The following is a 46,447-nucleotide window of genomic DNA, read 5'->3' on the forward strand; positions in this document are numbered from 1 at the left end:
GCTGCTCCTTACGGAGAAGTAAGAGGGTTGCTGACTGATATTGGTAGTGAAGCCTCAGAAATGGAGTTTTCTGAGGCTTCAGCTTTTTTTAGTGTTTCTAAAGCCCCCGTAACGCCCTTTGCCACCGTAAAGCTCCACTTATGAGGCAGCATTTTCAAATAAACATCTATATGGTTTTTATCGTTAATTACCATTTTGTCGAGTATCTGGGTGTAGTATTCGTCCTCGTACTGGATACCGTTAATCAGCTCGTCAATAGCGTTCTTTATATCTTCCATCAATTCCTTTTGCTTTGCAATTACAATCTGCTGATTTTCTATGCTTTCCACCATAGATTTCAAGCTGTCGATTTCAGCATCGTATTTTGCCCTAAGAGCCGTAAATTCATTACGGTCAATATCACCGCTTGTATAAAGGTCAATCAAATCAGTACGTTTTTTCTGTGCTGCTTCAATTTTATCTTCCAGAGTATTTGTATCTGCACCTGTCATATCCATTGAAATCACCTTGTGAATCATCTTAATCAAGTTATCCGCTATTTTCTGGCGGTCAATGGTGAGCTGTTTGCAGACGAGATACATGATATGAGTCGCATCTTCATTACGGATACTAAGCCCCGTACAGCCCACTTGGTTTCCTGCCTTGTCAATATGCGGTCTGCCGTACTTGGCAGCTTCCCCACAACGCCACGCCTTATAGCGGCTTCCGTCTTTGCGTGTCTTATATCTTGCCACATAGCTTGAACCGCAGCAGCCGCACTTGATTTTTCCAGAGAACGGATAGCGGTTGCTGTGTTTTGCCTTGCCCTCCTGTGAAAGTGATTTTGCATCTAAAATGCGGTTTGCTTTATCGAAAAGCTCACGGGAGATAATCGGCTCGTGGTGGTCTTTGATAATGACAAATTCCTCCTGCCCTCGGTTGTACTTTTTTTCATGGGATAGGAAGTCTGGCGTAAAGGTTTTCTTCTGTACTAAATCGCCGCAGTATTTTTCATTTCGGATAATACGGAGAATGACGGTGTTTTGCCATTCCTTAACACGCATAGGCTCAATGCCTTCCTCCCGAAGCTCACGGGCAATAACATGAGTACCTTTTCCCTCGTCCACAAACTTGTGGAAGATAAGGTGGACGATTTTTGCTCCCTCCTCGTTGATAGTCATTTTCCCGTCTTTTACATCGTAGCCGAGCATACTGCGTCCAAACACAACGCCTTGCTCCATCTGGCGTTTTTGTCCCCATTTTACACGCTCGGAAGTCTTGCGGCTTTCCTCCTGTGCGATAGAGGACATGATAGCAAGGCGAAGCTCCGCATCGCCGTCCAAGGTGTTGATGTTGTCGTTTAGAAAGATAACGCCGACACCGTGCTTTTTGAGGTCACGGGTATAGAATATACTGTCAAGGGTATTTCTCGCAAAACGGGAAATTTCCTTTGTAATAATCAAATCAAAATCACCGTTTTTTGCACACTCAATCATACTGTTAAATTCTTTTCGCTTTTTCGTATTTGTGCCAGATATACCTTCATCGGCAAAAATCTCGTACAGTTCCCAATCGGGATTACGTTCGATATACTGACGGAAATATCGCTGTTGGCTTTCAAAAGAATTGGCTTGGTCTTCATTGTCCGTGGAAACACGACAGTAGGCAGCAACTTTCTTTTTCATTTTCTGTATTTTTCTCTCTTGATTGAGAGTTTCGTATTTGTTTGTTGACATAAGAAAATCTCCTTTTCCGATTAAGCTTTGCCTATTGTAAGTAAGTCTCAATTTGCGAATTTTGAAATTGTACTTTATTATGCTTTATTGAGCATCAGTGCTTCAATAGGCATATGTAAAGAGCCAAGCGTTTAGGCTTGGCTGTGGTTGTTTTTACTGAATTGTTTTTCAATTTCCTCGATGCAGCGGTCATACTGCGAATGTGTCAAAAGCTCTCTTTTTTTCAGAGAAGCAAGTATTGACTTTTGAAAATGCAGATAAAACGCTGTGTGTTCATGTTCGGTAATTTGCGGAGCAGGCTCTCCGACATAGACAAACTCACGATACTTCAATCATCAACACCACCTTGCTATAATGTATTCATAAGGGTTTGTACGATATAACACCTTGTCAAGACACGGATAGTATTTTCTGACGAAAATCTCCATCCTTAAAGTCTTGACAAGGTGTTGAAGCCATGCGAAAACTATTTTCGCATGGCTATAACGAGGGGTTGATTCTTTTTGAAATTCGGTATTAACTTATTTAAGTTTGCAATGTCTGCAATGATTTAATGTTTGTACAATATTTAATAACATTTATAAATAAATTTATCAAAATATATACAAAAAGCTAATAATTTATTAATATTTTATGAACATTTTATGGAAATTATTGACATTTAATATTGTTTATTGTATAATAAAATATATTATTTTTATATTAGACAATAATATATAATTGTTATCAGGTGGTGAGCAGATTGAATGTATTTAAAATAATTGAAGAACACAATAATTTTGATACAGCATTATTATATCGTGGTAAAAAAACTACATATAAAGAATTACTGGAAAAATCCAAAAAATTATCTGATGTAATTAATAAGCATACGGAAAATATACCTGAGCCTGTAGGAGTATTTATTTCAGGTTCATTGGATTTTTCTGTTTCATTCTTTTCAATAGCGCATGCAGATAAAGTAATTATGCCATTAAATGTAAACTTAAAGAAAGCTGAATTCGTACGAATAATTAAATACTTGGATATAAGGATTATTATTACTAATGATTTGTTTTATGATAGACTTATTAAGTTAATTGATAATGATATTACAGTAATATGTCTAAATGCTGACGGCGATGTGAAATTTGTTAATGACGTTACTGATATGAGGCATATTGAATATAATAATGAATTAAAAGATGTAGCATTGATACTACATACCTCTGGATCGCTTGATTCTCCTAAAAGTGTGATGCTGACACATGAAAATTTGTTAAGCTGTATCCATTCGATATCGGAAGATTTGAATATAACACAAAAGAATAATACATTAATAATTTTGCCAATGTATTATGCATCTGCAACCATATCACAGTTTCTGACTCATTTGTATGCAGGCGGAACAGTAACATTTATGGATACAATTTTTACGTCGGAAAATCTGTTTTATAATATTGCAAATTATAAAATAACTAATTTTTCATGTATACCATCAATGCTTTCAGAAGTATTAAATAATTTAAGCAAAATAGAAAAATATGATTTATCTTCATTAAAATATGTATGTTTTGGCGGTGCGTTTGCAGCCGGTAATAAAGTCAATGAATTAGTTAAATATTTTTCGAATGTAAAATTTATCAGAACGTACGGTTTGACTGAAGCTTCGACAAGAATTTCACATTATGTTGAACAGCCTGATGTTATAAATGATACTTGCGTTGGAAAGTGTATTCCGAATGTTAAAGTTAGAATAGTCGATAAAAATGAAAATGATTGCAGGATTGGAGAAATAGGGGAAATTACAGTAAAAGGTCCTAATGTTATGAAAGGTTACTATATGCGGACTGATGAAACTGAAAAGGTTATGATTAATGGTTGGCTGCATACTGGTGACTTGGGCAGGATAGATGAGGAGAATAATTTATATATTGTCGGAAGAAGAAAAAATATTATAATACGCAATGCTGAGAACATATATCCTGAGGAAATAGAAGGAGTTCTTAATAGTTGTCCGCAAATAAAGGAATCTTTTGTTTATGGAGAACCTCATGAGCTTTTAGGTGAAGTTCCGGCAGCAATAATAGTAATTAACGATGGCTTTGAGTTTAAAAAACAAGAGTTGATTAATTATTGTTACAATAAATTGTCGAGTTCAAAAATTCCTGTAAAATTTATAGTTGCGGATAAAATTGAAAAGACAAGTAATGGAAAAATTAACAGAGGGTTCAGAAAAGAGGAGTTTGTATGATTGAAAAAAATGATTTTGAAGTAGATTTAAAAAAGATAATCAAAGAAAATACTTATATTTCACTTGATGATGAAAATTTTAAAGACAATACGGATTTAATTGTAGACTTGGGATTTGATTCACTGTCTATTGTAAATTTGATAGCAGATATTGAAAAGTATTTTAAAATAGAATTTGAAATAAATGAATTGGTATCTGAGGTAATCGCAAATTATGGGAATCTTAAGAAATGTGTCAGCAGTAAAATTAATAAGGAAGTGTAAAGTTTATGAAAAATCAGAATTTGTCGACTTTAATAGAATATGCTTATAGGCATGTAAAATATTATCATGAATTATTTAATAAAATAGGTATAGACGCTTCTTTAATACAAAGCTCAGAAGATCTGATTAAGATTCCTATTTTAAAAAAAGATACGATACAAGAACAAATGACTGATTTTATTTCAGATGAATATCAGAAGTTCCCGAAAAATGAAAATGTAGTAATAAAAAGAACATCAGGGTCTACCGGAAAATATCTGAAAATATATTGGGATTATAAGGATGATATTAAGTCTTTAATGCCTTTATGGACTCTGAGAAGCAGATTATATGGTATTGATCCGAAAATGAAGTGGTGCAGCTTTTATTCTACCAGATATGAGGGAAATAAAATAAAGCCTCTTCTTCCCAAGGAAGTTGCTCTTAACGGCAGATATATGGGATTTTCAAAAATCGGTTTAACATATAAAAAAATTGAGGATAACTACCGTGATATACTGGAATTTAATCCGGACTGGCTGCTCCTTCAACCCAGTATTGCTTATTTAATGTCGCAAATTGTCAAAGAACATAATTTACCTGTACCATCAAATTTAAAGTACATAGAAATGAGCGGGGAATATTTATTCGATAATTATAAAAAGCAAATTGAAGAAACCTTTGATGTTTATACGGCTAATCAGTATGGCTGCAACGAGGCGAATGAAATAGCATATGAATTCAAATGCCGCAATATGCATGTTATTGAAAATAATGTTATTGTTGAAGTACTCAAAGACGGAAAACCTGTGATAAATGAAGAGGGCGATATATATGTTACTTCTTTAAAGAATTTTGCTATGCCTTTTATTCGTTATCAGACGGGAGACAGAGGTATATTGATAACTGATCATAACTGTTCATGTAAAAATAAAGCACCGATATTGAAGGTTAATTCCGGTAGATCCAGTGATTTTTTGCTTTTGGAAAACGGTGAAAAAATGAATAGCTATGTGTTGGCTAATATTGTTGAGTATACTAATGAAAATATGTCCTCAGCGATCAAGCAGTTTCAGATAACACAGACTGATATTAATAAATTTAATGTTAATTTGGTAGTTAAGTCATCATATTCAGGCTGGAAAAATGCGATTAGTGAATGTTTTCTTGATAATATACAAGAGGAAGAACTTAAAAATGCGAAATGGAATTTTATTTTTTCTGATGAAATTTGTCCGGATAAAAATACAGGTAAATTTAAGTATTTTATTAATGAATTGATATAAAGGATTTAAGGATAGGTATAAAATGTTAAAAATATGGAGCAAGGTAAAGGACTTTTGGTCAATAATCTTTTTTTGTCTGAAATTAACTGTTGAAGCTTCGCCGAAATTTTTTATTTTATATGTATTGCTTGATGTTTTAATTGTGGTCGTACCTTTTGCGGTTATTTATGTTACCAGTATTTTGATCAATTTATTGGTTGAGTATGCGGGAAGCAATGACTTTAACGGTGTAATACGCTCTTTGATAATTATAAGTTTATTAATGCTTGCACTAAATATATTAAATAAAACCATTGAATCGGTAAAGCTTTATTTGGAAGGCTTATATAATGAAATTATAAGTATAAAAACCAGACATCAGATCATGAAAAAGGCGGCTGAAATCGATCTGTACTGCTTTGATTCACCTGAGTTTTATGATGAAATGAATGATGCAAGTAATAACAGCGCTTATATAATTCAAACAGCTTTTCAGGTTCTGTCCTTTATTCGTTATTTTTTTCAGTTTTGTATAGCTTTTGTAAATCTATTAATGTGGAACGGTATTCTTCCAATATTATTAACACTGTCTGTTATTCCAAGCGTTATATTTAAAAATAAACAATTGGAATCTGTATACAGCTTTCAAAGAGAGCATATGAAAGACGAGCGAAAAATATTTTACTCTTTTAATATGGCATTGAGTAAGGAATATGCTAAGGATATCAGAATATATGGATTGTTTCCGTTTTTAAGTTCAAAGGTTTTGAATGCATGGAATCATTTGTTTAATTCAAAAAAGCGAATAACTAAAAGGTATACTAAAATTTTAATTGTTTTTGATATGCTGCCCGAAATAATAATGGTGGTATGTATATTTTTGCTTGGCGTATCCGTTATAAGAGGTAATTGTACAATAGGAGATTTTAATTATTATCAGGGAATTATCGGACAAGTTACAGCAGGTATATTTATGGTGATATATAATTATACTCAAATATATGATGGCAAAATACGTATAAATAATTATGTAAAGTTTATGAACTTTAAAAATAATGTTAAAGATGAAGGTAAATTAGTACTTGAAAAATCATTATTTACTATAGAATTTAAAAATGTTGGTTTTAGATATAATAATAAAGCAAAATATGTACTGAAAAATTTAAGCTTTAAAATAAGAAGCGATCAGAAAATTGCTTTGGTTGGTGTTAACGGAAGCGGAAAATCTTCAATAATAAAATTACTTCTTAGATTTTATGATCCTGAAGAAGGAGTAATTTTAATTAACGATAAAGATATTCGGGAATATACCATTGAAAGCGTAAGAAAATGTTTTAGTCCGATGTTTCAGGATTACTGTAATTATGCTTTTACTGTAAGTGAAGATGTTTCAATATCAAATTATAATGAGTCGCATAATGAGGAAAAAGTTCAGTATGCATTATATAAAAGCGGAGCATATGAATTTGTTGAAAAATTTCCTGATAAGCTGAATACTTATTTATCCCGTCAGTATGAAGAAGGGGAAGAATTGTCTGGCGGACAGTGGCAAAAAATAGCGCTTTCCAGAATGTTTTTTCAAAATGCGGAAATGTATATTCTTGATGAGCCTTCGTCAGCGTTGGATGCTGAATCGGAAGATGAATTATTCCGTAAGTTTGAAGAGCTTTATAAGGATTGCGGTGCGATATTGATTTCTCATAGACTGTCTAATGTTAAAACGGCAGATAATATTCTTGTTATAGGTGATGGAAAAATAATTGAACAGGGGAATCATAAGGAATTAATGAAATTAAATGGAAAATATGCACGAATGTATAATTTGCAGGCAAAAAAGTACAGCGAGATAACTGTATAAAAAATGAATTAAGTGGGATGAAGAGAATGAGCCGAATAAAAGCTGCTATTATCGACGATGGCGTCGACGTTTCTCAGTTCAGTAATATACAATCTTTTACAGTAAAAAAAGATTTAAGTATTAAAAAGGATTTTACTGCTGCAAAACAATATAATCATGCAACAACTTGTATGAAAATCATAAAGAAATTTACAGATATCAGTAATGTAGATTGGTACAGTATAAAAATATTAGACGATGACAGTAAACTTGCAAATATAAATCAGTTTTTAAAGGCTCTTGAGTTATGTGCAGAATTAGGTGTAAAGATAATACACTTAAGTATAGGTACTTCTATATATGATGATTTTGAGTATGTTGAAAAATATGTAAATCGTTTATGTGACATGGGTGTTATAATAGTTGCAGCATCCAGCAACAAAGGAACAGTGACATATCCTGCATATATGAATAATGTAATAGGCGTAAAAAACAATTATTTGTTAAAGGACGATAAATACATATTTAATGAAAACCCAATGGATCATATAGATTTCAGCGCCGCATCCGCACATATTTTACGCAGCGGTAAGGAACTGAATGTAACCATGAGGTCTAACAGTTATGCAGCTCCGATAATTACTGCAAAAGTAATTACGATATTGAATAATAATGAATCGGCATCATTTGAAAAAGTTTACAATTTATTAATGAAGAATTCGGTTAATAAAAATTGCAAGGTAAATACTGTATATTTTGATCCTTTATCCTGCGCAGACAGAGTTTTATTAAATATTGTTTCTGATAAAGATGAAGAGGATTTTTTGCCCTTTTCACAAATAAATTATCCTCAGTATATACTGCATTCGGAAACTTATAAAAGTGAACTGAACGAAATTGATTTAAGCAGATATGATCAAATAATTTTAAGTTTCTTGTCATTACAATATCAGAAATCGGAGATTATTTCTTATTTTTTGAATAATTATAATGGAAAAATAGCAGTTTATCATAACGATTCGTTTTTTGAATACAGTTCAAAAAATAGAAGTGAAGCGGAGCGTTTATGGTTATATAAAAATAAAATGTTTGAATCTTTAAAGGCGGATAATAAAGAAAATAAGATAAATATACCTGTTGTAGGCATTCATTGTGAATCAATTCAGAAACTGGTTAACATAATTTATAAACTGAATTATAATTTTAAATCAGACGGGTACTATTGTGAATCATTTTTGGAAATGTCTCAGGCAGAATTACTTGGTTTTAATGTTATTCCCAATTTGAATATTAAGCAATTTTTATGTAAAAGCAGTAATTTTTTTAACTGTAATATAATTATAATAGGTTTTAGTAATTTGAACCTGATTGAAAAATTTAACGACTTTGACGTTATTATATGTCAGGATAAATACAAGAAAGAATTATCTTTAATAAATAATGATACTGTATATATTGATTGTAAAGATGATATGTATAAAAAGCTAATATCAATTTTAGAATGATTAAAAAGGGAGAAGTAGAATTATGGAAAATAAACCGTTTGTTCATATGTTGAAAACACCGCTTGCAAAATATGCTTTTGATGTAAATACAAATCAACTTATCCAGGTGAATGAAGAGTTATATGATTATTTAAAAAAATCAAGCGACGCTTCGATAAGCAGTGCAGCTAAAAAGCAGCTGGACTTTTTAACGTCTCACGGATATCTTTCTAGTAAACACCCCAAAAAAATGAAACATTATCAGAGCGATTTGCTTGAATATCAGTTGAATGAAAATGTTGCACAAGTCACGCTTCAGGTAACTCAGCAATGTAATTTCAGGTGTTCTTACTGTCCTTATACTACTGCTGAATTTGATGTTCAAAGAAAACATAATTCTAATACAATGTCTTATGAGACGGCAAAAGCCGCCGTAGATTTCTTTGCGGAGCATTCTGCTAATCAGAACGACGTTTGTGTTGGGTTTTACGGCGGAGAACCTCTTTTAGAGTATGATTTGATAAAAGCAATGGTTGAATATTCAGAGAAAATATTCAAGGGAAAAAATCTGACATTTACTGTGACTACAAATGGTTCTCTTTTTACACCTGAAAATGTGAAGTTTTTTAACGAGCATAATTTCAATGTAATGATTAGTCTGGACGGTCCTCCGGAAGTACATGACAGATCAAGAAAATTTGCTGCAACTGGTATGGGTACATTTTCAGTAATAGCTAAAAATATACAAATGATAAAGGAAGATTTTCCGGAATTTTTTAATAAAATTTCATTTAATATTGTTATTGATCCGAGGTATTCATGTAACGATCTGCATGAAATGTTTAATAACAGTGAACTGTTTTCAGATTCCAATATTCGTTCAACCTTAATTGAGGATTTCTTTTCATATGAAAAAGTTATTTCTGATGAGGTTTACGATATTGAGCAAAATATACATGAATTCAAAGCATATTTATCCGAATTAGGCAAATACCCTAAGGAAAAGGTTTCTAAGATAGCTTACAATAATCTGCATCAAAATATAGCAAGACTTAATATGTCAATGCAGCCTCAAAAAACTCTATTGGATACTATGTCCCATAGCGGACCTTGTATTCCGGGGCAAAGAAGATTGTTTATCGATGTAAACGGTAATTTTTTCCCTTGCGAAAGAGTAAGCGAAACTTCCGATGCGATGAAAATAGGCGATTTAAAAAATGGATTTGACTTTGAAAATGCAAGAAAAATTCTTAATGTTGCAGATTTAACAGAAAAGCAGTGCTGTAATTGCTTTGCAATACGTCATTGCACCACATGTGCAAAATATTGCGATAATAACGGTGAATTGTCTGCGGAACTGAAGTTGTCAAATTGTAAAAACGTTCGTTTCAATGCAGAGGAGACATTTAAAAATTATTTGATATTAAAAGAATTAAAAAGTGTGTGAGGAAAGTATAAAATGAAATGCGAAAAAATTGGTATATATCCGTTTAATAATGACTGTAATGTATTTTTACAATATAGTGATTTAATATCTTCTGATTATAGAATTTGTGAATTAGCTTCATTAACCGGTTGGGGATTAACCGATAAAAAAGTACAATTGTATTCTAAAGATTATCAAATCAAATCGTCATTGCAGGAATTTGAGCAAACTGTGGATTCACTGTTTGTACCTGAATTTGACGTTTCTGAACAAGTTGAAAATATTATTGTAAATGAAATAGTAAATTATATTCCTAAAATAAGTAAAATAATGTGTTTTGCAAAGCTTACCGATAATAATTTACATAGGTTGAAATCAGAATGTAACGAATCGGGTAAATGTGTGTTGTATTACGCTTATGAAAATAATAAAATTGATGATAATAAACCATATTTAAAAAATGATGAGGTATATCTTGAACAGATCGATATACCTATAATAGCAGTAGCGGGAATGTGGGAAAATACCGATAAATTTACAACATCAATGGTTTTAAGAGATAAGTTTTTAAAGGAAGGTTATAAGGTTACACAGATAGGTTCAAGAAAATATTGTGAATTATTTGGATTTCATTCATTTCCGGATTTTATGCTGAATCCTGAAATTTCGGAAAATAAAAAACCGCTGTTGTTTAATCGGTACATTAAAAACTTAGCTGAAAATGAAAAGCCTGATGTTATAATTATCGGAGTACCCGGCTCAATACAATCTTTCAATGAAAAGCATACGAATCATTTCGGGATTTTGCCGTATTTGGTATTTCAGTCAGTATTGGTAGACTTTCTGGTAATGTGTACTTTCTATGAAAGTTCTTCTCCGGAATTTCTTGAGGAAGTATTTAATTTGTGTAAATACAGATTGTCATGTGAGGTTGATGTGTATCATATGTCCAATTTATTCTTTGATATGGACGAAATATTAGAAAAAGGTTTGATATTTACCAATAAATTGCCGCTTGAAATGGTTGAAAGAACTATAGAAGAAAAATACAGTGAAAGCAGATTGCCTGTTATTAATATACATCAAAAGGATTCTGCGGATAAATTATATAATATGATACTTGATAAGCTTTCAAATGATGTAAAAATTATGATATGAGGTGAAAAAATGCCGGTACAGGAAAAAAATTTGTTGAAAACAGAACAGATCAGCCAGTCGATCTTTGAAATTTTGGAAAATAATTTTGATTTGAAACTTGATAAAAATAATAAAAACATTAAGGATCAGAATTTTTTTGGTAAAATTATAAAGTTTAAAGCAAGAGATTTGGTGTATTTGATTTATTTACTTGAAAAGAAATATGATATTGTTTTTAGTGAAGATGACATAGATAATGTGTCTATGTATACAATTAACGGTTTATCTGAGATAGTTTCAGAACACTTAAATTAAATTGCTGCTCAAATGAGTACATATTCTCATTTTTGCATATATGGGCCCAAAAAATAATACTTTTAGAAAGGAGGGAAAATGTTATGAAAAAGCTAGTTAAGGCTAATACCGGCAGAAAAGACAGTGTAGAAGCTTATGCTTGCAGTTGTACTTGCAGTTGTCCATGTTCCGGAGGTGCAAACAAGGTTACTCAAGCAGTATCCAATAGTTCTACAAGAGCACAGAAACCTAATAATAAGTAATTTCGTTATTAAAGTATGTCATTAGGAGGAAAATACAATGAAAAAGCTAGTTAAGACTAATACCAACAGAAAAGACAGTATTGAAGCTTATGGTTGCACTTGTACTTGTCCATGCTATGGCAGTACAAACAAAGTTACTCAAGCAGTAGGCAATAGCGCTTCAAAGGCAATTAAGTAATTATTTTATTCAAAAATGTTATTAGGAGGAAAATGCTATGAGAAAGCTGATTAAGGCTAATAACAGCAGAAAAGACAGCGTAGAAGCTTATGCTTGCTATTGCACTTGTGCATGTACTAATAATATTAATAATAAAATTTCTAAAGCAGTAAGCAAAAGTACAGCGTCACAGTTAGCAGATGTAAATCATAAGTAAATTATAAGTAATTATTTAGACGTCTATTAAAGTATAAGAAGCAATCTGTAAAAAGATTGCTTCTTATAATCAATTAATAAATAATTAACAAAAAGTTCTTATTTTATTTACAAAAATAATGCAATAATTATCGATTTGGAATCGTTATATATATAGTAAGTGAAAATATAAAGAGATAGATATATGTATTATAATGCTTTTGGTAGGTTTTTCCAAGGTTAAATACTTAATTTATCTGAATATTATCTGACAAATGAAAGGAGTCAGCTTATATGAATAATAAGTTTAACACTATGTTCAGACGATTTACAGCTTTGGCGTCAGCAGCCGTTATGTTAACAGCAGCCGGAACAGGTTGTTCCGGTAAAGATAAGGTCACTATTCAGGAACCGACAGATAAATTGGTGATTTATTCAGGACCTGTAGTTGATAAGGCTTTAAAAGCGGCATTAAGCAGTTTTAAGAATTTATATCCAAATGTGGAAGTAGAATACAAAGAATTCGGTACTTCTAATGATCCGGAAGCTGAATCAAATTATCTGGAAACAATAAAAAATGAATTATCTTCCGGTAAGGGGCCTGATTTGATTCTCATGCACAGTTCAGAATATGATGATATTTATCGTATGATGAAAAGTGAAAGTTTTCAGGATTTAAATCCTTTGCTGGAAAATGATGAGTCTTTTGATAAAGGACTATACAATGAAACAGTTTTTGATTCCGGAGTTTTTGAAGGCAAACGCTACTTTATTCCTATATCATATAGTATGCGTGTTCTGTTAACCTCACAGGAAGCGCTGGAGGCGGAAAATATTACTGTTGATGATAATTTAAGTTTTGATGATTTTTCTAATATAATGACTAATTATGTAGATAAATATGAAAGCAATATGGATAAAACTTTTTTTACTTTGGAAGGTATGAAGCTGGAAACATTTTTTCCATGGAATGGCATGAATCTTTTAGATTATGAAAAAAAGAAAGTTTTGATCGATAATGATGACTTCAAGAAAACCATGGAGTTATATAAAAAATATTATAATATGGATAACAGGGAGCAGGAATCAGTACTTTCAACATATCAAGGTGACGGTGCTGTTATGATCAACAGCGGCAGCTGCTTATTTGAATCCGGTATATTAGGTGGGGTGTCAAAGGCTTTAGAAGTTTATTCAGCCTTGTTGACTGATAAAACGCCGGTGCTTAGCCGTTTTCCGTCAATAAGCGATAAAAATGTGGCTACGCCTAAGTATATGGCTGCTATCAGAAGCGGCAGTCCTAATCAGGCAAATGCTTATTCATTTATAAAGATTCTTTTATCTGAAGATTATCAGAATAAAAATGCTGTTTTTAGCGAAGCATGTTTAGAGATTCCCGTACTGAAATCAGCTTTGGAAAATGGTATTGACAGTTGGAATAAAAAATTCGGAGGGCAAAAAGATACTGAACACGGAGTAACATTAACAGCCCTTTCTGATGCTGATAAGGATAAGTTTATTGATATTTACAGTAATGTAGACGCATGTGAATTGTATAACAATAATTTGATAAATTTCGTATGGGAAGCAATGGAACCTTATTTTAAAGGCGAAAAATCATACGATGAATGTCAGAAAAATTTATATAATAAATTAGAGCTTTATATAAATGAATAAAATTACAGCTGAAAAAACAGTATATTTATTTGTATTTTATATAAAGTATTCCAGACTTTGAAAGATTGGAGTTGTATATGAATGAATAAATTAATGTCAGCTCGTAATAAAAAAACTAAATTAGCAAAAAAGGATGCAGTTACCGGATTTATATTTTCTTTACCGTCTGTTTCCGGAATGCTTGTATTCTTTTTAATACCGTTTATAATATGTATAGTATTATCATTGACTGATAATATAAACAGTATGAATTTTGTGGGTATAGATAATTATGTTGATATAATATCCAGCCAGACCTTTAGATTAGCTGCGTGGAATACGTTGAAATTTATTTTGGTATCCGTACCTTTGATCATGGTTTTTTCATTTTTAATCGCATCACTGCTGTATCAGAAATTAAAAGGATTTGAATTTTTCAGATCAGTATTTGTATTTCCGTTGGTACTTCCGGTTTCTTCAGTCATATTATTTTTTCAGATGATCTTTGCTGAAAAGGGATTAGCTAACGATGTTCTTTCTTTAATGGGATTACCTGTTAAGGATTGGCTTAATTCTTCAGCTTCTTTTATAGTCCTTGTAATCTTATATGTCTGGAAAAACTGCGGATATAATATTATTCTTTTTCTGGCTGCCTTAAATTCTATACCTAAAGCGTATTATGAGGTTGCAGATTTGGATTCTACCAGCAGACTCAAAAAGCTTATAAACATAACGTTACCAATGATTTCTCCGCACTTGTTTTTTATTTTGGTAATATCAATTATAAATACTTTTAAATCTTTTAAAGAGGCATATATTTTGTGCGGTGATTATCCTCATAAAAGTATCTATATGATCCAGCATTTTATGAATAATAATTTTCAAAATCTGAATTATACCCGATTATCTGTAGGATCTATTCTTGTTTTTATAATTATATTTATTATTATATTATTATTGTTTAAGTTCAAAAAAAGATTGGGAGATATTGAATATGGTTAAAAGATTCAGGTTTTCATATGGCAAAATTATTTCTTATATAATTTTGAGCTTGTTATCGGTTGTAGTACTGATGCCGGTCGTTTTTATGATTTGCGGTTCTTTAATGGGGAAGTCGGAAATATTAAATAGTTTCGGAAATTTGATCACTAATGATAATACGGACAGCAACTTTCATATTATTCCGAATCAAATAACTTTAATGGGGTATGCAGATGTTTTTTTACTTGACCCATCTTATTTGATGAAATTCTGGATCTCAATTTTTATATCTGTTACAATCGTAGTCGGTCAGGTTATAATATCGTGTTTCAGTGCGTACGGTTTAGCCAAGTTTAATTTTCCGTTTAAAAATGTAATATTTTATCTTGTAGTTATTTTGATGATGCTGCCTGTTCAGGTAACGTTAGTTCCGAATTACATATTGTTTGATAAGATAGGACTGATAGGATCTTATCTTTCTTTGATACTTCCCGGCATTTTCAGTACCTTTGGCGTATTTCTTCTGACGCAGGTGTTTTCTGCTATTCCTAATGATATGATTGAGGCAGCGAAAATTGATGGAGCAAATCATTTTCAGATATTAATTAGGATAATTATACCATGTTCCAAAACCGGAATAGCGTCTTTAATTATATTATGTTTTATAGATTCATGGAATATGATTGAACAGCCGTTGGCCTTTTTGAAAAATTACTTGAAATATCCGCTTTCAATATTCCTTTCACGTATAAATGATACTAAATTAGATATAGCTTTTGTGTGCGGAGTATTGGCAATTATTCCTGTTTTCATATTGTTTTTATTTTTTAAAGACGCTTTAATAAAAGGTGTTGAATATTCTAATATGAAATAATTGAATTATACTGTAGAGGTGAATGTTAATGGAACAAAAAAATAATAAAAAGTTTTTGATTCAAATATCTGTTATTGTATTGATTATATTGCTCTTGTGTACTTTTCTTTCAAAATCAATTTATAATATGTCTCTTCCATATGTAGAGGTAATAAATCCTGCTGCGGAAAAGCTTTCGGTGTCTTCAAGTGCAACCGGTGAGGTAATGGTTGATAGTCAGAAAATATGTTACAATGTTCCATTAAAAATAACGGAAGTTTATGTAAAGGAAAATGATGAAGTTAAAGCCGGAGACGTTCTCTTTGAAGTAGACAGCAAAGAATTCTCTATAAATATACAAAAGAAAGAACTTGAGGTTCAAAAAATTGAAGATCAGCTTGACCAATGGTTATCATATAAGGATCGTGCTAAACTTGAAGATGAATTGGAAATTGCCGAAGGAGAGCTTGAACTGTATAAAGAGCAGGTTCCTTATGATGGAAATGTTTGTGCTGAAAATAATGGTATTATATCTGAAATAAAGGTAAACGCCGGAGATTTGACTAAGGAAGGCGATACCTTGGCGGAAATTACAGATGAAGCTCAAAGTATGTCTGTAAAATTTTCATTTGGTCAAACAGATGACGTACTGTGCAGAGTCGGAGATGAGGTACAGTTGACTTATATGGAAACTGCGTGGTATGAAGGTAAGCCGTCAACTGAAGAAAAAACTGTTAATACTACGGTTATTAAAAGAGAATATGATACTGAAAAAAAGCAGTATTTCTTTTATGCCGAGATAGATAACAGTAATAAAAAGTTTTATGAGGGACAGAAAATAAAAGTCAATTATATTATTTCCTCGGATTTATATGAAAATGTTGTTCCTTTAAATGCAATTTCTAAAGATGAAAATAGAGATACTGTAGTTTATGTTTTACAGTCTAGAGACGGTTTGTTTGGTGAAGAATACTATGTAAAAAAAGTTAAAGTAGATCAGTTGGAAAAAAATAATGTGAAGTCGGCTATTAACGGAGATGATATAAGTGCTTATATTGAAGTCGTAGTATCATCGTCAAGAGCGCTTACCTCTGGGGAGACTGTGAGGGTAGTACGGTGATTATAACTAAGTATTCAAAGCTTAAATTATTTTTATACACAATAATTTTTGCACTTTTTATGTTTATGAGTATTTCAGTACGGCAGCAAGTAATATCAGCGCTGCCTGAGGCTGTAGAATATGTATCAAAAAATAATACGGACTATATAACGCTTTCTGAGATTAAACAAGCCGTTAATAATTCAGATGATATTATGACAGTAAATGTACAGAACCGTAAAAACGGAACAGCTGAGGCATACCATACTTCTCTTTTATCTGATAATGTCAATATTATTCTTACTGATGAAAATTATCCTGAAATACATAATATAAATATGATAAAGGGCAATTTTTTTTCAGCAGTTATTTCAGAATCTGATGCAATAGTAATAAGCGACAGTCTGGCAAATTTGCTTTTTAAAAGTATAGATATTATTGGATGTCAAATGATATTGAATGGTGAAACCAAGACTATTTCCGGAGTCTATGAGAATAACGAAAGCTTTGTAAGTGATTTATCTTCTAATGGACTTGAAACAGTGTTTGTACCGGTATATTATCAAACTGATATTAATGATTCGACTAGAATTGAAAGCTTTTATGTCAAAGGAAATAACGGCTCAATCGGCAATAAGGAAATCCAGGAATTAAATGCACTCCTGAATAATAAGCTTGAATTATATAAACAAAACGATTTAAATTCTTCAAAAAAGTTATTGATGCAGCTTTTTAATATCATAATATTCGTTATAGGACTGATTGTGGTTGTAAAACTTTTTTCTGTAATTATTAAAAATATAAAAAAAATAGTAAATTATATTATAGCTGTCAAGGGTTTTGACAATGCAGTTCCGTCAGTAAATGTAAAATTATGCATACTCGGTACCATATTATGTATTGCTTTTATAATTCCTATAATAGTTTTGTGTACGTTTAAAATATACATACCCGAAGGCTTTATACCTGAACATGACCGTATATGCGATATTTCTTATTATTATGACTATATGTTGAATTTCGTTCAGGGAATAAGAACAGAGGATAGATGGAATTATTATCAGGAGTTAATACTGAGTTTTTATGTGATTTTATTTGTTTTGGGAATTAGTACAGTTATAATGTTTATAAAAACGTTTTTTATGTATATTAAATTTTTCCGTACATATGCGGAAGGCTTTAATGATTCGGTGCAAAAAACTTTAGTAAAGGATGAAAGGAATGAAAAATAAACCGGTTGTAGGAATTCTTTTGGATACAAGGGGCGATCCGCCATACATAAGCGTAGGGAAACTTTGGAAACAGTCTATTAACATACTACAGGAAAAATATTCAATAGAAGTTTTAGAAATTGATTCTTATAAAGTAGAAAACGATAGCAGATACAGAGAATTTGTTCAAAAAATTGATTTACTAATGGTCTTATCTCCCTATTATACTATAGACAGAACTGTGAAAAAGTTTCCGGTTGTTGCTTACGGTTTAGGATCAATGCAGAAAGGCGGTCATTGGCTTTATGACAACAAAGACAGTTTTAAAAGCTATGATTCGATTATATTAAATTCTACTGCTTGTCAGAGTATATTTGAAGAATTAGTTATGGATAATAGTTTGAAGTCATGTTTTATACCTTTTGGTGTGGATACGTCGATCTTTTATCCTAGACCAAATAAGTCGGAACTGCGAAAAAAGTATAATGTTCCGGAAAACGCTTTTATTATGCTGTACTGCGGTAGGATCAATTTACAGAAAAATCCCATGCTGCTTCTCAGTATACTTAGAGATATGGCAGATAAATATAAAAATTTATATTTAATGTTTATGGGTTCTTTTGATAATTTTTATATACCGGAATTTTCTGATAAATCGTCGCCAGATACTAAAAATGAATTTTATAAAATGGTTGAAGAGTTTAATCTGAATTCCAGAATTATAATGTTTGATACTCAGAATATTTCCCAAACTTATGCGGAAATGATTTGTTTGGCTGATATAGGTATTAATCTGACTACTTTAATAAGTGAAAATTTTGGTTATACTCCTGTTGAAATGCAAGCATGCGGTCTGCCTGTGATAGGTACTGATTGGGGCGGACTAAAGGATACTATTGTAGATAATGTAACCGGATTCAGTATTCAAACCGTTTTATCGAAAAACGGTGTGAGAATCAATTTAGAGCAAATTAAAAATAGGATAGAATTGTTGATTAATAATCCTGAACTATTAAAACAAATGGGAGTTAATGCAAGGGAGAACGTTATAAAAAATTATTCTTATACATTATTTGCTGACAGAATCCAAAATCTGATATCTGAAACATATAATGAATTTATATCCGGAAGCATGAATGAGTCGGAAATAAAACTGAATCCGATCATGAAAAAAATGTCTCATGATATAAAAAGTAATTATGGAACTTCACGGTGTGTAAGCTGGGAGTATCTTCATCCCGAAATAGATTTTGACCATTATGATTTGATCGTTTCAAAATGTGCAACAGGAAAATCAGATGATATCCAATGGAATAAGGAGGATATTGTTTCTAAGGGATTTGACTGGTCGGTAATAAACGGCAAATTTAAATCATACGATCCGCGTTGGAATCAGTCGTTTGAATTAGTTGATTGGAGTTTAAGCGATGCTGAATTGAAATTTCTTGAATCAGTTGACAAGGGTCATACTATTGATGAGCTGATAAGTACATATAATCGTGAAAATACTTTTGAACTGTTGAATACTCTGACTTGTAAAGGCTTGCTTATGCCGTTTAAAAAGGAAATGATGTATGTCACGGAATGAAACTGGTGCGTTTATAGTACCGCATTATAACGACGGAAACGAGATAGAACTTAAGTGGTTTGGAGAAGCTTTAAATAGTATAAAATTACAAACTGATAATGACTGGAAGATAATTGTAATTGACGACGCTTCAACATCTGAAAAAGCGATAAGCTTTCTGAAACAAATGAAAAAGTACTTTTCTGAAAAGATGGAGGTTATTTTTTTATCAGAAAATCTGGGTCCCGGCAATGCTCGTAATATCGGTATTAAGAGAGCTTTTGAATTGGGCTGCCCATTTGTTCTATACCTTGATCAAGATGATATTTCCCATCCTGAAAGACTTGAGGTTACAAGAAAAATATTTAACCGTCAACAGGAAGCCGGAGTCGTTTACAGTACATTTCAGGTAATTGATGATAATAGTGATATTGTACCAAAAAATAAAATTATACCGTCCATTCAGGAAATACTTGACAGTCATGTCAATAATCCTCCTCAGGGGAAAAATGTATGGATAAGAATTGCAACCGAAACCGGATATGTTAATCTAACGTCGTCTACAAGCGTACGTACTGATGCGGCATTAAGGTGTCCGTTTCCTATAGAAAGAGTTTCTGAGGACTATTATACATGGCTGACTTATTCTGCGTCAGGTTATCAATTTGTTTACACTCCTTTGATTCCCAGCGGGTATAGAATACCGCAAATTGTCAACGGTTCCAGATCAAGAAGTTCCTCGGGAGGAACGCATACGTTTAATATGATCAAGAGTATTATTGATATGAGAAGTATTCAGGCTGCTGCTGATATAGCTTATAAAAACGGAAGTTTTACAGATAAACAAATAAAAGAGATAAAGGTGAGATTCTGTTTAAAAAAATCAGAATCAATGGCAATAGACGGCGAAAAGGAAATCTCAGAAGATTATATTTACAGAGCAAGGGATATTGACAATGAATTGACTGAAAAATTATTAAAGGAAAAGGAAAGTATGTTTTATGGCGGTATTATTGACTAATTCAGTGGCAACAAATGGAATTAATAAGACTGTTCAGATGCTAAATCAGAATGTCTCTTCATTGGACGCTATTGAATCCGGAATCAGATTAGTGGAATCAGATCCTGAAGCGGGGTGGGTTGGATATGGAGGCCATCCCAATCTGCTTGGGACAGTAGAATTGGATGCAGGTATCATGGACGGTTTAACTCTTAATGCAGGAGCAGTTGGAGCGTTGTCCGGATATTTGCACCCTATTTCTGTTGCCAGAAATGTAATGGAAAAATTGCCTCATGTTTTTCTTGCCGGAAACGGCGCTGCTAAATTTGCTGAAGATTGCAATGCAGAATCCGGAGATAATCTTACTGTGCGTACTTGTAAGGACTGGAATGACTGGCTGAATAATAACCGTAATTTAAGTGAATCAAATAATTGGCCGGACGTAAGCCTGATCAGATTGTCAATGTTGACTGCGAATAATAAAACAGCAAAAGGTACTACAATTTTTCTTGCGCAGGATAATGACGGAAATTTTAGTGCCGGTTCAAGTTCAAGCGGTTGGAGCTTCAAATATCCCGGCAGACTTGGAGATTCGCCTGTTATTGGTTCCGGTATATATGCTGACAATAGATACGGAGCAGCTGCTTGTACCGGAATGGGGGAATTGACTTTAAGGTCTAATACTGCAAGGTCTGTTATTCTTTATCTAAAAATGAATATGACGTTAAAAGAAGCTTGTTATGAGGCATTAAATGATTTGAGAGCTATAAAAACCGATTTCAGAGGCGGAGTTACGATTTATGCTTTAGACGCAAAGGGAAATCGTTTTGTATTGTCTGTCAGGGCTTTGGATAAAGGATTGCCTGAATGCGATACTTATTATTGGTACTGGGATAATCAGTATGATGAGCCTGTCAAAATGAATGCGGTTATGGAAAATTGGTAGAAAGGGAGGATTGCTTTGAAAGATTATTTGAGTATGCATTATTATTATAATGATGATGGTACGGCAGATGAGATTGTGGATTCTCTTGGGGATTGTCTTGTTCAAAGCGCATATGTAATATTGAAAAATAAATATAATATGCGAAATGATTATTATAAGGCATTTTTAAATGAAACTACTGTTAGATTAAGTTTATATAATGATAACAGCATCGCTTGTTTTGCAACGATTGAAAATAATTTTAATAAAATGTTGTTTTCAATGAAAGAATATGAAGAAAATGAAAATACCGTTAATAAAGTCAGTGAAATTTTAAATTCAGGTGAAATACCGGTTATTAAAACCATTGTCGAAAGACTGCCCTATTCATCATTTTATAATGAAGCTTATAAGCTGAATCAGATCAGAACGCATCATGTATTTTTAATTGTTGGCGAAGATACAGATAATTTTTTCTTTATAGATAATCCCAGCGTAATATCGTATGGCAGATTTGAAGCATTTTCCGGTAATAAAGAAGTGGGCGTTTTACCTAAAAATATTTTGTATAATGCTACAAAGGATGTTAGTAGTATTTTTGTTTTTAATTTTAATATGGATACGATTGATAAATATATTAACAATCCGTTATTCGCTTTTGCAAATTCAAGAAATAATTATTTGAAGGAAAGTGAAACGGAAGATAATTTATTGCATTTTTTTGGAAAGCAGGCGTTGTTAAAGCTAAAAGAATTATTTGAAATGGAGTGTATTGATCTAGAGTCTGTAGCCCCTTCAAAAGACAGAAGTATGATTATATATTTAAATTGGAAAATCTGGAATATAAAAGGACGCAGAAAATTGTTACGGCATTATTTAAATGAAAATAAGAGTAATATTGGAGAAAAAGGTATAAAAATGATAAGTGTTCTGGACAATTCTATTACTCATTGGTTGTTATTGTACAGAGTTATATACAGAGATTATCTTAAGGGAAATTTAATTTTGGGAAATCAATATGTCAAATTGTTAAATGAAATTATTATATGTGAAGATGAAATATATGGGTTATTAGGTTCTTAAACCATTTAAGATATTAACATCAGTCCAATTAAAAAGCCAAGCGTTTAGCTTGGCTTAAATTCGTGTTGCTATATTGCTTTTTTCAATGCAGCGGTCATATTTTGAGGGGTATGTATATACAAAACGCTGTGTATTTCTGTTCTGTAATTTGCGGAGCAGGCTCTCTTATATAGGTAAATTTACGGCATTGTAATCATCAACAGATATACTAAATTTTTTTAGTGGCTTGAGAAATGAGACGAATTATGTTAAAATATAGTTTATATGATACTATTATGTTTTAATGGTAACTATTAATTTTATCTAAGGAGAGCGAACATATGAGTATAATAGGAAATTTATTATGGTTTATTTTGGGCGGAATTATAAGCGGGTTAAGTTGGATTTTGTCTGGGTGTCTATGGTGTATTACTATAATAGGTATTCCGATAGGTATACAGTGTTTTAAATTTGCTTCTATAGCATTTTTTCCGTTTGGAAAAGAAGTTGTCTATGGCGGAGGAGCAGTGTCGTTGATTGCAAATATATTCTGGCTGATATTAAGTGGAATTCCAATGGCTATCGGATATTTACTTTTAGGTATTTTATTGTCTATAACGATTATTGGCATTCCATTTGGAAAACAGATGTTTAAATTAGCAAAACTTTCTTTAATGCCATTTGGGGCTACTATACAACATATTTAAAATAGAGTAAAAATAATGGAGATTTATTATGCTCCATTATTTTTTTATTATAATTTTTCTTTATTTTACCAATATATATTAAGAATATATAGATGTATTATTGTAAATTAAATCTAAACAAGATGTTATTATGTGCAATGTGCCAAACGAAAACCTTTAATTATGAATAAAAGTACTTGAAAATTCGTGATTATGCACTAATTTGATTAAGGCGGAAGGTTTTTTCTTGACATTTTTAATATAACAGTTTATAATATAGATAAATTGATTTTTATTATTTGCTTTGTAGCAAAAATTAAACTTTAATTCCAGAAAGGAGAAAAAATGACTGACAAGGAATTGCGTAAGCTTAAACGTGCTGAATTGCTGGAAATTATGTTTTATCTCCAGGAGGAATTAAGCAATGTGAAGCAGGAAAATGAAAGCTTGAGGGTACGTGTTGATGAATTGACAAAGGCTGCTCTTAACTCAAAAACAGAATTATCTGAAGATTGTATGCAGGAAATAATTCACGCTGTGAAGAATGCTGCAGAAAGCTGCTTTGTAAACGGACAGCAGCACAATGCGTCCGGCAGCAGTGAATGTAAAAAGGTCGGAACGGAGCAGTGAGGCAGGCATGAACAGTGAGAAAATAAAGGATCTTCCTACGGCTGCACAGCTTGAATCTGAAATGAAGCGTATCAGATATAAAAGAGGATACTTAAAAACTTTGTATAATACAGTTGCTTCATTGCTTGTAGTAGCGGCGGTTGCAGTTTTGATATCAATGCTTTTTCTTCCGGTTCTTCGTGTTACAGGTGAAAGTATGTCTCCGACCCTGAATAATGACGAGCTTATAATATGCAATAAGCGAAGTAACTTTAAAAGCGGAGATATTGTGGCGTTTTATTTTAATAATAAAATTCTGCTTAAAAGAGTAATCGGAACTGCCGGTGACGTTATTGATATCAGCGAGGACGGTACGGTTTATGTCAACGGTGTGATCCTTGATGAACCGTATCTTAGTGAGAAAGCTTTTGGTGAGTGTGACATTGAATTGCCGTATCAGGTGCCTGATAACAGGGTTTTTGTTATGGGAGATCATCGTTCGGTTTCGATTGACAGTAGATCGTCTTCAGTTGGATGTATTGCAGATGAATATATTATTGGAAAGGTTATTTTGAGACTTTGGCCATGGGAATGTATCGGTATTGTTTAAAAGAATATTTATTTTTTGATGATATACAATGTATAGATAAAAAAGCATTTAAGGGGGGAGTAATTCGTGAAGGAATTTCAGTCGATAATTCTTAAGTTTGTGAAGAATCATGAAAGACATAAGAAATATCTAGCTTTTCTTATGGCTCTTTCAATTATGGTGTCTTTTGCAGTACCGTTCAGCTTAATAATGCCGGCGATCAGTATGACGGCGGAAGATGCTCAGTATGCAGATGACATGCCTACGATGTATTCTGCCAGCGGAAAAGAAAGTCATACTACTCGTCAGCATCCGCATGGTCCGGCGAGACCAAATATTGATAATCCTTATTTCACTGGTGTGGCAAATGAGATTCCTGGTGCGGATGCGGATGGTAATCCGTCAAAGGATTTTACAAATAATATTACATCAACATCAGTTTGGGTGGTAGATGCTGATAAAGATAAATATCAAATTGAGCAATCGGGTAATTCGGCAACTATAAAGGTACCTGAGGGATCAGATTATACGAGCGTAAACTTGAGATTTGAGTTGCAGTATACGATTTCAAGTACGGAAAACGGTGTAAATACCGTTACAAAAGAACGCCCTTGTATCTACTATCAGCTGCCGGACGGCGTTACGGTTCCTAGTGAATATTATGGAAATGATAAGATTGTTATTGATGATGGAGTTACAGCCGGTTATTTTTCTATCAATGAACAAGGATTGATAGTTATTCAGTTTTTGGATTCTTATATTGATGATAAAATTGCTCACAGTCCAAACTTCACCGGTACAATAACTTTTAATGGTACAGTATCTAGAGATAACGATGCGGACGGTGACCGTGTTATAACAATAGGTGATCTTACACTTGATGTTCAGTTTCCGGACAAGAACTATTCTATTATAAAGTCCGGTTCTGTTAAGTCTGTTGATGAAACGGGAAAACCGTATATTGAATGGACAGTTTCTCTCTCTAGTTATTATAACCAATCATTGAACGGTTATAAACTTGTTGATGAAAAATTTAAGGATAGCGCTAATATTACAATTAACCCTTCAGGGCTGGGCAACTTTGATGAAAACGGAAACTTTGTATTTGATGCTGATCCGCCTCGTGACGAAAACGGAGACGCAACCGTAACATTTACTTATAAAGAATACATTGATGATATAAATAAAGATTATCAAAGCGGTAATCTGACAAAAGAAAATGAAGCTAAACTTCTGAGTCCCGATTCCAGCACGGAAGTGGCTAAGGATAAAAAGTCGGTTACTCTTTTAAAACCGAATATATATAAAAGTGGTAAACCGGACTATGATGTTACCGGAGCACATGATAAGACAGTTTATTGGAATATAGATGTATCGAGTCCGTACGGAACTTCGCTTAAGGATTATCAGGTTGTTGATGATAAGTTTATCGATGCTCATAATTTAAAAGTGACCTCCGGCGGAAAAGATGTAGCCTTTGAATTACAAGGAAACACAATTGTGTTCGGAGATGCGGCTCCTAGCTCGGTCGTTATTACATATGAACAGGACATTTCGGATATTATCAGCGGCGGCAATAATTATACAAATGTTGAGAATGCCGCAACGCTTCTTTATCCTAACGGAAATGAAGCTAATAAGGGTTCTACAAGTGTGAATTACAATTCTACTAATCCTTATAAACTTAATAAAAACGGTAGTCACAGTTATGATACAGGTTTAATTACTTGGACTGTAAACGCAACGCTTAATGACAGAAATAATAAAAAAATTACTTTGAACGGTTATGAACTGACAGACCCGTCTTTAGAGAATATTGATTTAAGTCAAATTAGTATTTCTTCAGCAAACTTTGGATATTCCGGTATGACGGCTGAGTATGACGCTCAAAATGATAAAATCATTTTATACGGTTATAACCGTGATACTAATAAAAATGATATTAAACATGCTGAAATAACTAAGAATGGCAGTACTCTTACAATTACTGAAGCTGCTCCTTTCTCGGAAGTTCAAGATGAAAGTAAAGTACTCGGAATACATGATATTACATTTACTTATACTACTGAGGTAAAAAATGCCGGTGATGACGGTACTGTAGTATCAACTAATGGCAGCGGTGAAAAAGTTATTAAAAACAGTGTCAGTGATAATCATGACAACAATGAAAACGGAGAAGTAACTATATCAACCAGAGAACAGCTTGTAAAAACACTTAAAAGCAATGCCAATGATATGGAATACGTCAGTGACATGACCGAGAATGAAGCAAAAATTTTGAAATGGGAATTGAATCTCATTCAGGATACGGGCTTTTCTTCCATTGATAACGATAAAGTTCTGGTAGATGTAATGAACGCTACAAACGGCGGTGATCATTACCTTAATATTGAAACGCAGAAAAACAATATTAAACTTTACGTTAAAAAAAGTGAGTCAGGTGAAGAAAAACTACTTACAGAAGGTTCTGATTATACTATTGAGTTTTATGATTCCTCCGGACAAAATGCCGATGCGATCACTGAAGGTCATGCAAAGCAGTTTAGAATTGAATTCAACAGCAATATAGATGACGAAGGCTATAAGTACATGCGTGTTGAATATGAAACTACTGCTGATGTTTCCGGAGTAAATAAGCCTGCCGAGGGTGAGTCCACTGAAAGCAAATTCTCTAACAATGCAAGCTTTGGTAACAGTTCATCTGGAGATACTAATTATACATTCGAACTTCGTGATGACAGCATGGTCGAAAATGTAAGCATTTCAGTTAAAAAGAACTGGGTTAATGACAATAACGATTCCGAAAGACCTCAAAGTATAAAATATATGCTTCAGCGTAAGCTTGGAACGAACGGAGAATGGGAAACTATTTATAAGAATTCTGACGGTAAGTGGGTAGTCATTGATGATTCTGTTGATGAAAGCTCTTATATTCAGACGTTAACTCATGATGGTTACGGAAATTGGCATAATGCTTATACATGGAATGATTTACCTAAGGAAACGGCAGAGCATAATGATCTTTACTATTATCGTGCTGTAGAAGTTGATGTTCCCGATGGATATAATGTATCATATTCTAATGAGAATGGTATCAATTCCGGTGAGTTTACAATTACGAATACTAAGAAAGCCTCCATTGAAAAAATTGCTTTAGATAAAAATGGAAATCCGTTGCAATCCAATGAGTTATTATATAAGGATCTGCAAAAAACTACATACAACGGTACAGAATACTATGTATTTGGTTGGCAGATTAATTTGCCGAAGCGAGATGCCACAATAACGGATACTATTTCTGAAGATTCTGTTTTGTTGGAGGGATATGATTTAGGTGAAACCACTACTTGGGGAGACTCATTAAAATACCCATGTATATATACTGACTACGGTTCCTCTTGGACTTTAGAAAATAATAATTATACATACTCGGGCAATACTATTGAATTCAAAGTGTATAATAATCAAACTAAACTTGTTTACTATACCGGTATTCCGGTAAGTACGTTTGATAATTCATATAATGAGTCTAAGAGTTATCGTGTTGATAATACCGTTATCTATGACGGCGACAGCCAGACAGTTAGTGTTAATGTTGTTGAAAAAACAATTGGTGGTCCGGATATTTCTGATGCAGGTCTTTTAGGTAAGTCTGTAAATGACGAAGCCGGCACTAATAAAGATAACAACATATACGTAAACGGCGGTGTAGTAAAATATGTTGTCTATGTAAATCCGGAGGGCAAAAAACTTTCAAATACTGATGAATACGATTTGACAGACTCATTTATGTTTGATAGTTATGCCGGTCTTTCGGCAGAGGAGATCATGGAAAAACTCTCCGCAAGACTTGATAATATTACTGTAGAAGAAGTAAATGCCGATTGGGATGAGAATGGAAATGTAACAGGCGCAACTGTCATACGTCCTCTTAACAATGGTGAATACAGATATACAGTAGATTATAATAATGCATCAACAGAGTCAATTCCTTTAAACCTTACCAGTAATCGTTATGATAACACTATGTATATTTGGGATGCTAATAATAAACAGCAGACTATTAATGAAGAAGTCTCTATAGAACTATTAATCAGTGGTACAGCAAATAAAACGGGATACTATTTGATTGATGGAAATAAAGTAACCCTTGATTTTGATTCAAACGGTCATGCAACATATGTTTGGAAAGGAAAGTTGGAATCAAACTATGCTAAACAACTTTCAATAAAAGAACAGAAAATAAACGAGTCCGGCGAGTGGGTTGACTTGGTGTGGGAGGATGTTAAAACTTTCCAGGATGCTGCACTTCAGAGCGCAAGTTATGAGAAGATGACAAGTTTCTCTGCTGCACAAATTAATCTTACTGTTCCTGATGAAACGGCTCTTAAAATTACTTATTCATATAAGCTTTCAAAAGATGGTATAGACCTTGGCACCAGAATTAATGGTGTTGCATGGGGCGGAAACGATGTATTTACTGCTTCAAATTCAATTTCATTGAATACTGGTAATGCTCAGGCAACTGATTCGACTGATGATCAGTCATTTATTGTAAACAGTACTGCTGCAACAGTTACAACAGGTAATTTACCGCAGATTGTTAAATATGATGTAAATGATTATAGTTTACAGTTGAATGCCGGCTTCTTGATTGCAAAATATGAAGGAGATAATAATTGGAATTATGCTGTTAAAGATCAATGGCAGAAATATGACAGTGGAGAATGGAGCGATATTGACGAAAAGGATGCACAATCCACTGATAATATCAGGCATTCTCTTACATTTGATGCATTGGCTGAAGGAAACCAAGTTCCTGATGGAGCTGTAACAATCAACATTAAGGGAGAACCTTATAAGGTGGATTTAAATGACGGTGATTTTTATAAGATTATAGAAATAGTTCCGCCTGATGGATATGAGGGTTCTAATCTTACTTTTACTGATGAATATCCTGATTTGAAATCATTATTGATCGCGTATGCCAAAAATCCGGACAGTTTTAAGGACAGTGATTATTATAATTTCTTAAAGAACTTCGTTTCCACTCACTATATTGAATATGGAACGAAAAAACTTTCACAATATCCGGATGGTGTTACATCGGGAAATCTGATTAAAGTAAGTACGGGTGGTTCTGTTAATATTTACGATAATCAATTAATTAATGTTAAATCCGAGAAAACGTGGGATAGAGAAGATCACTATAGGTCTAAGGTAAAAGTAGAACTTTTATGGTCTTACACAAAATCTCCTACGGGCATACCGATTGATGCAAAGCAAGCAAATGCTGAATCATTGGGACTTCTTGACAGCAGCTTTAGCTATGAAAAAGAAATATTATCCAATGAATCCGCTATATGGGAGGATTTGCCCAGTGGTATAAACGGCAGACCAATTTACTACTATGTGAAGGAAACCGGTTATACGCTTGATTATACTACAGGAAATGCAGGTTGGTATAATCTTCAGTCAGACGGTACTTATAAGAATGAATCCGGAGAGATCGGATCATATAAACCGATCTACATCGGAAATGCTTTGAATAAGGGCGATAAAGACAGTGATGACTCTACCGGAACAGTTTCTATTAACAATACAGAAGGTCTGACTGTTAAGAAACTATGGGTTTATTCAAACGGTACTCCAATGGAAGCGGAAAGTATTCCTTTAGACAAGATAACTTATAAGCTTTATGGAATAACCCAAAATTCACAGCAAGTTGAGTTATACACCGGTACTTTGACATCTGATGGAAATTGGAAAGAGGTTGTTCCATCTGAATATCTCAAGGATGAGTATGTTTCATATAGAGTGGAGGAATATCTTGAAGATCTGACAGCTGAAGAAAAATTACAACTGTATGGATATAAAATCAGTTGTACGGGTGTATCAAACGGAAACACTGGTGAGTTTACCATTACCAATAAAAACAATACGCCTTCAGAAATTGAAGTTAATGTTGAAAAGGAATGGGGAGACGGAAACGAACTGCATCAATTGGATAGTATTAAGATAAAGCTTTATAAATCGTCCAGAAGTTTGTCTGATAAGGAAATTGAAGCGTTATCGAAAGGTACATTGCCATCTGATAATACAGTTTCTGCTGTGGAAAATGGCGAAGTGACACTGTATGCAGGAAATCAGTGGAAACATACATGGAGCGATTTAGCTTACAAAGATGAAAATGTCAGCAGGTATTTTTACTATCCTGTTGAAATTGATATGACGGTTTCGGATACTTCAAAACAATATACACCGTCATATGCTAGGGCTGATAAAGCTGCAACGCAGAGTGTTAAAATCCGTAATACGGTTCCCGGCGGTCTTACTGTAAATAAGAGTTGGGTCAATGACAAAGGTGAAGAAATTACCAATGGACTGCCTGAAGAAATCGTTGTAGAGTTATATAAACGTCTGCAAGGCAGTGCAAGTTCCGGTGGTGACGATACATCTTCAAAGAATTTACCATCAAGTTTGAAAGTCATATCAGTAGGCGATTCAATTACCGATGGATTTTGGACATCGTCAGATGACTATCCTCATAGATTAGAAAGCTTATTGAAGAATGATGGTGTAATTCAAGAGGTAGGTAATTACGGTATTAGCGGTCAGGTTGTTTCGGAGATTTCATCTCGTATAAGCAAACAAGGCTCAGGTAAATGGAGCCAAGGCGTTGACTATATTGATACCAATGTAATGTGTATAATTGCAGGTACTAACGATATAAATAAAGGCAACTGGGAACTTTATGGAGAAGATAATACAGAAAGAAAAGCAAAAATGAAAGCGGCTGTAAAGCAAATGATTCAGACTGCTTATCAAAACGCTAATACATCTGATTTTGTTGTACTCTTAGGTTGTGTTCCATATGAAGATTTTGTTAATTCTGACGGTTCGGTAGAAATAAATATCAACTATTGCAGTGCTCATACTGCATTGGCTAAATCAGTTGGCGTTAGTTGGGTAGATGCTTCTATGGGTGCAGAAAAAGCACAGGAATTTGAAAATGGAATCAACAAAATGATTGATTCTTATAATGACATGCTGAAAGAAGTCGTAAGTGAACTGCAACAAGACGAAGCTACAAAAACAATAAAATTTGTTGATGCTTATGCTAAAAAAATTAAGGATAATGAGTTATTATATGATGGAGTACATCCGGATTCTAATGGTTATGTTGAGATAGCAAACGCTTTTTATGATGCAATAAATGTTTATTATGGTGTTACAAGTTCTACAACGTCAACCAATGCTCCTGTAAACATCGACGATTGTCCGACTGATTTGACAGAATCAGAAAAGGTTGGAGAATATACAATTACTCCTGATGAAAATGGTAATTGGTCTCTGACTATCGGCGATCTGGAAAAATCAGACGGAAAAAATGATTACGTTTACTACATTAAGGAAAAGCCTGTCAACGGATGGGATACAAGCTATAAGGCGAATGGTCAGATAATCAGTGATGAGGATATGTCACCGATTACCTTGATCAATACAAAGGTTACAGAGTCCTTAGACATTACGGTTAAGAAAAAATGGAATGATGGAAACGGTAATGGTCGACCGGATAGTTTGACATTGCAGCTACAGCAAAAGCTTGGTGAGAATGGTGATTGGAACAATTATGATTATCCAACTCCGTCTCCTAATCCTGAGTGGACATATTCTTACGTTGATTTACCTTCTGAAAATGATTCCGGAGAAAAATATTATTACAGAGTTGTGGAAGTCGTTCCTGATGGATATGTTCTGACTTCTGAAGTTAATAATGACGGAATTTCTATTGACAGTGAGGATAAGACCGTTGAATTAACTAATACCATTACTCTTAGTATGAAAATCAAAAAGGAATGGGCAGACGGTCAAAATCACGAAGTAGATTCAGTTACGGTTAATATTCATCGGTCAACGAATCCGAGTGATGCGCCAATAGTGACTACCATTTCTGCTGATACTCAAACTACCAGCACTACTAAAAATACAACTACGACAACTACTGTTAAAACAGTACCATCAACAACAACATCTACGTCAATGTCAACTACGACTTCTGTAATTACAACTACTATTACTACCACAACAACTAACGGCGGTGGAGGAGATGTAGTTACAGGCAGTTCTATTACTGTTGATGATAGTCAACAAGATGTAACTATAGACGTAGACAATAAAAACATAAGCAGCATAACGCTTGATTTTGATACTTCTGAAATGCCAAATGATTCACAGCTTCATATGTATTTGGGCGGATGGAATGCCCAGATAGATATTATTTTCCGAGATGGTAAGTTTACATCGTCGTCTCCAAATAAAATCAAAAATGTAACTATAGACGGAAATGTAGTTGTGGTTGAGTTTGAGGATGGTGTAAATGCTAATTGCGGTTGGGATAGCAATAAAAATAATAAGATAACACTTCATAAGAATAACGGAACAATATATATTGATAGTTATACAATTACTTACGCTTCTTCTAACACATATTCACTTCGCAGATCTGCTTCTTTCTATAGCGGCAGAGCAAATGACGCTTTAGTCGGCGAAGCTGAATGGACTGGAAATACAACCTCAATTACGCTGAAATTCACTGATAATTGGGAAAAACTTATTACAAACCTCCCTGCCTATGATGAAGATGGAAATCCTTACTACTATTGGGTAGAGGAAGATGAAAAGAGTGCGGCTGGCTTTGAAGTCTCCTATAAATATGATGACGGCGATAATGATACAGATTTCTGCATCAACGCAATAAATCCGGGAGATAATCCAACTGCAACAATCAGAAACAAAGTTGTTAATACTTCTGTTACCATGCCTTCTACCGGCGGAAAAGGAACATCATGGTATTATATCACGGGCACAGTAATTTTGCTGAGTTCGTCCGCTGCTTACTATCTTATCAAACGGCGATGGAAATTTGCCGAAAAATAAACAAACGCTAGTGGGATCTGCGGCATGAGTACATATCGTGCTCACCGCAGTACCACAAAAAAATAAAATTATATGATCGGAGATTTATTATGAAAAAATTCAAGAAACTCAATGCTGTTATCACAGCAACTTTAATGGCAGCCGCTCTTTCTGTTCCAATGGCTTCTTCACTTTCTGTATCAGCAGCTGCTGGTGATAATTCAATCACAGTTAAGGCCGGTAATGACAAGATGACACATAGTGATGTAGCAGCATATCAGGTATTTGCAGGTACATATAACGATGCAGACTCAAACTTGACTATTACCGGTTGGGGTGACGGCATCAATGTAACTGCTTTCATTACAGCTATTAAAGCTGATGCAACAATCGGAAGTTCATTTGCTGGTGAGATAACAAATGATGCAGCAGGTGCACAGGCAGTAGCTGACATTGTTGGCAAATGGACTGACAATTCAGATGAAGCAAAAGCATTTGCTAAATTGGCAGTTGCAAACGCTGCAACAAAGTCCGGTACATATAGTGAAGGTGTAATCAGCGGCATTGCTGACGGTTACTATGTAATGGCTGACGAGTCAGCAGCTACTGCTACAGATCCAACAGGCTCTGCTTTTACTCTTGGTCTTTTACAGGTAGTTGGCGGAGAGAATGTAGAAGTAACTACTAAAATTGATTATCCTACTGTTGTAAAGAAAGTTCAGGAAGATGATAAAACAGATGATGGCGGTTATGGTGCAGGCTTCAATGACGTAGCTGACTGGAACGCTAATACAGATGTTCCATTTAAAATCATTGCTACAATGCCTTCAAATATTGATGAGTATGATCACTATTACATGAACTTTACAGATACGCTGGATGATACATTTGGAAATCCTGAGAATATCGTAGTTACTGCCGGTACTAAAACTTTAGTTAAAGACACTGATTACACAATTACAGCTAATGGTAACGATATGAATATTGTTATCATGGATCTCAAGGGTGTTGATGGTCTCACAGTTGATGATAAAACAACTGTAACTGTTACATATACAGCTAAGTTAAATGTTAGTGGAGATAACTTAGCAATAATAGGTCGTAACGGTCAGGAAAATAAGGTAAAGCTTGAATATTCAAACAATCCTAACAAAACAGGTAACGGTTCATCTAAACCTGAAGATACAGGTGAAACTCCTGAAGATAAGGTAATTGTTTTTACTTACGAACTTGATATTACTAAGATTGATGGAGCTACAAAAGCAACAATTGAAAATGCACAATTTAAACTTGGTAATGATAAAAATCAATGGGCAACAGTTAATGAAGCCGGTTACTTTACAGGCTGGGTTGATGACGAAGATAGTGCAACTGTACTGAAGTCTGATGCTAATGGTATTTTTAAGGTTATCGGTCTTGATGACGGCAACTACAAATTAAAGGAGCTTAATTGGTCAGAAGAATATAATATTCCTGATACTGCATTTAATGCAGTGATTGATGCTAATACATTGTTTACACAGGATGATTATGCTAATGCTTCGGCTGCTTTAATAGAATTAACAGGTAGCGTTAATGGTAAGGACGATACTGGCGCAAATGCAGATGATGGTATAGTAGCAGGAACCATCGAAAATAACAAGGGAACAACGTTACCATCAACTGGCGGTATTGGTACAACTCTCTTCTATGTAGGCGGTGGATGCGTAGTTGCTCTTGCAGGTGTAGCTCTCATTACAAAGAAGCGTATGAACAATCGTGAAGATTAATTTTAAGAAGTAAAATTTTGTTATAGCCTTAAATTCCTGCCGGTGAAGTTTTTTGCCGGCAGGCATTAGGGAGGGTTCCATGAGAAGAAAAAAGGCAAATGTGATTTCTACAATTGTATTAATAATAATCTTACTGGTGGGGCTCTCCGTAATGCTTTATCCGATAATCAGTAATTGGTGGAATTCCAAGGTTCAGACTCGTGCAATCGCAAATTATAATCGAGTCGTTGCTGAATTGGATGACAATGAAACCGAACGTATAATTGCCGAGGCACGTGATTATAATAACCAACTGGCACAGTTACAAGCTCCATTTTCACAGTACAATAAAATTTCCGGTTATGAAAATATTCTTGATATTTCGGATTCCGGAATTATGGGGTATATTTCAATTCCGGCTATTAAGGCAGAGTTCCCGATATATCATGGTACAGATGAAGAGGTTCTTAACATCGCTGCCGGACATTTACAGGGTTCTTCATTTCCGGTAGGAGGAAGTGATACTCATGCTGTTATTTCGGCACATAGAGGACTGCCTTCTGCTAAGCTTTTCAGTGATCTGGACAAAATGGTGGTTGGAGATACATTTACTGTTACTGTATTGGATGAAGTTCTGACTTATGAAGTGGAAGAGATTTTTATTGTTAAACCAAATGAAATGGAAAAACTTGCTATTATTCCAGGGGGAGATTATATAACGCTTATGACATGTACTCCCTATGGTATTAATACTCACAGATTACTGCTTCGTTCCCACAGAATAGATACAGTTTATGGTCAGAATTTTAAACTTACTTCCGATGCAGTTCAGGTAGATCCTATGCTTGTTGTTCCGGTTATTGCTGCACCATTGATTATCATTTTATTGATTTTCTGGATTTTCGGCGGAAAATTAAAAAAGAAAAAATCTATTATAAATAGAAATACATTATATAGGCTTCCAAGTCAAAAGGAGGAGGGTGATTAATATATGCATATGAAAATTTGCAGGAATTTTGGAGCTGCGTTATGTTTTGTTGGGGTAATATTATGGTTGATGGCAGGATTAATGCTGAGTGTTTCAGCAGATTCAGCCGCTAACAGTTTGACACTTATTTGTAAAACTGAAAAGGTAACCCTCACTGGTATGCATTGGGACTTATATCGAGTCGGTTCACGTAAGGGAGGCAATTTTGTTCTTGAGGGGGATTTTGCTAAGTATCCTGTTTCATTAGAGGATATGTCCTCGTCAGCTGTTACTGAGGCGGCGAAAACTTTGGAAAATTATGCAGTCCTTGATAAAATACCGGCTTTGGATCAGGGTGAAACCGGAAAAGACGGTTTATTAAGATTTGATAATCTGAATTCGGGATTGTATATGGTGTGCGGTAAAAATATTCAAGTTGGGGATACAATTTATATGCCGTCAGCAATTTTGATTGAAATTATGAAATCTGAAGATGGTAAAAATGTTGATTTGGACGCTTATCCAAAGTTATCAACAAAGACCGCTTCAGGAGAAAATTCAAAATATGCTGTAAAAAAGATTTGGGAAAATGATGAAAACGCTCTTGAAAATAGGACGGCTTCAATTAGTGTTGAAATTTATGGTGATGAAAAGTTATATGAAACTGTGACTCTTGATGAGTCTAATGATTGGACTTATCTGTGGATGGCAGAATCAGACATTGATTGGCGTGTAAAGGAAGTTAAAGTTCCTGAAAATTATACGGTGGTTTATAGTTCAAATGAAAAACAGTTTGCGATTGTGAATACTTACAGTGAGAAAACACCTAATCAAACTACTGTTTCAACTACAGTAGCTTCTGGTGGGTCTACAAGACCGACAGTTATAACTACAAATCCTTCAAACGGTTATTCGAATGTTACAAGTAACACTAATACAAAGCTTCCGCAAACCGGACAGCTTTGGTGGCCGGTTCCTGTTATGGCATGTGGAGGAGTGATATTCATAACTGTAGGAGCACGTTTAAAATCAGGAAACAAGAGGGATAACTAATGAAAAAAATGCATGGACGCTTGTGCATTATGATTGGGGCAGCGTTGCTTTTAGCGGCGTTGTCCCTTGTTTTGTACAATTTAAATAAAGACAGTCAAGGCGGAAAAGCATCTCAGGAGCTTCTTGCAGAATTAAAATTAGAAATGCCGCAAATTTCTAGTGATGACGGAAACTTATCAAATAATGATTTATTCAAAGAGTATGAAGATGATGAACCTGATCAGGATAACTTTATAGAGGTAAATGGAAGGATCTATGCAGGAGTAATTTATATTCCGTCCCTTCAATTGGAGCTTCCTGTACTCAGTGAATGGAGCTATGATAATTTGGATATTTCTCCATGTCGCTACTCAGGATCAGCTTTTAAAGGAAATCTTATAATTGCAGCGCACAATTATCGTTCCCATTTTGGCAGACTACAAGAGCTTGGAAGTGGAGATACTATTATTTTTACAGATGGTAAAGGAATTGTATATGAGTATGAAACTGTTCAGACTGAAACTGTCGATGGCAGAGACGTTGAAGCAATGGAGCTTGGTTCAGAGAATAATTGGGACTTGACATTATTTACATGCACTCTTAGTGGTCAAAGCCGAGTGACAGTGAGGGCAGTGCAGACAAATAATTGAAGAGGTACATATCAAATATAAAAACTGTCAACATAAAAGGTATGTTGACAGTTTGTTTTTAATATGAATTAGCCCGCAAAAGTATTATTACTTTTGCGGTTATTTGTTTTTGTCTTTTTTTGGCATTCAAGGCGTTATTTTGGCATTCAGGGTAAAAGTATTGATTTTTATATAATTATTTTGTATAATAAAAATACAAAAATAATTTATAGGATTATGATTATAAAAATGATAAATATTTTTTAGCTAATAGGGTAATCGGCTTATTTGCTGAATATTCTAGGGATTTTATTTACGAGTTATATTTAGAATGCTGATTATTAACTACGCATTATTCCCCAAAAAGCTAGATTTATGTTCGAATTATGTAAGGTATCTTGTGTTTCAGGATATGGTTTTTGAATTTTGGAATAGTATATATAATGATTTAGTAATAATGAATGCGATTAATGAAATCTTAAGTAGGTAGGTGTATTATGGAGAATTTTTTAACTAAACGCTATTATTTAAATTCAAATAATATGATGGATGATATTGTAGATTCTCTTGGAGATTGTTTAGTGCAAGCTGCATATCTGGTTTTAAAGAGTAAATATGGTTTGCGGCGGGATGATTATAAAGCATTTTTAAACGAAACTACAGTAAAATTGATTGTTGATTCAAATAATGATTTGATTTCTTTTGAAACAGTTGAAAACATGTTTGATAGGGAAGTTTTCTCTATTAATAGCAATTCGCAAACGAATCAAAATACAGTAGAAACGGTGTCGAGTGTTTTGAAAACAGGGGACATTCCGGCTATTGCAACGATTATAGAGAGATTTCCTTTTTCTGCTTTTTATGATATTAATTATAAATTAAATATAAGACGAACAGGACATGTTTTTATTATCGTTGGTGAGGATGAGGAGAATTTCTTTTATGTTGATAATCCTAGTGTAATATCATATAAGCAATATGTTGCTTATGAAAAAAATAGAGGGATCGGAATTATTTCAAAGAAGTTTTTTTATGAGGCAACTAAAGATTATTGCGATGTACTTACATTTAAGTTTAATAAGAATGTTATTGATTATTATACTAAGCATCCACAAGAAGCACTGATTAATTCAAAAGATAACTATTTTAAGAATGAAGTTTATTATGGTAACTTTATTGAATATTTTGGACGGAATGCTCTGATAAAATTGATTGAATTGTTTGAAACGGAAAATCTGCGCTTTGATGCCCTGGCTCCATCAGAAGACAGAGATATGATTACATATTTCAATTGGAAATTGTGGAATATAAAAGGTCGAAGAAATTTACAAAGATATTACTTGGAGCAAAATAATAATAACAATGCGTTAAAATTAATAAAATCATTAAAAGAATCAATAAAGCATTGGGATTTACTATATAAGATTTTATATAAAGATTACTTACAAGGTGCGGTTATTATGGGGAAAAAATATATTCCGGTTATTGAAAATGTTATTGCCGTTGAAGGTGAACTACATGAAGCATTGGTGAAATATTTGAGTTTGGAAATCTAAGGAGTTTTTGATAACAATTGAGAAGGGGAAGTGTCCTTGAAAATTATTAAAATTGAATTGACAAAAAACATAGATAAAAAAGAGTTTATTAAAAATATAGGTTTTGTTTCTGAGGTAATATTAGATTTTAGTGTAAAGAACAGTACTTTAATTGTAAAAGTTTCAGATAATGCAGATGAAAACCAAGTTGAGCATGATTTGAAATTATATGCAGAAAAGTTTATATTGCCGGATAAAGATAAAATAATTTATCATTATAATGATAGTACCAGGTATTATAATGATGTTTTTAATAAATACAAACAGTGTTTTCATGACTTTGGTTGCGGTAATATCGCATTAAGTGGAGCAGCAGAATTTTTATTTAGATTTTTTGACGAAAAATTTGAACGTATTGCAATGGAGCATAATGCACACTGTAAGGTATATCCAACGTTGCTTCCGGTAGATGCATATAAGAAAACGGGATATTTAAAGCATTCTCCGCAATATGCAATGTTTTGTTGCAGCACGTTTGAAGATATGAGTAATCTTGAAAATTTGGATAAAAATATTGATGCTTATAACTGGTCATCAGTGTTGAAAGATCCTATACATGCGTTATCGCCGTCAGCTTGTTTTCATACATATTTAGAATATGAAAATATGACTTTAGATACAAATTCAGTAGTTACTTTTAATCAGAATGTATTTCGAAATGAAGGAAGATTCAATTATTCAGAGATTGGTAGATTAATGGGTTATCATGTAAGAGAAATTGTTATGATTGGTTCTGCTGATTTTGTTTCGAATATAAGAAAAAGAATTTTAGATACAGTGATTATTTTACTGAAACAATGGAAAATGTGTGCGAAAGTTTGTGTTGCATTTGATCCATTTATAATACCTAAAATGCAAAAATTTAAAAAGATTCAGAAATCAGAAGAATTGAAGTATGAAATTAGATTGAATTGTTCTAATGAACATGAAATCTCTGTGGCTTCGTTTAATTTACATGGATCAGCTTTTACGTCACCTTTTAATATCAAAATTGCAAATATAGATAATACAGTTACAGGTTGTATTGGATTTGGATTAGAAAGATGGGTAATAGCGTTTATAAGTCAATTTGGTATAGATATAAATAATTGGCCTGATGAGATTAAAAATGCTTATAAAAAGGAGCAAAAAGATGAATAATAGTATATATGATATAGTTGCAAAAAATGTAAAACAAATTTTTGATGAAGAAAACATATCTGTTATTGTTACGTATGAAACCAAATTGGATAGAACTTCAGGTATAGATTCACTAAATTTATTAAAATTAACTTTGCGTATAGAGGAAGATTTAGGTATAAATCTAGATGATTATTTAAATCTTATTCATTCTGCCGGTACTGTAAGTGAATTGGTTTCCGTTATTGAAAAAGCAATAGAAGATTGATGTGCTCCTATTGCAGCAGCTATTAAAAGTGTTTTAACTCTAATTATAACGCCGCAAAGTTCGGTTTGATTTGGAACATTTCCGATGCTTCTCTGGGTACAGAAGAATTAGCACATTGATGATGGAATTAAAGATTAAGAATGATTTTGATAGTAAAAGGGGAATCATCATTTCTTGTTCGGTTATCATTTTTGCGTGTATAATAAATATTATTAATTATAACTTTAAGAAACTCATTTTTAATTTTTGGGTGTATATCTGGATTTTGGAGAGTATTTAAGGCATTTGACAATTGAACTATTTTTTCTTCATAATTAATAGAATTAGGAATTGATGTTTTTAGATTTTCAATTTCTGATGTGATTTTTTTGCGTTTTTCAGCTAATGCTGTATTACGCTTTATAAAAATGGCATTAGTATAAATTCCTTGTTCCAGCAATTCATATAATTTATCCTGCTGATTTTCTATAGTTTTAAGTTCTTTGATCAGACTTTCGAGAATGCCGTTTTGTATTGATTCAGATTGATTATCGCCGTTTGAAATTTTTATTTTAAAGTCATTAATATATTTTTTCAGTGCTATGATAACTTCACTTTCAAATTCGCTATACAATACCGATCTATTTTCACATCTTGGCTGATTGGGACATATAATTCTCGGTGATGATTTATTAAATTTTTTATAAACCATAGATTTACCACATTCACATTTTACAAGTCCTGCAAACGGGTTAACGATTTCATATTCTTTCTTTACTCTTGGATTTTGTCCGAAACGCTTTTGAGCTGCATTAAAAACTTCTTCTGAAATAAGTCCGTTGTGTTTTCCGTCAATAATTATCCATGAATCTGGAGTGGATTTTGGACGGGAACATACTATTTCGCCATCTTTGTATGTTTTTACTGTTTTGCGCCAGTTCCAGCGTATTTTACCGATATATACGGGATTTCTTAAAATATCCCTAATAGTGGAATCTGACCAATAATTATTTTTTCTGGGTTTAATGCCAATAGAATTTAAATGATTTGCTATTTTTGATGTACCCATATTTTGATTTACAAACAAATCGAAAATCAATCTTACAACGTTTGATTCGTCATTTTCAACGAGAACATAGTTTTTATCAATTTTTTCTTTTGAGTACCCAAAAGGAGGAATAGAACCTATATAATTTCCATCGCTGACAGATGCAAGGCGTCCTCTCATAAGAATTTCTTTGACGTATTCGAGATAGTCATTACCTCTCATTAATTCCATTTCAAAAAACTTACGGTCATATTTTTCCGATAAGTCATATGTTTTAGTAGGTGTATAAACCAGTGTGTTTGTATATTGAAAAGCTCTTATTATAGTACCGCAGTCGTGTAAGTCTCCTCTGCTGAGTCTTTGCGGTTCTATAACCAATACACCGGTAATTTGTTCGTTTTGAATACATTTAAGTAGTTTATTCATTAAGGGACGGTCTTTAATTGTTTCACCAGATACAATTTCTCTAAATATATCTTCTTCTGGAACAGCTTTTCCGATATTTTTTTCAGCGTATTCCTGCAAGATTTTCTCGTGCCTTGCCAATATTTCTTCAATGGTTTCATGTTCTCCGTCGGCTCTTGATTTTCTTAGGTACATTAGATATTTTTGCATAAATTCCTCCTTATTTTATTATTGATTGTGTTTTTTATAACGCTCTGTATATTTGCAGGGCGTTATTTTTATAAGAATTCCCCGGTATTGACCGAGGAATCTTATTTTCACCTGATATTAAGACGATTTTCAAGGGCTTCACGAAGAACAGCAGAAAAATTAATTCCGGCTTCCTCTGCTTTTATGTTCAACCAGCTTGGAATAGTACAATTTTTCTTGACGGTTCTGTTGTCTAGCATTCGTCTATATGCATCTAAATCAACATCGACAAGCGTTACAATTGAATCTCCCTCAGCGTTTATTGATGAAATAGCAGAAGGCATGGGAAGTGTTTTATTTTCGTCTTGCATATCAACAGCAGTAATACAAATGGCATCTCTCGCCATTTCCAGTGCATTGGCAAGGTCTGTTCCCTGTGTCATTATATCAAAATCTGGTACATTGACAAGAAACATTTCATTATCAGGGGTTAGAATAACTGGATATACTTCTTTCATAAAAACAACTCCTTATAATATTTTTGTGGGAATACACGGACTATTTCAGTCCGTGTTTTTTAATGATTGCTTGTGCAAGTTTTTCATTGATTTCCCTGTGTCGTGGGATTGGTTCGTTTTTTGCACCATTGGTATATATATCATAATTTCCACCATCACGTTTTAACCGAATTTGATGAAAGGCCGTGTTGCTATGATTTGCATTTTAATTAATAAAATTCCCCTCGTGAGAGGGGAGGTCTTAAGCATATGCAATTAGTACGAGGCTTAAAACAAATCACTGTGTGAACCGGTTCTTGTAAGATAAAGAATAAGTTCATTGTTATTGATTTCGTATATCAGAAGCCAGTCAGGTTGAATGTGACATTCCCGACAACCTTTAAAGTTACCTGACAATTCATGGTCTTTATTCTTTTCGGGGAGAGGAACTGCATTTGCAATATTATTGATTATTTCTGTAAGAAGACTTAAATCTTTATGCTGTTTTTCCATTTTCTTTAAATCTTTTTTAAACTGAGAAGTTGGTTTTATGATATATTTCATTTCAGTAAGTCCCTCATCATATCATCGGCATTATCGTATGATTTGTAGTTGTCAGGATTTTTTTTCATGTCCTCAACTTCGGCAAGAGCCTTAAGCGTTTCCTCATTTGGCTCTTTGTATCTGCCAAATAACATCAAAAATGCATTTAACTGCTCTTCTGTCATTGAATCAATTACATTATATGCCATTTCTCTAATACTCATATAAAACAACTCCTTTCACTTATAATTATATATTATATATTAAAATATGTCAATCATTATTCTTCTGTTTTTCAACTTAGAATATAAAAAATTCCCCTCGTGAGAGGGGAGGTCTTAAGCATATGCAATTAGTACGAGGCTTAAAACAAATCACTGTGTGAACCGATTCTTGACAATGTCAGGATAAGTGAATCATTTTGAATTTTGTAAATCAACAGCCAGTCAGGTTGAATGTGACATTCTCTAAAACCTTTCCAATCACCTGTTAGTGCATGGTCTTTGTACTTTTCTGGAAGAGGTTGTTCATTTGCAAGCATATCGATTACAGTTTCCATATCGTGAATATTTAAATGGCGTTTTAATATTTTTTTATAATCTTTTTTAAAGGAATTATGGTATCTAATCGTCAGCATTTAAATCCTCCATTAGTTCAGCAACTGAATGGAATTCCCTGCTAAGATTTTTGTTATTATTAACATCGTTCATAACTGTTAGAGTTTCATTATTAGGTATATCACTAGAATTACTAAAGCCGTTTAGAAGCATTGCTAATCCTTGCAACTGTTCTTCACTTAATCCATCAAGGATATGGTTTACATATTCTCTAGTACTCATATAAAACAACTCCTTTCACCTATAATTATATATTATATATTAAAATATGTCAATCATTATTCTCCTGTTTTTCAACTTAGAATATAAAAAATTCCCCCGACCGAGTCGGGGAGGATCATTGTATTTTACTATAGATTTTTGTAATTGTAATTTTTAGTCGAAAATGCTATACGTAGTTTCTCCATTTTTCACTGTGTAGATAGGTGTTTCAGTACCTACTTCAACAACATTAAAAGCTAAGTTGGGATTATTATAACTTTTAATCGTATTTTTTAAAATTGTATTAAGTTCGGTAAACGGAGCGGTGATACTTTCGCTCTTAAAGATTTCAACATTAGTAACAGCCTCGGTTGTTATTTCAGCAGTAGTTTCAACAGTTGATTCTTCTTTTTAAGAAAATAAATGTCAATATGAAGTAATGGAGTTTAGAGAATCAACCGAAACCAAGTCAGCGTAAAGGAGGTGAAAGATATGAAAATAACCATTGAAACAGAACCTAAAGAAATAGCCGACCTTATTCGTTCCGTGTGATAGTAGTGGCTATCCTTTTGAACACAGTCAATCCCAAGAAGATTCATTATCCAAAAATTGAATTATTAATAAAATCCCATTGTTTTTTGTTCAACCAGCCTTGTTTATTATTTACAACTTCTATGACTAATAATCTATTGTTTGAATCAAGATAAGGCTTGATTTTTGCTTGAATATCGTCCGCACTTGAATAGTTGCTTTTTATCAAGTACGACGATTTCCAATAGGAACACCAAGCCGTCGAAGCTTCTTTGATAGCATCAATTACATCATCATAGTTTTGACCAGGGTTATTAAGGTCATATGTAATAAAGTAAACCATTATTATTTCCCCCCTTTTCTATATATTATTTTTATTATAATTCAATTGGTGAAATATGTCTATAAAACGAAACTTAGTCGTTATAGGAGAAATTAAAAATGTACATAGGTGAATTATTTTCTAAGATTTTTGATGCAGCCAGTTAGGTACTTTTCTAAAAAAGTAAATTATCTTAATTAGGAAACAAGTACAAGTGGTGCTGAGTAGGATATAAAGAGGTGATAAATATGATTAAATATGAAAGCGAAAATGCAATAGTTGAGGTTCATTTTGCAAATATTACTGATTCCGAAAGGCAAATACGGCATAAGCAATTGGAGCAGGGACTAATAAAATATTATAAAAATGTTGTTGATTGTATTGGTAAATGGCCGGATGAAGATTGTACACAAGAAAGTAATTCTCAATTACAAAATCAAGGAGGAAAGAAATGAAGCAGACGGAATATAACATAAAAACACGGCAATGCAAGACAAATTACAGTCCCGACCCATGGGGAGAACTAAAGGCAATTAATGACCGTGCGATTATTGATAATATGATTAGAGACTATACATATATTAATAAGAAACAGAATGTTTTAAGGGAAGATTTGATATGACTACATATATAAATAAAAAACAGCCTGCCCTGAGGCAACAGGGACAGGCAAAAGAAAAAATTTAAACACATAAATGATAGCATGAAATAGAGGAAATGTCAAGGAGGAAAGGTAATTAAAATGTACAGAGGGAAAACCCATACAGTATATGGAATAGCATATTTTAATGACGTCATATACAGTTCAATTTTTTACGAAAATGAGGACGATGCGGAACAGTTTGTAAATGACGGTATCGGTGAAAAAATTATAAAAGTACATCTGTCAAACGAATCATATAAAGTGTTAAAGAGAAAAGGAGTTATAAGATGAGCTGCATTTACGATTATGACAGTCCTTGCGAGTGTGATATTGAGGCATGCAGAACCTGTTATAAAAATCCGGACAAGCCAGAACCAGATATTGATTTAATGAGAGATTTGGAAAGGGAGGAAAAATAGTATGGCTGATTTTTCAGATGGCGTAAAGGAATACATTGAAGCAGAAGGAAAAATAAGAAATTTCTTTCCGGTAGACTGGAAAGGTAATAAGGATATTAGCTGTTTTCAATGCGATTTTTTCAATCGAAACAGTGGATTGTGTTTAATAACAAAAGAGGTAACGCCATATCCTCAAAAGTTTACGGGACGTATTTGTCCATTTAATGAGGCAGCAAGAAAGGAAGAGTAAAATGGACAGTTTTTTTAAAAGAGTGTCGGCTATACAAGCTGAACTTAAAGCGCCTAAGAAT

45 protein-coding genes are annotated in these 46,447 nt (G+C 33.3%); 36 read left to right on the plus strand and 9 right to left on the minus strand.

Going from position 1 to position 46,447, the window contains the following annotated elements; genetic code table 11:
• Positions 1-8: 8 nt before the first annotated feature.
• Both OCV67_RS08500 and OCV67_RS08505 read right to left on the minus strand, forming a co-directional pair.
• Positions 9-1,715, minus strand: a complete 1,707-nt coding sequence (locus OCV67_RS08500) for a recombinase family protein (RefSeq protein ID WP_147643553.1) — start codon at positions 1,713-1,715, stop codon at positions 9-11.
• 131 nt (positions 1,716-1,846) lie between these two features.
• Positions 1,847-2,047 carry a hypothetical protein gene (locus tag OCV67_RS08505; protein WP_147643554.1) on the minus strand — a complete coding sequence of 67 codons (201 nt, stop codon included), beginning with the start codon at positions 2,045-2,047 and terminating at the stop codon, positions 1,847-1,849.
• A gap of 410 nt (positions 2,048-2,457) precedes the next feature.
• Between OCV67_RS08505 and OCV67_RS08510 the strand changes: the two genes are divergently transcribed.
• The 31 genes from OCV67_RS08510 to OCV67_RS08660 all read left to right on the plus strand — a co-directional run bounded on the left by OCV67_RS08510 (position 2,458) and on the right by OCV67_RS08660 (position 40,763).
• Positions 2,458-3,948 (plus strand): class I adenylate-forming enzyme family protein, encoded by a 1,491-nt coding sequence (locus tag OCV67_RS08510; protein WP_147643555.1) that lies wholly within the window; start codon positions 2,458-2,460, stop codon positions 3,946-3,948.
• Entirely contained in the window at positions 3,945-4,211 is a 267-nt protein-coding gene (locus OCV67_RS08515; RefSeq protein WP_147643556.1) for an acyl carrier protein, read from the plus strand. The genes OCV67_RS08510 and OCV67_RS08515 overlap by 4 nt, the downstream gene beginning before the upstream one ends.
• Positions 4,212-4,216: 5 nt before the next feature.
• On the plus strand, positions 4,217-5,476 hold the full coding sequence (locus OCV67_RS08520; RefSeq protein ID WP_147643557.1) for an acyl-CoA synthetase family protein: 1,260 nt from the start codon (positions 4,217-4,219) through the stop codon (positions 5,474-5,476).
• Positions 5,477-5,498: 22 nt separating this feature from the next.
• The gene (locus tag OCV67_RS08525; protein ID WP_147643558.1) at positions 5,499-7,313 is read left to right on the plus strand and encodes an ABC transporter ATP-binding protein; all 1,815 of its coding nucleotides are present in this window, start codon (positions 5,499-5,501) and stop codon (positions 7,311-7,313) included.
• Between the two features lie 26 nt (positions 7,314-7,339).
• The gene (locus OCV67_RS08530; protein WP_178085060.1) at positions 7,340-8,797 is read left to right on the plus strand and encodes a S8 family serine peptidase; all 1,458 of its coding nucleotides are present in this window, start codon (positions 7,340-7,342) and stop codon (positions 8,795-8,797) included.
• A 22-nt stretch (positions 8,798-8,819) separates the two neighbouring features.
• Positions 8,820-10,223 (plus strand): Cys-rich peptide radical SAM maturase CcpM, encoded by a 1,404-nt coding sequence (ccpM, locus tag OCV67_RS08535; RefSeq protein ID WP_147643560.1) that lies wholly within the window; start codon positions 8,820-8,822, stop codon positions 10,221-10,223.
• A 12-nt stretch (positions 10,224-10,235) separates the two neighbouring features.
• Positions 10,236-11,360 carry a TIGR04066 family peptide maturation system protein gene (locus OCV67_RS08540; RefSeq protein ID WP_147643561.1) on the plus strand — a complete coding sequence of 375 codons (1,125 nt, stop codon included), beginning with the start codon at positions 10,236-10,238 and terminating at the stop codon, positions 11,358-11,360.
• A gap of 9 nt (positions 11,361-11,369) precedes the next feature.
• The gene (locus tag OCV67_RS08545) at positions 11,370-11,654 is read left to right on the plus strand and encodes a hypothetical protein (protein WP_147643562.1); all 285 of its coding nucleotides are present in this window, start codon (positions 11,370-11,372) and stop codon (positions 11,652-11,654) included.
• An 83-nt stretch (positions 11,655-11,737) separates the two neighbouring features.
• The gene (locus OCV67_RS08550) at positions 11,738-11,896 is read left to right on the plus strand and encodes a CLI_3235 family bacteriocin precursor (protein ID WP_147643563.1); all 159 of its coding nucleotides are present in this window, start codon (positions 11,738-11,740) and stop codon (positions 11,894-11,896) included.
• Between the two features lie 37 nt (positions 11,897-11,933).
• Complete coding sequence (locus tag OCV67_RS08555) at positions 11,934-12,074, plus strand: CLI_3235 family bacteriocin precursor (protein ID WP_147643564.1); 141 nt, start codon at positions 11,934-11,936, stop codon at positions 12,072-12,074.
• A 37-nt stretch (positions 12,075-12,111) separates the two neighbouring features.
• The gene (locus tag OCV67_RS08560; protein ID WP_147643565.1) at positions 12,112-12,270 is read left to right on the plus strand and encodes a CLI_3235 family bacteriocin precursor; all 159 of its coding nucleotides are present in this window, start codon (positions 12,112-12,114) and stop codon (positions 12,268-12,270) included.
• Positions 12,271-12,542: 272 nt separating this feature from the next.
• Positions 12,543-13,925, plus strand: a complete 1,383-nt coding sequence (locus OCV67_RS08565) for an ABC transporter substrate-binding protein (protein ID WP_147643566.1) — start codon at positions 12,543-12,545, stop codon at positions 13,923-13,925.
• An 81-nt stretch (positions 13,926-14,006) separates the two neighbouring features.
• Positions 14,007-14,906, plus strand: coding sequence for a carbohydrate ABC transporter permease (locus OCV67_RS08570; RefSeq protein ID WP_147643567.1), 900 nt, complete (start codon positions 14,007-14,009; stop codon positions 14,904-14,906).
• A complete protein-coding gene (locus tag OCV67_RS08575; protein ID WP_147643568.1) occupies positions 14,899-15,759 on the plus strand; it encodes a carbohydrate ABC transporter permease in 861 nt (286 codons plus the stop codon). The genes OCV67_RS08570 and OCV67_RS08575 overlap by 8 nt, the downstream gene beginning before the upstream one ends.
• 28 nt (positions 15,760-15,787) lie before the next feature.
• Positions 15,788-16,858, plus strand: a complete 1,071-nt coding sequence (locus OCV67_RS08580) for an efflux RND transporter periplasmic adaptor subunit (protein WP_178085061.1) — start codon at positions 15,788-15,790, stop codon at positions 16,856-16,858.
• Entirely contained in the window at positions 16,855-18,069 is a 1,215-nt protein-coding gene (locus OCV67_RS08585; protein ID WP_147643570.1) for an ABC transporter permease, read from the plus strand. The genes OCV67_RS08580 and OCV67_RS08585 overlap by 4 nt, the downstream gene beginning before the upstream one ends.
• Entirely contained in the window at positions 18,059-19,636 is a 1,578-nt protein-coding gene (locus tag OCV67_RS08590; protein ID WP_178085062.1) for a glycosyltransferase family 4 protein, read from the plus strand. The genes OCV67_RS08585 and OCV67_RS08590 overlap by 11 nt, the downstream gene beginning before the upstream one ends.
• On the plus strand, positions 19,623-20,636 hold the full coding sequence (locus OCV67_RS08595) for a glycosyltransferase family 2 protein (protein ID WP_147643572.1): 1,014 nt from the start codon (positions 19,623-19,625) through the stop codon (positions 20,634-20,636). The genes OCV67_RS08590 and OCV67_RS08595 overlap by 14 nt, the downstream gene beginning before the upstream one ends.
• Positions 20,617-21,561 carry an isoaspartyl peptidase/L-asparaginase gene (locus OCV67_RS08600; protein ID WP_147643573.1) on the plus strand — a complete coding sequence of 315 codons (945 nt, stop codon included), beginning with the start codon at positions 20,617-20,619 and terminating at the stop codon, positions 21,559-21,561. Before OCV67_RS08595 ends, OCV67_RS08600 begins: the two co-directional genes overlap by 20 nt.
• A gap of 15 nt (positions 21,562-21,576) precedes the next feature.
• On the plus strand, positions 21,577-22,623 hold the full coding sequence (locus OCV67_RS08605; protein WP_147643574.1) for a hypothetical protein: 1,047 nt from the start codon (positions 21,577-21,579) through the stop codon (positions 22,621-22,623).
• A gap of 320 nt (positions 22,624-22,943) precedes the next feature.
• On the plus strand, positions 22,944-23,309 hold the full coding sequence (locus OCV67_RS08610; protein ID WP_147643575.1) for a YccF domain-containing protein: 366 nt from the start codon (positions 22,944-22,946) through the stop codon (positions 23,307-23,309).
• Between the two features lie 324 nt (positions 23,310-23,633).
• Positions 23,634-23,918 (plus strand): hypothetical protein, encoded by a 285-nt coding sequence (locus OCV67_RS08615; protein ID WP_147643576.1) that lies wholly within the window; start codon positions 23,634-23,636, stop codon positions 23,916-23,918.
• 7 nt (positions 23,919-23,925) lie between these two features.
• Entirely contained in the window at positions 23,926-24,507 is a 582-nt protein-coding gene (gene lepB, locus OCV67_RS08620) for a signal peptidase I (protein ID WP_147643577.1), read from the plus strand.
• A gap of 66 nt (positions 24,508-24,573) precedes the next feature.
• A complete protein-coding gene (locus OCV67_RS08625) occupies positions 24,574-33,426 on the plus strand; it encodes a Cna B-type domain-containing protein (protein ID WP_147643578.1) in 8,853 nt (2,950 codons plus the stop codon).
• An 89-nt stretch (positions 33,427-33,515) separates the two neighbouring features.
• Positions 33,516-35,174, plus strand: a complete 1,659-nt coding sequence (locus OCV67_RS08630; protein WP_147643579.1) for an isopeptide-forming domain-containing fimbrial protein — start codon at positions 33,516-33,518, stop codon at positions 35,172-35,174.
• A gap of 79 nt (positions 35,175-35,253) precedes the next feature.
• The gene (locus OCV67_RS08635) at positions 35,254-36,141 is read left to right on the plus strand and encodes a class C sortase (protein WP_147643580.1); all 888 of its coding nucleotides are present in this window, start codon (positions 35,254-35,256) and stop codon (positions 36,139-36,141) included.
• 3 nt (positions 36,142-36,144) lie between these two features.
• A complete protein-coding gene (locus OCV67_RS08640; protein ID WP_147643581.1) occupies positions 36,145-37,173 on the plus strand; it encodes a Cna B-type domain-containing protein in 1,029 nt (342 codons plus the stop codon).
• Positions 37,173-37,802 (plus strand): sortase, encoded by a 630-nt coding sequence (locus tag OCV67_RS08645; RefSeq protein ID WP_147643582.1) that lies wholly within the window; start codon positions 37,173-37,175, stop codon positions 37,800-37,802. Before OCV67_RS08640 ends, OCV67_RS08645 begins: the two co-directional genes overlap by 1 nt.
• 476 nt (positions 37,803-38,278) lie before the next feature.
• A complete protein-coding gene (locus OCV67_RS08650; RefSeq protein WP_147643583.1) occupies positions 38,279-39,337 on the plus strand; it encodes a hypothetical protein in 1,059 nt (352 codons plus the stop codon).
• Positions 39,338-39,373: 36 nt separating this feature from the next.
• Positions 39,374-40,516 (plus strand): hypothetical protein, encoded by a 1,143-nt coding sequence (locus OCV67_RS08655; RefSeq protein WP_147643584.1) that lies wholly within the window; start codon positions 39,374-39,376, stop codon positions 40,514-40,516.
• Positions 40,509-40,763 (plus strand): phosphopantetheine-binding protein, encoded by a 255-nt coding sequence (locus OCV67_RS08660; protein ID WP_178085063.1) that lies wholly within the window; start codon positions 40,509-40,511, stop codon positions 40,761-40,763. The genes OCV67_RS08655 and OCV67_RS08660 overlap by 8 nt, the downstream gene beginning before the upstream one ends.
• A 127-nt stretch (positions 40,764-40,890) precedes the next feature.
• Here the strand turns inward: OCV67_RS08660 and OCV67_RS08665 are convergent, their stop codons facing one another.
• The 7 genes from OCV67_RS08665 to OCV67_RS08700 all read right to left on the minus strand — a co-directional run bounded on the left by OCV67_RS08665 (position 40,891) and on the right by OCV67_RS08700 (position 45,116).
• Positions 40,891-42,405, minus strand: coding sequence for a recombinase family protein (locus OCV67_RS08665; RefSeq protein ID WP_147643586.1), 1,515 nt, complete (start codon positions 42,403-42,405; stop codon positions 40,891-40,893).
• Positions 42,406-42,512: 107 nt separating this feature from the next.
• Positions 42,513-42,902, minus strand: a complete 390-nt coding sequence (locus tag OCV67_RS08670; protein WP_147643587.1) for a type II toxin-antitoxin system HicB family antitoxin — start codon at positions 42,900-42,902, stop codon at positions 42,513-42,515.
• A 267-nt stretch (positions 42,903-43,169) separates the two neighbouring features.
• Entirely contained in the window at positions 43,170-43,445 is a 276-nt protein-coding gene (locus tag OCV67_RS08680) for a type II toxin-antitoxin system YafQ family toxin (protein WP_147643588.1), read from the minus strand.
• Positions 43,442-43,648 (minus strand): hypothetical protein, encoded by a 207-nt coding sequence (locus tag OCV67_RS08685; protein ID WP_147643589.1) that lies wholly within the window; start codon positions 43,646-43,648, stop codon positions 43,442-43,444. Before OCV67_RS08685 ends, OCV67_RS08680 begins: the two co-directional genes overlap by 4 nt.
• A gap of 140 nt (positions 43,649-43,788) precedes the next feature.
• Positions 43,789-44,061, minus strand: coding sequence for a type II toxin-antitoxin system YafQ family toxin (locus OCV67_RS08690; protein ID WP_147643590.1), 273 nt, complete (start codon positions 44,059-44,061; stop codon positions 43,789-43,791).
• Entirely contained in the window at positions 44,048-44,263 is a 216-nt protein-coding gene (locus OCV67_RS08695; RefSeq protein ID WP_147643591.1) for a hypothetical protein, read from the minus strand. The genes OCV67_RS08690 and OCV67_RS08695 overlap by 14 nt, the downstream gene beginning before the upstream one ends.
• A 577-nt stretch (positions 44,264-44,840) precedes the next feature.
• On the minus strand, positions 44,841-45,116 hold the full coding sequence (locus tag OCV67_RS08700) for a hypothetical protein (protein ID WP_262644452.1): 276 nt from the start codon (positions 45,114-45,116) through the stop codon (positions 44,841-44,843).
• A gap of 227 nt (positions 45,117-45,343) precedes the next feature.
• On the opposite strand from OCV67_RS08700, the gene OCV67_RS08705 reads away from it, so the two are divergent.
• The 5 genes from OCV67_RS08705 to OCV67_RS08725 all read left to right on the plus strand — a co-directional run bounded on the left by OCV67_RS08705 (position 45,344) and on the right by OCV67_RS08725 (position 46,386).
• The gene (locus tag OCV67_RS08705) at positions 45,344-45,550 is read left to right on the plus strand and encodes a hypothetical protein (RefSeq protein WP_147643593.1); all 207 of its coding nucleotides are present in this window, start codon (positions 45,344-45,346) and stop codon (positions 45,548-45,550) included.
• Positions 45,547-45,717 carry a hypothetical protein gene (locus OCV67_RS08710; RefSeq protein ID WP_178085064.1) on the plus strand — a complete coding sequence of 57 codons (171 nt, stop codon included), beginning with the start codon at positions 45,547-45,549 and terminating at the stop codon, positions 45,715-45,717. Before OCV67_RS08705 ends, OCV67_RS08710 begins: the two co-directional genes overlap by 4 nt.
• Positions 45,718-45,837: 120 nt before the next feature.
• Positions 45,838-46,029 (plus strand): RNA-binding protein, encoded by a 192-nt coding sequence (locus tag OCV67_RS08715; protein ID WP_147643594.1) that lies wholly within the window; start codon positions 45,838-45,840, stop codon positions 46,027-46,029.
• Complete coding sequence (locus OCV67_RS08720) at positions 46,026-46,157, plus strand: hypothetical protein (RefSeq protein ID WP_262644454.1); 132 nt, start codon at positions 46,026-46,028, stop codon at positions 46,155-46,157. The genes OCV67_RS08715 and OCV67_RS08720 overlap by 4 nt, the downstream gene beginning before the upstream one ends.
• A 1-nt stretch (position 46,158) precedes the next feature.
• Positions 46,159-46,386 carry a hypothetical protein gene (locus OCV67_RS08725; protein WP_147643595.1) on the plus strand — a complete coding sequence of 76 codons (228 nt, stop codon included), beginning with the start codon at positions 46,159-46,161 and terminating at the stop codon, positions 46,384-46,386.
• Positions 46,387-46,447: the final 61 nt, after the last annotated feature.

It is taken from the genome of Porcipelethomonas ammoniilytica (assembly GCF_025567485.1).
Lineage (GTDB): Bacteria > Bacillota > Clostridia > Oscillospirales > Ruminococcaceae > Porcipelethomonas > Porcipelethomonas ammoniilytica.

Coding starts and splice junctions, on each gene's coding strand:
- OCV67_RS08500 (WP_147643553.1), bottom strand. CDS start 1,715: ATGTCAACAAACAAATACGAAACTCTCAATCAAGAGAGAAAAATACAG.
- OCV67_RS08515 (WP_147643556.1), top strand. CDS start 3,945: ATGATTGAAAAAAATGATTTTGAAGTAGATTTAAAAAAGATAATCAAA.
- OCV67_RS08520 (WP_147643557.1), top strand. CDS start 4,217: ATGAAAAATCAGAATTTGTCGACTTTAATAGAATATGCTTATAGGCAT.
- OCV67_RS08525 (WP_147643558.1), top strand. CDS start 5,499: ATGTTAAAAATATGGAGCAAGGTAAAGGACTTTTGGTCAATAATCTTT.
- OCV67_RS08530 (WP_178085060.1), top strand. CDS start 7,340: ATGAGCCGAATAAAAGCTGCTATTATCGACGATGGCGTCGACGTTTCT.
- ccpM (WP_147643560.1), top strand. CDS start 8,820: ATGGAAAATAAACCGTTTGTTCATATGTTGAAAACACCGCTTGCAAAA.
- OCV67_RS08540 (WP_147643561.1), top strand. CDS start 10,236: ATGAAATGCGAAAAAATTGGTATATATCCGTTTAATAATGACTGTAAT.
- OCV67_RS08545 (WP_147643562.1), top strand. CDS start 11,370: ATGCCGGTACAGGAAAAAAATTTGTTGAAAACAGAACAGATCAGCCAG.
- OCV67_RS08550 (WP_147643563.1), top strand. CDS start 11,738: ATGAAAAAGCTAGTTAAGGCTAATACCGGCAGAAAAGACAGTGTAGAA.
- OCV67_RS08555 (WP_147643564.1), top strand. CDS start 11,934: ATGAAAAAGCTAGTTAAGACTAATACCAACAGAAAAGACAGTATTGAA.
- OCV67_RS08560 (WP_147643565.1), top strand. CDS start 12,112: ATGAGAAAGCTGATTAAGGCTAATAACAGCAGAAAAGACAGCGTAGAA.
- OCV67_RS08565 (WP_147643566.1), top strand. CDS start 12,543: ATGAATAATAAGTTTAACACTATGTTCAGACGATTTACAGCTTTGGCG.
- OCV67_RS08570 (WP_147643567.1), top strand. CDS start 14,007: ATGAATAAATTAATGTCAGCTCGTAATAAAAAAACTAAATTAGCAAAA.
- OCV67_RS08575 (WP_147643568.1), top strand. CDS start 14,899: ATGGTTAAAAGATTCAGGTTTTCATATGGCAAAATTATTTCTTATATA.
- OCV67_RS08580 (WP_178085061.1), top strand. CDS start 15,788: ATGGAACAAAAAAATAATAAAAAGTTTTTGATTCAAATATCTGTTATT.
- OCV67_RS08590 (WP_178085062.1), top strand. CDS start 18,059: ATGAAAAATAAACCGGTTGTAGGAATTCTTTTGGATACAAGGGGCGAT.
- OCV67_RS08595 (WP_147643572.1), top strand. CDS start 19,623: ATGTCACGGAATGAAACTGGTGCGTTTATAGTACCGCATTATAACGAC.
- OCV67_RS08600 (WP_147643573.1), top strand. CDS start 20,617: ATGGCGGTATTATTGACTAATTCAGTGGCAACAAATGGAATTAATAAG.
- OCV67_RS08610 (WP_147643575.1), top strand. CDS start 22,944: ATGAGTATAATAGGAAATTTATTATGGTTTATTTTGGGCGGAATTATA.
- OCV67_RS08615 (WP_147643576.1), top strand. CDS start 23,634: ATGACTGACAAGGAATTGCGTAAGCTTAAACGTGCTGAATTGCTGGAA.
- lepB (WP_147643577.1), top strand. CDS start 23,926: ATGAACAGTGAGAAAATAAAGGATCTTCCTACGGCTGCACAGCTTGAA.
- OCV67_RS08630 (WP_147643579.1), top strand. CDS start 33,516: ATGAAAAAATTCAAGAAACTCAATGCTGTTATCACAGCAACTTTAATG.
- OCV67_RS08635 (WP_147643580.1), top strand. CDS start 35,254: ATGAGAAGAAAAAAGGCAAATGTGATTTCTACAATTGTATTAATAATA.
- OCV67_RS08640 (WP_147643581.1), top strand. CDS start 36,145: ATGCATATGAAAATTTGCAGGAATTTTGGAGCTGCGTTATGTTTTGTT.
- OCV67_RS08645 (WP_147643582.1), top strand. CDS start 37,173: ATGAAAAAAATGCATGGACGCTTGTGCATTATGATTGGGGCAGCGTTG.
- OCV67_RS08650 (WP_147643583.1), top strand. CDS start 38,279: ATGGAGAATTTTTTAACTAAACGCTATTATTTAAATTCAAATAATATG.
- OCV67_RS08660 (WP_178085063.1), top strand. CDS start 40,509: ATGAATAATAGTATATATGATATAGTTGCAAAAAATGTAAAACAAATT.
- OCV67_RS08665 (WP_147643586.1), bottom strand. CDS start 42,405: ATGCAAAAATATCTAATGTACCTAAGAAAATCAAGAGCCGACGGAGAA.
- OCV67_RS08670 (WP_147643587.1), bottom strand. CDS start 42,902: ATGAAAGAAGTATATCCAGTTATTCTAACCCCTGATAATGAAATGTTT.
- OCV67_RS08680 (WP_147643588.1), bottom strand. CDS start 43,445: ATGAAATATATCATAAAACCAACTTCTCAGTTTAAAAAAGATTTAAAG.
- OCV67_RS08685 (WP_147643589.1), bottom strand. CDS start 43,648: ATGAGTATTAGAGAAATGGCATATAATGTAATTGATTCAATGACAGAA.
- OCV67_RS08690 (WP_147643590.1), bottom strand. CDS start 44,061: ATGCTGACGATTAGATACCATAATTCCTTTAAAAAAGATTATAAAAAA.
- OCV67_RS08695 (WP_147643591.1), bottom strand. CDS start 44,263: ATGAGTACTAGAGAATATGTAAACCATATCCTTGATGGATTAAGTGAA.
- OCV67_RS08700 (WP_262644452.1), bottom strand. CDS start 45,116: ATGGTTTACTTTATTACATATGACCTTAATAACCCTGGTCAAAACTAT.
- OCV67_RS08705 (WP_147643593.1), top strand. CDS start 45,344: ATGATTAAATATGAAAGCGAAAATGCAATAGTTGAGGTTCATTTTGCA.
- OCV67_RS08710 (WP_178085064.1), top strand. CDS start 45,547: ATGAAGCAGACGGAATATAACATAAAAACACGGCAATGCAAGACAAAT.
- OCV67_RS08715 (WP_147643594.1), top strand. CDS start 45,838: ATGTACAGAGGGAAAACCCATACAGTATATGGAATAGCATATTTTAAT.
- OCV67_RS08720 (WP_262644454.1), top strand. CDS start 46,026: ATGAGCTGCATTTACGATTATGACAGTCCTTGCGAGTGTGATATTGAG.
- OCV67_RS08725 (WP_147643595.1), top strand. CDS start 46,159: ATGGCTGATTTTTCAGATGGCGTAAAGGAATACATTGAAGCAGAAGGA.